At 41.9% G+C, this 57,671-nt stretch carries 56 protein-coding genes and 1 tRNA gene (2 of these 57 cut by a window edge); 34 read left to right on the plus strand and 23 right to left on the minus strand.

The features are described 5' to 3' along the window. Positions 1-742, plus strand: partial view of an adenosylmethionine decarboxylase gene (speD, locus tag AN213_RS14370; RefSeq protein WP_054563482.1) — the 3' portion only. Its footprint begins 71 nt before the window's first position; the window shows 742 of its 813 coding nt (coding positions 72-813); its start codon lies beyond the left edge, outside the window; it ends in the stop codon at positions 740-742. 57 nt (positions 743-799) lie between these two features. On the opposite strand, the gene AN213_RS14375 is transcribed toward speD, so the two are convergent. Further along, positions 800-2,110 carry a M24 family metallopeptidase gene (locus AN213_RS14375; RefSeq protein WP_055198975.1) on the minus strand — a complete coding sequence of 437 codons (1,311 nt, stop codon included), beginning with the start codon at positions 2,108-2,110 and terminating at the stop codon, positions 800-802. Between the two features lie 174 nt (positions 2,111-2,284). Between AN213_RS14375 and AN213_RS14380 the strand changes: the two genes are divergently transcribed. Beyond that, positions 2,285-3,793 carry a bifunctional ADP-dependent NAD(P)H-hydrate dehydratase/NAD(P)H-hydrate epimerase gene (locus tag AN213_RS14380; RefSeq protein WP_055198950.1) on the plus strand — a complete coding sequence of 503 codons (1,509 nt, stop codon included), beginning with the start codon at positions 2,285-2,287 and terminating at the stop codon, positions 3,791-3,793. 16 nt (positions 3,794-3,809) lie between these two features. Here AN213_RS14380 and AN213_RS14385 read toward each other — a convergent pair whose 3' ends face one another. After that, positions 3,810-4,259: a response regulator gene (locus AN213_RS14385; RefSeq protein ID WP_055198951.1), complete on the minus strand. Its 450-nt coding sequence runs from the start codon at positions 4,257-4,259 to the stop codon at positions 3,810-3,812. Positions 4,260-4,429: 170 nt separating this feature from the next. Between AN213_RS14385 and AN213_RS14390 the strand changes: the two genes are divergently transcribed. After that, positions 4,430-5,188: a LexA family transcriptional regulator gene (locus AN213_RS14390; protein WP_095209767.1), complete on the plus strand. Its 759-nt coding sequence runs from the start codon at positions 4,430-4,432 to the stop codon at positions 5,186-5,188. A gap of 9 nt (positions 5,189-5,197) precedes the next feature. On the opposite strand, the gene AN213_RS14395 is transcribed toward AN213_RS14390, so the two are convergent. From AN213_RS14395 to AN213_RS14415, 5 genes are all read right to left on the minus strand, one after another. Further along, positions 5,198-7,540, minus strand: coding sequence for an ATP-binding protein (locus tag AN213_RS14395; RefSeq protein ID WP_095209768.1), 2,343 nt, complete (start codon positions 7,538-7,540; stop codon positions 5,198-5,200). After that, positions 7,537-8,169, minus strand: a complete 633-nt coding sequence (locus AN213_RS14400; RefSeq protein WP_055198953.1) for a biliverdin-producing heme oxygenase — start codon at positions 8,167-8,169, stop codon at positions 7,537-7,539. Before AN213_RS14400 ends, AN213_RS14395 begins: the two co-directional genes overlap by 4 nt. Positions 8,170-8,399: 230 nt before the next feature. Continuing rightward, positions 8,400-10,046 carry a chaperonin GroEL gene (gene groL, locus AN213_RS14405; RefSeq protein ID WP_054552424.1) on the minus strand — a complete coding sequence of 549 codons (1,647 nt, stop codon included), beginning with the start codon at positions 10,044-10,046 and terminating at the stop codon, positions 8,400-8,402. Positions 10,047-10,097: 51 nt separating this feature from the next. Then, a complete protein-coding gene (locus AN213_RS14410) occupies positions 10,098-10,385 on the minus strand; it encodes a co-chaperone GroES (RefSeq protein ID WP_036973362.1) in 288 nt (95 codons plus the stop codon). 143 nt (positions 10,386-10,528) lie between these two features. Further along, positions 10,529-11,005 (minus strand): FxsA family protein, encoded by a 477-nt coding sequence (locus AN213_RS14415; RefSeq protein WP_054552425.1) that lies wholly within the window; start codon positions 11,003-11,005, stop codon positions 10,529-10,531. A gap of 162 nt (positions 11,006-11,167) precedes the next feature. Between AN213_RS14415 and cutA the strand changes: the two genes are divergently transcribed. From cutA to AN213_RS14490, 15 genes are all read left to right on the plus strand, one after another. Further along, positions 11,168-11,488 (plus strand): divalent-cation tolerance protein CutA, encoded by a 321-nt coding sequence (gene cutA, locus AN213_RS14420; protein ID WP_054552426.1) that lies wholly within the window; start codon positions 11,168-11,170, stop codon positions 11,486-11,488. Beyond that, complete coding sequence (locus tag AN213_RS14425) at positions 11,488-13,314, plus strand: protein-disulfide reductase DsbD (protein WP_055198954.1); 1,827 nt, start codon at positions 11,488-11,490, stop codon at positions 13,312-13,314. Before cutA ends, AN213_RS14425 begins: the two co-directional genes overlap by 1 nt. A 348-nt stretch (positions 13,315-13,662) precedes the next feature. Continuing rightward, on the plus strand, positions 13,663-14,115 hold the full coding sequence (aroQ, locus tag AN213_RS14430) for a type II 3-dehydroquinate dehydratase (protein ID WP_054563486.1): 453 nt from the start codon (positions 13,663-13,665) through the stop codon (positions 14,113-14,115). Positions 14,116-14,145: 30 nt separating this feature from the next. After that, complete coding sequence (accB, locus tag AN213_RS14435) at positions 14,146-14,610, plus strand: acetyl-CoA carboxylase biotin carboxyl carrier protein (protein WP_054552429.1); 465 nt, start codon at positions 14,146-14,148, stop codon at positions 14,608-14,610. 23 nt (positions 14,611-14,633) lie between these two features. Continuing rightward, on the plus strand, positions 14,634-15,974 hold the full coding sequence (accC, locus tag AN213_RS14440; RefSeq protein WP_054552430.1) for an acetyl-CoA carboxylase biotin carboxylase subunit: 1,341 nt from the start codon (positions 14,634-14,636) through the stop codon (positions 15,972-15,974). 142 nt (positions 15,975-16,116) lie between these two features. Further along, positions 16,117-16,590 carry a tRNA (adenosine(37)-N6)-threonylcarbamoyltransferase complex ATPase subunit type 1 TsaE gene (gene tsaE, locus AN213_RS14445; RefSeq protein WP_055020890.1) on the plus strand — a complete coding sequence of 158 codons (474 nt, stop codon included), beginning with the start codon at positions 16,117-16,119 and terminating at the stop codon, positions 16,588-16,590. Positions 16,591-16,656: 66 nt separating this feature from the next. Then, positions 16,657-17,964 (plus strand): N-acetylmuramoyl-L-alanine amidase, encoded by a 1,308-nt coding sequence (locus AN213_RS14450; RefSeq protein ID WP_235575512.1) that lies wholly within the window; start codon positions 16,657-16,659, stop codon positions 17,962-17,964. A gap of 23 nt (positions 17,965-17,987) precedes the next feature. Further along, on the plus strand, positions 17,988-19,832 hold the full coding sequence (mutL, locus tag AN213_RS14455; RefSeq protein ID WP_055198955.1) for a DNA mismatch repair endonuclease MutL: 1,845 nt from the start codon (positions 17,988-17,990) through the stop codon (positions 19,830-19,832). Positions 19,833-19,847: 15 nt separating this feature from the next. Continuing rightward, on the plus strand, positions 19,848-20,765 hold the full coding sequence (gene miaA / locus AN213_RS14460) for a tRNA (adenosine(37)-N6)-dimethylallyltransferase MiaA (RefSeq protein WP_082401722.1): 918 nt from the start codon (positions 19,848-19,850) through the stop codon (positions 20,763-20,765). Between the two features lie 80 nt (positions 20,766-20,845). Beyond that, positions 20,846-21,109: an RNA chaperone Hfq gene (gene hfq / locus AN213_RS14465; RefSeq protein ID WP_054552435.1), complete on the plus strand. Its 264-nt coding sequence runs from the start codon at positions 20,846-20,848 to the stop codon at positions 21,107-21,109. A 17-nt stretch (positions 21,110-21,126) separates the two neighbouring features. Next, a complete protein-coding gene (gene hflX / locus AN213_RS14470; protein ID WP_054563491.1) occupies positions 21,127-22,416 on the plus strand; it encodes a ribosome rescue GTPase HflX in 1,290 nt (429 codons plus the stop codon). 91 nt (positions 22,417-22,507) lie between these two features. Beyond that, positions 22,508-23,674 carry an FtsH protease activity modulator HflK gene (hflK, locus tag AN213_RS14475; protein WP_054563492.1) on the plus strand — a complete coding sequence of 389 codons (1,167 nt, stop codon included), beginning with the start codon at positions 22,508-22,510 and terminating at the stop codon, positions 23,672-23,674. Positions 23,675-23,679: 5 nt separating this feature from the next. Then, entirely contained in the window at positions 23,680-24,558 is an 879-nt protein-coding gene (gene hflC / locus AN213_RS14480) for a protease modulator HflC (protein WP_054563493.1), read from the plus strand. A 225-nt stretch (positions 24,559-24,783) separates the two neighbouring features. Further along, positions 24,784-26,097 carry an adenylosuccinate synthase gene (locus AN213_RS14485; RefSeq protein WP_054552439.1) on the plus strand — a complete coding sequence of 438 codons (1,314 nt, stop codon included), beginning with the start codon at positions 24,784-24,786 and terminating at the stop codon, positions 26,095-26,097. Positions 26,098-26,213: 116 nt separating this feature from the next. Further along, positions 26,214-26,822 carry a tetratricopeptide repeat protein gene (locus AN213_RS14490; RefSeq protein WP_055198956.1) on the plus strand — a complete coding sequence of 203 codons (609 nt, stop codon included), beginning with the start codon at positions 26,214-26,216 and terminating at the stop codon, positions 26,820-26,822. Positions 26,823-26,872: 50 nt separating this feature from the next. On the opposite strand, the gene AN213_RS14495 is transcribed toward AN213_RS14490, so the two are convergent. Then, entirely contained in the window at positions 26,873-28,732 is a 1,860-nt protein-coding gene (locus AN213_RS14495) for a sodium:proton antiporter (protein WP_054563495.1), read from the minus strand. 909 nt (positions 28,733-29,641) lie between these two features. Here AN213_RS14495 and proB point away from each other — a divergent pair. Further along, positions 29,642-30,748 (plus strand): glutamate 5-kinase, encoded by a 1,107-nt coding sequence (gene proB, locus AN213_RS14500; protein WP_054563496.1) that lies wholly within the window; start codon positions 29,642-29,644, stop codon positions 30,746-30,748. Further along, positions 30,745-31,992 (plus strand): glutamate-5-semialdehyde dehydrogenase, encoded by a 1,248-nt coding sequence (locus tag AN213_RS14505; protein WP_055198957.1) that lies wholly within the window; start codon positions 30,745-30,747, stop codon positions 31,990-31,992. Before proB ends, AN213_RS14505 begins: the two co-directional genes overlap by 4 nt. A 158-nt stretch (positions 31,993-32,150) precedes the next feature. On the opposite strand, the gene AN213_RS14510 is transcribed toward AN213_RS14505, so the two are convergent. Then, a tRNA-Ala gene (locus AN213_RS14510) sits at positions 32,151-32,226 on the minus strand. A gap of 166 nt (positions 32,227-32,392) precedes the next feature. Between AN213_RS14510 and AN213_RS14515 the strand changes: the two genes are divergently transcribed. Both AN213_RS14515 and AN213_RS14520 read left to right on the plus strand, forming a co-directional pair. Continuing rightward, positions 32,393-32,779, plus strand: a complete 387-nt coding sequence (locus AN213_RS14515) for a hypothetical protein (protein ID WP_054563498.1) — start codon at positions 32,393-32,395, stop codon at positions 32,777-32,779. Next, positions 32,780-33,280, plus strand: a complete 501-nt coding sequence (locus tag AN213_RS14520) for a prolyl-tRNA synthetase associated domain-containing protein (RefSeq protein ID WP_054563499.1) — start codon at positions 32,780-32,782, stop codon at positions 33,278-33,280. Here the strand turns inward: AN213_RS14520 and AN213_RS14525 are convergent. Continuing rightward, on the minus strand, positions 33,247-34,383 hold the full coding sequence (locus AN213_RS14525) for an MFS transporter (RefSeq protein ID WP_054563500.1): 1,137 nt from the start codon (positions 34,381-34,383) through the stop codon (positions 33,247-33,249). The genes AN213_RS14520 and AN213_RS14525 overlap by 34 nt on opposite strands. Before the next feature lie 232 nt (positions 34,384-34,615). Here AN213_RS14525 and AN213_RS14530 point away from each other — a divergent pair, with 232 nt between their 5' ends. From AN213_RS14530 to AN213_RS14545, 4 genes are all read left to right on the plus strand, one after another. Further along, positions 34,616-35,155 (plus strand): DUF2058 domain-containing protein, encoded by a 540-nt coding sequence (locus AN213_RS14530; protein WP_055198958.1) that lies wholly within the window; start codon positions 34,616-34,618, stop codon positions 35,153-35,155. Between the two features lie 103 nt (positions 35,156-35,258). Further along, on the plus strand, positions 35,259-35,582 hold the full coding sequence (locus AN213_RS14535) for a c-type cytochrome (protein WP_054552448.1): 324 nt from the start codon (positions 35,259-35,261) through the stop codon (positions 35,580-35,582). A 129-nt stretch (positions 35,583-35,711) separates the two neighbouring features. Continuing rightward, complete coding sequence (locus tag AN213_RS14540; RefSeq protein WP_054552449.1) at positions 35,712-36,479, plus strand: class II aldolase/adducin family protein; 768 nt, start codon at positions 35,712-35,714, stop codon at positions 36,477-36,479. A gap of 9 nt (positions 36,480-36,488) precedes the next feature. Continuing rightward, positions 36,489-37,664, plus strand: coding sequence for a mandelate racemase/muconate lactonizing enzyme family protein (locus AN213_RS14545; protein ID WP_054552450.1), 1,176 nt, complete (start codon positions 36,489-36,491; stop codon positions 37,662-37,664). A gap of 64 nt (positions 37,665-37,728) precedes the next feature. Here AN213_RS14545 and AN213_RS14550 read toward each other — a convergent pair whose 3' ends face one another. The 9 genes from AN213_RS14550 to AN213_RS14590 all read right to left on the minus strand — a co-directional run bounded on the left by AN213_RS14550 (position 37,729) and on the right by AN213_RS14590 (position 44,927). Further along, a complete protein-coding gene (locus AN213_RS14550) occupies positions 37,729-38,103 on the minus strand; it encodes a hypothetical protein (RefSeq protein WP_055198959.1) in 375 nt (124 codons plus the stop codon). A gap of 8 nt (positions 38,104-38,111) precedes the next feature. After that, positions 38,112-39,659 (minus strand): S41 family peptidase, encoded by a 1,548-nt coding sequence (locus AN213_RS14555; protein ID WP_055020894.1) that lies wholly within the window; start codon positions 39,657-39,659, stop codon positions 38,112-38,114. Positions 39,660-39,703: 44 nt separating this feature from the next. Continuing rightward, a complete protein-coding gene (locus tag AN213_RS14560) occupies positions 39,704-40,546 on the minus strand; it encodes an amidohydrolase (protein WP_055198960.1) in 843 nt (280 codons plus the stop codon). Further along, positions 40,543-41,268: an SDR family NAD(P)-dependent oxidoreductase gene (locus tag AN213_RS14565; RefSeq protein ID WP_055198961.1), complete on the minus strand. Its 726-nt coding sequence runs from the start codon at positions 41,266-41,268 to the stop codon at positions 40,543-40,545. Before AN213_RS14565 ends, AN213_RS14560 begins: the two co-directional genes overlap by 4 nt. Before the next feature lie 9 nt (positions 41,269-41,277). Beyond that, complete coding sequence (locus AN213_RS14570; protein ID WP_054563509.1) at positions 41,278-41,766, minus strand: peptidylprolyl isomerase; 489 nt, start codon at positions 41,764-41,766, stop codon at positions 41,278-41,280. 63 nt (positions 41,767-41,829) lie between these two features. Next, positions 41,830-43,326, minus strand: a complete 1,497-nt coding sequence (locus AN213_RS14575) for a LysM peptidoglycan-binding domain-containing protein (RefSeq protein ID WP_095209769.1) — start codon at positions 43,324-43,326, stop codon at positions 41,830-41,832. 28 nt (positions 43,327-43,354) lie between these two features. Further along, on the minus strand, positions 43,355-44,341 hold the full coding sequence (locus tag AN213_RS14580; RefSeq protein ID WP_054563510.1) for an MBL fold metallo-hydrolase: 987 nt from the start codon (positions 44,339-44,341) through the stop codon (positions 43,355-43,357). Positions 44,342-44,409: 68 nt separating this feature from the next. Beyond that, positions 44,410-44,697, minus strand: coding sequence for a cell division protein ZapA (locus tag AN213_RS14585; RefSeq protein ID WP_054563511.1), 288 nt, complete (start codon positions 44,695-44,697; stop codon positions 44,410-44,412). Further along, complete coding sequence (locus AN213_RS14590; protein ID WP_054563591.1) at positions 44,697-44,927, minus strand: cell division protein ZapB; 231 nt, start codon at positions 44,925-44,927, stop codon at positions 44,697-44,699. The genes AN213_RS14585 and AN213_RS14590 overlap by 1 nt, the downstream gene beginning before the upstream one ends. A gap of 240 nt (positions 44,928-45,167) precedes the next feature. On the opposite strand from AN213_RS14590, the gene AN213_RS14595 reads away from it, so the two are divergent. Further along, on the plus strand, positions 45,168-46,007 hold the full coding sequence (locus AN213_RS14595; RefSeq protein ID WP_055020897.1) for a 23S rRNA (adenine(2030)-N(6))-methyltransferase RlmJ: 840 nt from the start codon (positions 45,168-45,170) through the stop codon (positions 46,005-46,007). 56 nt (positions 46,008-46,063) lie between these two features. Here the strand turns inward: AN213_RS14595 and AN213_RS14600 are convergent, their stop codons facing one another. The 3 genes from AN213_RS14600 to AN213_RS14610 form a co-directional block, all read right to left on the minus strand. Then, positions 46,064-46,873 carry an META domain-containing protein gene (locus AN213_RS14600; protein WP_055198962.1) on the minus strand — a complete coding sequence of 270 codons (810 nt, stop codon included), beginning with the start codon at positions 46,871-46,873 and terminating at the stop codon, positions 46,064-46,066. A 150-nt stretch (positions 46,874-47,023) separates the two neighbouring features. Continuing rightward, positions 47,024-47,590 (minus strand): alkylphosphonate utilization protein, encoded by a 567-nt coding sequence (locus tag AN213_RS14605; RefSeq protein WP_054563514.1) that lies wholly within the window; start codon positions 47,588-47,590, stop codon positions 47,024-47,026. Positions 47,591-47,669: 79 nt separating this feature from the next. Further along, entirely contained in the window at positions 47,670-48,434 is a 765-nt protein-coding gene (locus tag AN213_RS14610; RefSeq protein WP_054563515.1) for an ABC transporter substrate-binding protein, read from the minus strand. 104 nt (positions 48,435-48,538) lie between these two features. Between AN213_RS14610 and AN213_RS14615 the strand changes: the two genes are divergently transcribed. From AN213_RS14615 to AN213_RS14645, 7 genes are all read left to right on the plus strand, one after another. After that, a complete protein-coding gene (locus AN213_RS14615; RefSeq protein WP_055198963.1) occupies positions 48,539-49,816 on the plus strand; it encodes an EAL and HDOD domain-containing protein in 1,278 nt (425 codons plus the stop codon). Positions 49,817-49,870: 54 nt separating this feature from the next. Next, on the plus strand, positions 49,871-50,485 hold the full coding sequence (locus tag AN213_RS14620) for a paraquat-inducible protein A (protein WP_055020900.1): 615 nt from the start codon (positions 49,871-49,873) through the stop codon (positions 50,483-50,485). A 43-nt stretch (positions 50,486-50,528) separates the two neighbouring features. Beyond that, complete coding sequence (locus AN213_RS14625; RefSeq protein WP_055020901.1) at positions 50,529-50,882, plus strand: hypothetical protein; 354 nt, start codon at positions 50,529-50,531, stop codon at positions 50,880-50,882. 104 nt (positions 50,883-50,986) lie between these two features. Continuing rightward, positions 50,987-52,309 carry a TolC family protein gene (locus tag AN213_RS14630; protein ID WP_055020902.1) on the plus strand — a complete coding sequence of 441 codons (1,323 nt, stop codon included), beginning with the start codon at positions 50,987-50,989 and terminating at the stop codon, positions 52,307-52,309. Continuing rightward, the gene (locus AN213_RS14635; RefSeq protein WP_055198964.1) at positions 52,302-53,759 is read left to right on the plus strand and encodes an efflux RND transporter periplasmic adaptor subunit; all 1,458 of its coding nucleotides are present in this window, start codon (positions 52,302-52,304) and stop codon (positions 53,757-53,759) included. The genes AN213_RS14630 and AN213_RS14635 overlap by 8 nt, the downstream gene beginning before the upstream one ends. Beyond that, positions 53,756-56,860 carry an efflux RND transporter permease subunit gene (locus AN213_RS14640; protein ID WP_055198965.1) on the plus strand — a complete coding sequence of 1,035 codons (3,105 nt, stop codon included), beginning with the start codon at positions 53,756-53,758 and terminating at the stop codon, positions 56,858-56,860. Before AN213_RS14635 ends, AN213_RS14640 begins: the two co-directional genes overlap by 4 nt. 141 nt (positions 56,861-57,001) lie before the next feature. After that, positions 57,002-57,457 carry a hypothetical protein gene (locus AN213_RS14645; protein ID WP_054563522.1) on the plus strand — a complete coding sequence of 152 codons (456 nt, stop codon included), beginning with the start codon at positions 57,002-57,004 and terminating at the stop codon, positions 57,455-57,457. A gap of 29 nt (positions 57,458-57,486) precedes the next feature. Here the strand turns inward: AN213_RS14645 and ppx are convergent, their stop codons facing one another. Then, positions 57,487-57,671, minus strand: the 3' portion of a protein-coding gene (gene ppx, locus AN213_RS14650) for an exopolyphosphatase (RefSeq protein WP_055198966.1). It continues 1,303 nt past the right edge of the window; 185 of the gene's 1,488 nt are visible here — the last part of the coding sequence; the start codon falls outside the window, past its right edge; its stop codon occupies positions 57,487-57,489.

Raw genomic sequence — 57,671 nt, forward strand, 5'->3', positions numbered from 1 at the left:
TTACGATATTTGTTACGCAAAGACGGAACAACAGCGTAAAGAATATATTGAATATATCGACGAACAGTACAGTGCTGATCGCCTTACCGATATTTTAGGTGAAGTTGTGGATATTATTGGCGCAAACATTCTAAATGTTTCTCGCCAAGATTATGATCCGCAAGGCGCCAGCGTAACAATCTTGATCTCTGAAGAGCCAATTGAGCAACAAACAACGTATGACGTTGATGAAGCGCCGGGTCCTCTTCCTGAAACAGTGGTAGCGCACTTAGACAAGAGCCACATCTGTGTTCACACATACCCAGAAGCACACCCGGATGATGGTATTTGTACGTTCCGTGCTGATATCGAAGTATCAACGTGTGGCATTATTTCGCCATTAAAAGCGTTAAACTTCTTAATTCACAGCCTTGAGTCTGATGTTGTAACAATTGACTATCGCGTACGTGGTTTTACTCGTGACGTTGATGGTGTTAAACACTATATCGATCATGCAATTAACTCAATTCAGAACTACATGACTGAAGATACCAAAGAAGCGTACCAAATGATGGACGTGAACGTGTATCAAGAGAACTTATTCCACACGAAGATGATGTTAAAAGAAACTGACTTGAATACTTACCTATTCGGTGTTTCTACAGCAGATCTTTCGGAAGAAGAAGAAGAAGCCATCTACTCTAAGCTGACCCGCGAGATGCAAGAAATCTTCTACGGTCGCAACTTACCAGACACTGAGTAAGTCACTATAGCTTTAAAGAAACGGCGCGCAATGTAAGTTACGCGCCGTTTCTTATAGTTACTTAACGAGTAGTAGCTCAGTTTGTCTGTCGTTCAAGTACCAAACCCCTTTGTTATCAAAAAATGCGTCCTCTTCAAGCATTATGCGAATCTCTTTGTTCCAAGGTTCAATGAATACCGCATTATTTAACTCAATTGAGTAGGCTGTATTATGGTGAAGAGGGTAGTCACCATCGCCTTCGACACCTTGCTGAGAGTCCCACATACCCAATGTTGTACCTGCACCATGACCATGATAACCAATTGGGTGTGTGTAGATTGTTGGTTTTAACCCTTTTGCAATTGCCTCGGCGCGTGATTCTTTCAGCACTTCGTTACCAGTTTTCCCTGCTTCAAAGTGCGAGGTAAAAATATCTTGTAATTGATTGCCACGTTTTAATGCGTTTATTAGATGCTCAGGGGCCTGTGACTCATTTTCTTTTAACACATAAGCGTGTTGTTGAGTGTCAGTATTTAAGCGCAAATAGGTAATGCCAAAGTCAACATGCAGCAGATCGCCTTCTTGAATGATTTGTTTATCATCTTTATTAAAACTGGTCTCATGATCAAAAGTTGTTTTATCAGCACGTTGTATACTGACGCTTGGGTGAAACCATGTTTGCAGTTTTAAATCCCTTACTCGTTCTCTAAACCACCAAGTTAAATCTGTGGTTGTTGTTTTGCCAACAGTGATGACTTTACTTGAAAATCCCTCGGCAATAATTTGATGCGCAATGGCGACCGCTTTTTTATACATTGCTATTTCTTCAGGTATGCGTTGTTCTAGCCAAGCTACTGCGAGGGGCTCTGCAGAAATCAGTTTATTAAGGTATTTGCTTGGGAGAGCACTTTTAAGGGCATTAAAATCGCTAACAACGAGTCCATCTGCGTGAGCCCACGTTTTCGATATGTTAAGTGCGATATTTTTGGGTTGATATTGCTCAATCAGTTCAACTAAGGCTAACCATTGATCTGGCTGCTGCTGTTTGTCCCATGCTTTTTTAAATACAGTACCTATGCTGTAGGGCGCAACTGCGAGTGCATCAACTTCGCCTTGTTTATTACGTGCAAAAACAAGTATGGTTGTTCGCCTTGCAGAAAGCCAAGTAGCGGGTAGAAAGGTTTTTAAAATAGGGTCTTCATTATACTCTCGGCTAATCATAAGCCACATATCAATATTATGTTGCTTCATAAGCGTGGGTAAAAGAGTTTTAACTTTAAGCTCTGTTATTTTATCTATAAAAGCAGCACGCTCCTTCATTGGTAGTATCGATAATTCACTTGCCTTAATGGGTAATACCCATAAGGTACATAGCATTAGGGCTAGCATGATGTTTGTTTTGTTTAGCACGTTGTTATTCCCTTTGTTCTTTTTATGCACAGCTTCAAAACATAGCAACACTATATACAATAAACGAGTAATTTAAGGTGAGTTGCAGCTTTCTAAGTGGAAACTCGCTTGCTAGAGTAAGATTTAAATATCTGAAGAAATTTAAGGATAGATATGTCAGTTGTTCTCTCGCAGTCAGTATTTTTAGCAGAGCAAGTTCGTGACCATGAAGGACCCGCAGCTAAGCGCTCTGGCGTAACCTTGTATGAGCTTATGGAGCGAGCAGGGCTGGCGACTTATCAGCAAGCTATCAGCTATTTTCCTAAAGCAAGTACATTCGTAGTGTTAGCGGGCGTTGGTAACAATGCCGGTGATGGTTATGTTGTTGCTCGCTTAGCTAAACAAGCGGGCAAACAGGTTACGGTTATTGCAGCAATATCTGATAAACCGCTCAAAGGCGATGCGCTCAGTGCTCAGCAAGCTTGGCTTGACGCCGGAGGGGCAATAACCGCTGATGCCAGTGTTATTGAGCAAGCAGATATCATTATTGATGGCCTGCTTGGCACGGGAATTCAAAGCGCGGTGCGCGAGCCTTTTTCAACCTTGATTAAAGCAGCTAACGTGAGCCAAGTGCCGATAGTTGCTATTGACCTACCCTCAGGCATACATGCCGACACAGGTGTGGTACAAGGAGTTGCAATAAAAGCCGCGCTTACTGTGACTTTTGTGGGGATTAAACAGGGGTTAGTGACAGGGCAAGGTAGAGCGCATGCAGGGACATTAGAGTTTAATGATTTAGGTATTGAAGATGCCTTTTTAAAACAGACATCACCCACGGCTGAGCTTATCAATTATCAGAGCCAAGCTAGGCTTCCTGAGCGCGATAACAACAGCCATAAAACCAGCCATGGTAAATTGCTGTGTGTTGGTGGTAATGCCGGCACTGCAGGCGCTATTCGTTTAACTGCAGAGGCAGCGCTTCGCACCGGTGCGGGTATGGTCAAAGTGTATACCCATAGTAGCTCTATTCTACCAGTAAGTATTGGCCGGCCAGAATTAATGGTGACAGATACAAATCTGATTAGCGCTCTTGAGTGGGCAACCTGTATTGCTATTGGCCCAGGGCTTGGTCAAGACACTTGGTCGGAAACAACCTTTGAAGCAGTCATGCAGTATTGCTTTACTAATAATAAGCCTTTGGTTATTGATGCTGATGCACTTAATTTAATGGCTCAGCATGCTTCGTCATTCCCATTAGCTAATACCGTTATCACACCACACCCCGGTGAGGCAGCAAGGTTACTTAATTGTCGCGCTAGCGATATTGAAGAAAATCGCTTTCATGCAGTAAAACAGCTCGCACGTAGCTATACCACTACTTGTGTACTCAAAGGTGCTGGCAGTTTAATTGCTGATAATAACCAAACATGGGTGTGTACCGACGGTAACCCTGCACTTGCGGTTGGCGGCAGTGGCGATGTTTTAACAGGCATCATAGCGGCATTGATCGCACAGGGGCTTACTCCTCAGCAAGCAGCTTGCTTAGGCGTAACCTTACATGCAAAAGCTGGTGATATTGCCGCAGAACGTGAGGGCGAAAGAGGTATGTTACCGAGTGATTTGTTTGCCGTTGTAAGGAAGCTGATAAAAGAGTTGGCAAGCAGTGCTGACTTGAGCAGGTAAGGCTAAATATTTCGCCTTAGTCTAAGACTATCCTAGCTTGAACAAGCCAATATTGAGTTAGCATTTTCATTGAATCAACTAAATCATAATAGCTAGAAGGCTTGGTCATAAAGGCGTTAGTACCTAAGCTATAACATTGCTTAATATCAACTTCTGAATCAGAAGTCGTAAAAATTATGATGGGAATATGGCGGTAAAGCTCCGATTTTTTTAGTTCAACTAGCGCTTCTTTTCCACCCTTTCGTGGCATGTTTAGGTCTAATAAAATAAGGCTAGGTAAAATTTTGTTTTTATCGAGCGACTCAAGTAATTGCATGCCGTCATCAACAAATTGAATTTTATTTTCATCGACATTGTTTTCAACAAGGGCATCTCGGATAAGCTCTTGATCATCGAGATCATCATCCGCAACTAAAATATAGCTCACAGAGCGTAATTTTTTGGTAAATAATTTGTCGTTAAACATTGGCAGCTCCTGATTTCATCAAATGTGGCTCATCTATTCCATGTAGATACTTTTTAATAAAAACAACAAATTAAATAATTAGTTACTTGAGTAGTATATACTTTAGTTAAGCAAGTGTTATATTAACTTGCTTATACCCATAATACAAACATAAGTTTATTAATAATCTAATGCCATTAAATCATACTAGTACGAACAGAGTGACAGCTCTACGCGAAAATTTGAACCTTTCTCAACAAGAATTTGCCGATAAAATAGGTATAACACAGGGGGCTTTATCACAGTTGGAGGCTGGAAAGTCGACCTTGTCTCTCAGTACTATCACTAAAATCAGCCAAGTGTTTAATGTTGATTGTAACTGGCTTATTTTAGGTATTGAGGGGTACGATGAATCGAACTTTCAGAGTTATCAAAAAGCCTTAGAGACTTCATTTATCCCGCTAGTTAATGAAGAAGCTCACGCTGGATATATAGAACAGTGCAGTGATGAAGACTATATTAAAACTCTGGATGTTTATAAAATCCCAGGGTTTGAAAATGGTAATTATCGTCTATTCGAAGTTGAAGGCGATAGCATGATGCCAACTATCCGCCCTAGAGAAACGCTGATCACTGAGCAGATCAAGGATATTAAGCAGTTAGAGAATGGTTCAGTGTGTGTTGTTGTCACTAAAGATGGCATTGTAGCTAAACGTCTCTTTAGCCATGACACAGACCCTATCAGTTACTTATTTAAGAGTGATAACCCTGAGTACAAAACATATTCAATTCAGGGAAGTGATATCTTAGAAATCTGGCGTGTAAAAGCAAAAATAAGCTCTATAACAGATCAAGATTCACAGATTCAAAGTCAGCGTTTCCAGTCTATTGAAAATGAAATTAGACAACTTAAAGAGCATATTAGTAGACTGTTACCGCCACAATCGTAGCGGTAATAACTAAAGCTGACTGAGTTTTATATCTCTTAGTGGTAAGTTGACGTAAAACTGAGAGCCTTCATTGATATTTGCTTCTGCTGTAATTGTTCCATGGTGTCGTTCGACTATTTTCTTACAAATAGCCAAGCCTAACCCTGTTCCTTCGTATGCTTGTTTAGAGTGAACCCGTTCAAAAAGGTTAAAGATTCTGTCTTTAAATTCATTATTAAAACCTATTCCATTATCAATGACAGCGATAACAATATGCTCGTCTGTTCGCTCAACTGACTTAATCCCTATAATGGGTGGTTGATGTGGGTGACTAAATTTAAGCGCATTAAGAATTAAGTTTTGAAATAAACGCTGGATTTGTCGTTTATCACCATAGATTTCACCGATATCTTCTATATGAAACACCGCTGACTTATCAGCTATAATTAGCTCAAGGTCATCAAGAATATCATCAAAAACATCTTGTGCTGAAAAGTGACGAAACTCTTCGCCTTTTCGATTGATTCTAGAAAAACTCAATACTCCTTTGATAAGTTTTTGCATTCTTTCGGCAGAATCCATCATACGAGAGATATAAGAAGCGTTTCTTTCTCCAATCTGTTCTTTAGAGTTTTGCAGGCGATCGCCGAACATTTGTATTTTTCGTAAGGGTTCTTGTAAATCATGAGACGCAACAAAAGCAAACCGTTCTAACTCTTGGTTAGACTCTTCAGATTTTCTAAGTGCGATTTCAAGGTCAAGCTCGGCTTGTTGTCGAGTGAGTATTTCCGACTTTAAAGCGGCGGTTCGCTCATTAACTTTAGTTTCTAGTAAGTCGTTTAACTTTTTAAGGCGCTCAGATTTTTCGATAACATGATTAACTAGGTGATTGCGAAACTTTATAGCGCAAGATATTTCGTTTGCCTTCCAAGGTGAGCATTTATTACGTACATTCTCTTGCCATAAACGAAATGAGCTACGAGGCATAAGGCGGTGACTACCGTCGTCAAGAAATTCGATTATCTTTTCAGGTTTCCCACCCCAATTCTTTGTTTCAATCAACTCTTTACGAAACCACATAATAAATAGGTTTTCATTAGTAGAAACAGGCATAGCAAGTACGCCGCTTGCAATATTAGCAAACTTACTAAATTCAGCATTTTCATTAGACAAATGATGGTTATGATAAAGCAGTTTATCTTCTAAGTGGTTGCTTTTTAACCACTCAAATAAATGATAAATATCATCGTTTGCGGGTACATCCCCAAAACTTTCAATATCTTTTTCTAGCCGCCAAGCAACACCATCAGCACTTAGCATGTTAAGTAAAGCAGGAACTTGTTTACGTAAGCCATCAATGAAAAAGACTTCTTCAGACATATGCTCTGCTATTTCTGCACTGATGGCGGTGGCTTTAGCTTCTTGAATCGCTTCGGTAGATTGTGTTTTGAGGGAAATTATATATGAGAGCATCAACCCCATATACTGTGCAACTTGTCGTGCCTCAAAAGGGACAACATGGCTTGAATAGTGGTGACAAGCAATTAACCCCCATAATTTACCAGCAATAATAATACTGATAGACATTGATGCTTTAACACCCATATTGCGTAAATATTGGCAATGAATGGGGGATACACTTCTGGTTATACACGTGCTTAAATCTACAGGCTTGTCTTGTGGGTAGATAGGTGATACTTCAGCATCCACATCTGCAAGTAACCTTATAGGATTACGCAAATATAAAGCGCGTGCTTGCTTTGGAATATCTGACTCGGGAAAGTGTTGATGTAGAAATGAGTTTAACTCATTTTTTTTAGCTTCTGCTACGACTTGACCATTATATTCATGGTCAAACTGATAGAGCATAACGCGATCAAAACCTGTTAAGTTACGGACTTCTTCTACTGCTGTGTCGAATGATGAATTTAGCTCTTTTTTGTCAGCAATTAGGTGAAGAGATTGCTTCATCAAGTAATTCATGGGGTCAATACTTGAGTGCTCTTTCTTTATATCAAACTCAAGTTCAATGAGTAAGTATTCATCGTTACGAGAAATAACACCTTTAATAGAAGTCTCAGGCGATTTACCTTTTAACTCAATCTTGAGTGGGTTAATGGCATGAAAGTCCTTATGGGCTTTATTTTTCTCGATAATGTCGGCTGTATTTGCTGCAAACACATTACTTATATGTGAGCCTAGTATGCGCTCTTTTTGTGTGTTTAAAAGTGCTAAAATGTTTTCGCTGAAATAGCATATTTTGAGTGTTTCAGGGTCAACAACAAGCAAGTAGCCATGCGGTTGAATAGAGCCTGGAATATGAATGGGTTCTTTATGGCAATTATCTAATGAGACTTCAAACTTATTGCTCAATTTATATCTCCAAGCGCTTGAGAGATTAAGCTAAATGCCTTATTTGCTCCCAATAAAATGTCATCTGCTGAGTTTGGGTTGTCGTTATGATACTGCTTTAGTGCGTGGATAAATTGAGCCCACTTCTGATTCCTAAGTTCACCATAACTATAAAAAAAACGGATCCCTTCAAGCTCATTTATCCAATTATGCTTTTTAAGCGCTTTAAATATGTGACCTCCACCCATGGTGGCTCCCTCCATTACATACATCATTCCAAATGCATGTGATACGTTGCAGATATTTTTTAAATCATCGTGTTTATATAATTTAACAGATGGAGCGTGTTGAGATGTTTGCAAATAAGCAATATCTTGATTTAACCAGCTTAGCTTGCTGCGGCCAAAAAGTAGATGTTTTGTGGCACCATAGGTTGATATAGCATCCTCCATAATAGAATAGCTACTATGCATTGCGATTAAAATTTCTAAATACGATTGTTGGGTCATATTTTTATCGAATAATACTGCACCTAGTTGTTTTTCCACACGAGAGTGAAGGAAGTCGGTACTATTTTTTATAAAAGTATGAATATTATTTTGATCGCTATTGCAAGTTATTACAGTGGCGTTTGATAAAGCTGAACCCATTGTTATCCTGAACGTATTTGGAGCATTCTAGTAGTATTCGCACCAGTATATACTTAGGTACAAGTATGTAAAATACAAAATTAAGGGTGATTAGGAAAAGGCAACTATTTATTGCGGGTTCAAATGACTTGTAAAGTTAGAAGGTCTTTGTTTATTTACAGAGCAAGTAAATGAATGCAAAAAACCCAGCCGGAGCTGGGTTTTTTAAGCAAAGTGCTTGGGAGGGATAATTACATCATGCCGCCCATACCACCCATGCCGCCCATGCCGCCCATATCTGGAGCAGCTGGCTCATCTTTCGGGATTTCAGCAACCATAGCTTCAGTTGTGATCATAAGACCTGCGATTGAAGCTGCGTACTGTAGTGCAGAACGCGTTACTTTAGTTGGGTCTAAGATACCCATTTCAATCATGTCGTTGTACTCGCCTGATGCTGCGTTGTAACCGTAGTTACCTTCACCGCCTTTCACTGAGTTAACAACAACAGATGCTTCGTCACCTGCGTTAGTTACGATTTGACGAAGTGGTGCTTCCATCGCACGTAGTGCAACTTTAATACCGTGGCTTTGATCTTCGTTGTCGCCAGCAAGTTCAACAAGTTTGCTTGCTACGCGAACTAGTGCAACACCACCACCTGGTACAACACCTTCTTCAACCGCTGCGCGAGTTGCGTGTAGTGCATCTTCAACGCGGTCTTTTTTCTCTTTCATTTCGATTTCAGTTGCTGCGCCAACTTTGATTACTGCAACACCGCCAGCTAGTTTAGCCATACGCTCTTGTAGTTTCTCTTTATCGTAGTCAGACGTCGCTTCTTCGATTTGTGCTTTGATTTGTGCAACACGACCATTGATGCCGTCTTCTTCGCCTGCACCGTCGATGATTGTTGTATCATCTTTAGTGATCACAACGCGCTTCGCTGTACCTAGGTCTTCGATTGTCGCTTTCTCTAGCTCTAAACCGATTTCTTCAGAAATAACAGTACCACCTGTTAACACTGCGATGTCTTGTAGCATTGCTTTACGACGGTCGCCGAAACCAGGTGCTTTAACCGCAGATACTTTAACGATGCCGCGCATGTTGTTCACAACAAGAGTTGCAAGTGCTTCACCTTCAAGGTCTTCAGCAATGATAAGTAGTGGCTTGCTAGCTTTTGCAACAGCTTCTAATGTAGGTAGTAGCTCACGGATGTTAGATACTTTTTTGTCTACAAGTAGAATGAATGGGTTGTCTAGCTCTACAGCGCCTTTTTCAGCGTTGTTGATGAAATATGGAGAAAGGTAACCGCGGTCAAACTGCATACCTTCAACTACGTCTAGTTCGTTTTCTAACGACTGACCTTCTTCAACAGTGATAACGCCTGAATCACGGCCTACTTTTTCCATTGCTTCAGCAATGATGTCACCGATTTCTTTATCAGAGTTAGCAGAAATAGTACCTACTTGTGCAATTGCTTTAGTGTCTGCACATGGAACAGAAAGTGCTTTAAGCTCTTCAACTGCTGCAGTAACTGCTTTGTCGATACCGCGCTTAAGATCCATTGGGTTCATACCCGCTGCAACTGCTTTTAAGCCTTCGTTTACGATAGCTTGTGCTAATACTGTTGCAGTTGTTGTACCGTCACCTGCAGCGTCATTCGCTTTCGACGCTACTTCTTTAACCATTTGTGCGCCCATGTTTTCGAACTTGTCTTCAAGCTCGATTTCTTTTGCTACAGATACACCATCTTTAGTGATCACTGGAGCGCCGAATGATTTGTCTAATACAACGTTACGGCCTTTAGGACCTAAAGTTACTTTTACTGCGTTTGCTAAAATGTTTACGCCAGTTAGCATTTTGCCACGTGCGTCACCTGCAAAAAGTACTTCTTTTGCTGCCATGATTAAATTCCTCTTAAATTCTGTAAACGGGTTGCTAAACGAAAAGTAGGATTAGCCTACAATGCCTAGAATGTTATCTTCACGCATGATCAGGTACTCTTGACCTTCGATCTTTTCAGCTTTTTCAACATAAGAGCCGAACAGCACAGTGTCACCGGCTTTAACTTCTAATGCTCTTACTTCACCGTTGTCTAAAACACGGCCATTACCAACAGCGATAACTTCTCCGCGAGTTGATTTTTCAGCTGCAGAGCCAGTTAATACAATACCGCCAGCAGACTTAGTTTCTTCTTCTAGACGCTTAACGATGACGCGATCATGTAAAGGACGAATGTTCATTTATTTAGTTCTCCTAACAGTTTCTGAACAGTACAGAAAAAATCTTGTGTTATTGCAGGGGAGTGCTAAGCCACCCGTTGCGTTTCATTGCATTCATTAATGGGGGTGGCTTAAAAAAATCCAAGTACAAAAATTAAAAAATTTTAATCTTTTCGCTCAAATTCACCATCAATAGTTGTCGGTTGATGGTTTGGCTCTTCATGAGTGGTTGTTTTACTATGATATTGGAAGTGTGCAGAGCCTTGATTTGCCTGCGAACTCATACGCACAGTTGCTTGACTAGCAAGACCTGCAGCCAGTTTGTTGCGGATTGCTGGCGTGAGTAGTAAAAAGCCAAAAAAGTCAGTCATGATGCCTGGTGTCATTAATAAAACACCGGCGATAATGACACATAATCCAGTAAATAATTCTTTTGCAGGCATTTGCCCTTGTGCCATTTGTAATTGCACGTTTTGAATCGCGCCCATACCTTGCTGCTTCACTAATTTCGCACCGACAATCGCGGTCACAATTACAAGCGCTATGGTGGCAAAGCCGCCGATCACTTCACTCACTTGGATGAGTAACGCGATCTCCACAATCGGCACTAAAATAAATAACAAAAACAAAAATCTAAACATAACGCTCTCTAAAAAATGTCATTCTCTTTCGAGTCAGTGAAATATAAATTGGGGTGAGCAGGTCATTTTTCAAGACGGAACCTAGGATCACCTTGCTCGCTACACATTATAGTTACTATCGGCTACTATGGTGCGACTCACGTAATCAAATAAAGGTTCCTTATGACTACGCATTTTCGACTTATTTTTACGACTTGTGCAAATGAGGCTGAAGCCCGCCAGTTGGCACAACATCTAGTTAAAGAAAAGCTAGCTGCTTGTGTGAATATTTTGCCTACTATTGAATCTATTTACATGTGGGAAGGCGAGGTTACTCAAGCTATTGAGAGTAAGTTACTGATCAAAACTAAGTCAGAAAAAATGAATGAGGTGATCCAAACTATCAAGAAATTGCATAGTTATGAGGTGCCTGAAATTCAGGTCGTTGATGTGGCTACAGGCAATTTAGCCTATTTTAATTGGATGGATGAGGTACTTAATTAATGCGATCGTTCCTTTTATTACTTTGTGCATTGTGGCTTATGCCAGCAAGCGCGAGTAATAACAATTTACTTGGAAATCTACTACAACCTGCGGAGCAAACATTTCTCCCAGTTGATCAGGCTTTTGTTTTCGATTTTGACCAGCAAGGCAAAACCTTATTTATTGGCTGGGATATTGCGCCTGATTATTACCTTTATAAAAAGAAAGTCGAAATTATTGCCAAAGGCGCAGATATTGAAATTCCTGATCTTGGCAAGGGCGTGATTATTGAAGATGAGTTTTTTGGTAAGACCGAGGTATTCTTTGATTCGTTAAGTGTGGTTTCTAAGCTCAGTAACATCACAGAAGGTGCGGTTGTTAAAGTGCGTTTTCAAGGCTGTGCCGAGGCGGGGTTATGTTATCCGCCAGAAGTTAGAACCATTCCTTTATCTGTGATTGCAGGTGAGCAAGTATCACAGGCTGCAGATGCGGGGAACGCATTAGCGGCATTAACACAAGCAGCCGATACTAATGAAGCTTCATCAGCCCCTTCTCAAGAAGTTTCAAAACCAGCTGGTGAGCAGTCATATACCGATAAGCTGGCATCGCAAGGTTTACTAACTAACCTAGTAATCTTCTTTTTAGTTGGTGTTGGTCTTGCCTTTACGCCATGCGTATTCCCAATGTTTCCGATTCTGTCGAGCCTTATAGCAGGTCAGCAGAATTTATCGACTAAAAAAGCGTTCTCGCTGTCGTTTGTATATGTACAAGGTATGGCCGTTACTTACGCAGCACTGGGCTTAGTGGTTGCATCATTAGGTGGGCAAGTACAAGGGTATTTACAGCATCCGACGGTACTAATTAGCTTTAGTATCTTATTTGTATTATTGGCAATGTCGATGTTTGGCTGGTACGAAATCAAATTACCTAGCGGCATGATGAATAAGCTCACTCAGGTTAGTAACCAGCAAAAAGGCGGCAACTATGTTGGCGTATTTATGATGGGTGTACTGTCTGGTTTGATTGCCTCACCGTGTACAACAGCACCATTGTCTGCTGCTTTACTTTATGTGGCGCAAAGTGGTGACTATCTTGTCGGTGGTTTAACACTTTATGTGCTCAGTTTAGGCATGGGCTTACCGTTATTATTACTGGGGACTTCTGGCGGTAAATTACTACCAAAAGCCGGTGGTTGGATGGAGCAAGTGAAAACCCTATTTGGTTTCATTATGCTAGTTGTACCACTTATTCTGCTTGAGCGTATTGTTGATATTGAAATCATTTGGTTAATGGCGGGTTTATTAGCTCTTGCTACAGCACTTTATTTACACCATTGGCAAAGTGGTCAATCACAAGGCAAGCTAAAAACAGCATTGTGGTTTGCAGCAACCTTATTGGTTGTGACTGGGGCGAGTTTAACGAAAAATTATTTTTGGCCTAGTAAAGCGGTGGTTGCTGAAGCTGCTGTAAAAACACATGGTTTTAGACAAGTTGCTAATCTAAGTGAATTAAAAGAAGAAATTGCACAGGCAAGTAGCGAGGGGCGCTTAGTAATGGTCGACTTATATGCCGACTGGTGCGTTGCCTGTAAAGAGTTTGAGCACTACACGTTTCCTGACGCTAAAGTGCAAGAGCAATTTGCTCACTTTGAATTAATTCAAATCGATTTAACTGAAAGCGATGCAAAAACCATAGAGCTAATGGAAGAATACACGGTATTTGGGTTGCCGAGCATTTTGTTCTTCGATAGCCAAGGTAATGAGCTTTTAGAGCAACGCGTAACAGGCTTTTTAAATGCCAAAGACTTTGCAGAACATTTAGCAAAAGTTCGAAATAGCGCTAAATAAACGCAAACGTGCAAGAAAATAGCAAAACGCCACTCATCTGAGTGGCGTTTTCGTATCTGCATCATAAAAAATACTTATTTTAAGTGAAAAATAGCAAATTCACTCAGTGAAGCTCAATTAATCAACAGGAAAACGCTTAGAATGACCCTGTTGTGTGCCTTGCTATGCTTGACTTTGCCAAGAATAGGGAGTGATTAGACCAGTATTTTGCTGCTATTTACGTCGAAATATCTATAATAGGTGGTTAACGTGAGAAATAGTTGCTATTTTACATCAGCACGCTTAGGTTAAGCGTGGGTTTATGATGAATATGGTTAAACTGCTTACTTATAGGATATATCGCGTATTATGGCTGCAAAATTCAAACTTTTAGTTCTAAATGGGCCAAATTTAAACATGCTTGGCAAGCGTGAACCAGAAAAGTACGGCACTCAATCTCTTGATGAGATTATAGCTGAACTTAGTCAGGTTGCTGCCGGTCTCAATGTTGATTTAACGCATTTCCAAAGTAACAGTGAAGCTGCATTAATAGAACGCATTCACGATGCATGGCAAGCGGTTGATGCAATTATTATCAACCCTGCTGCATTTACGCATACAAGCGTAGCCTTACGGGATGCATTACTCAGTGTAAACATTCCCTTTTACGAGGTGCATTTAAGTAATGTGCATGCTCGAGAAGCATTCCGTCATCATTCGTATTTTTCGGATGTGGCACAAGGCGTCATTATTGGATTAGGAGCAATGGGTTATAAGGTGGCACTTGAAGCTGCTGTTAGCCGGTTGCAAAACACACATTAATTTTTAAATAACTAACAGGCGGGTCGTTCAATGGATATTCGCAAGATCAAAAAACTTATCGAATTAGTAGAAGAATCTGGTATTGCTGAATTAGAAATCACTGAAGGTGAAGAGTCAGTACGCATCAATCGTAACAATATGTCTGCAGCACCTGCAATGCAGTATGCACCACAACAGTTTGCAGCACCTGCGCCAGCAGCGGCACCAGCTCCTGTAGCAGAAGCTCCAGCAGCAGAAGCGGCTGCTCCAGCTGCACCGACTGGTCACCAAGTTAAATCTCCTATGGTAGGTTCATTCTACTCAGCGGCTTCTCCAGAAGCAGCACCATACGTAGAAGTAGGTTCTAAAGTAAATGTTGGCGATACGTTATGTATCGTTGAAGCAATGAAGATGATGAACCAAATCGAATCTGATAAAGCAGGCACAGTAAAAGCTATCTTAGTTGAAAATGGCGAGCCAGTAGAATTCGATCAACCTTTATTCATCATTGAATAATAGCGCAACAAAAGGCCAACTCTATGTTAGATAAAGTAGTCATTGCAAACCGAGGTGAAATTGCACTTCGCGTACTGCGCGCCTGCAAAGAGCTTGGGATCAAAACTGTTGCTGTGCATTCAACGGCAGACCGTGATCTTAAGCACGTGTTACTGGCAGACGAAACAATTTGTATTGGTAAACCAGCAGCCACTGAAAGTTACTTAGATATTCCGCGCATTATTGCAGCGGCAGAAGTAACAGACGCAGTTGCTATCCACCCAGGTTATGGTTTCCTTTCTGAAAATGCAGACTTTGCTGATCAAGTTGAGCAAAGCGGCTTTGTATTTATCGGTCCTAAAGGCGACACAATTCGTTTAATGGGTGACAAAGTTTCTGCAATCGAAGCGATGCGTAAAGCCGGTGTACCTTGTGTACCAGGTTCTGATGGCCCATTAACGGCAGACAGTGAGCGCAACATTCAAATCGCTAAGCGTATTGGTTACCCTGTAATCATTAAAGCAGCAGGCGGCGGCGGTGGTCGTGGTATGCGTGTTGTTCGCAGCGAAAAAGAACTGATTGATTCAATCGCTCTTACTCAGCAAGAAGCAAAGCAGTTCTTCGGTAATGGTATGGTTTACATGGAAAAATTCCTTGAAAACCCACGTCACATCGAAGTTCAAGTACTTGCTGATGGCCAAGGCAATGCAGTTCACTTAGGTGAGCGTGATTGTTCAATGCAACGTCGTCACCAAAAAGTTGTTGAAGAAGCGCCAGCGCCAGGTATCACAGCTGAAATGCGTAAGTTCATCGGTGACCGTTGTACTCGTGCATGTATCGAAATCGGTTATCGCGGTGCAGGTACGTTCGAATTCTTATACGAAAACGGCGAGTTCTATTTCATCGAAATGAATACCCGTATTCAGGTTGAGCACCCTGTAACAGAAATGGTTACTGGCGTTGACTTAATCAAAGAACAGCTAAAAATTGCAGCGGGTCAACCATTATCATTCACACAAGAAGATGTGGTTATTCGTGGTCATGCAATTGAGTGCCGTATTAATGCGGAAGACCCAGACACCTTTATTCCATCACCAGGTAAAATCACGCGATTCCACCCTGCTGGCGGTTTAGGTATTCGTTGGGACAGCCACATCTACGCAGATTACACAGTACCACCTCATTACGATTCAATGATTGGTAAGCTGATCTGTTACGGTGAAAACCGTGATGTAGCTATTGCTCGTTCACGCAATGCGTTAAACGAATTAGTGATCGATGGCATCAAGACCAACACACCACTGCACAAGAAAATCTTGGCAGATGAAAACTTCCAAAACGGTGGCACAAACATCCACTACCTTGAGAAGAAACTAGGTCTGTAAACAAAATTCTGTTTAAGCTAAAAAGCCGGCAACTTTGCCGGCTTTTTTTTGTCAAACTAGGCATAAGAGCGGCTCTCGCCTTACAAAATTATTCTGGTATGATTAACAAAGTAATGTGTTTTTAGTTTTTCATGAGGTAATAATGACCGACAGTGTTGGTTTTCCACTCGCTGATGAAGCAGCAACGGTTAATATGGGTAAGCAACTTGCAACCTTGATGGAGCAAGGGGCAGTCATCTATTTACATGGTGATTTAGGTGCCGGTAAAACGACATTAACCCGTGGTATCGTGCAAGGCTTCGGTCATCAAGGTAAGGTTAAGAGTCCGACTTATACACTGGTTGAGCCTTACCAATTAGCTAAAGCTGATGTCTATCACTTTGATTTATATCGCTTAGGTGACCCTGAAGAACTTGAATATATGGGAATTCGTGACTATTTTTCACCACAGGCTATTTGTGTTGTGGAATGGCCAGAAAAAGGCGGCGAATTTATTCCAACACCGGATCTTGATATCACCCTACGCTATGAAGGCGAGGCGCGTGCCATTGCAATTAACAGCTTAACCGAACGTGGTCAGGCAATTGTTCAGCAACTTAAGAGCGCGCAAGAATAAACATATAAAAATAAAGGTGTATTAGTAAAAATGGGTCGTTGTACGTTTAAACTATTAACTACTTTGATGTTATTGGTTGTGAGCCAGATTGCGCTTGCACAAAATACTATTAATAGCGTACGTGTGTGGCCTTCACCTGACAGCACTCGTGTGGTCTTTGATTTAAACGATAAACCTGATTTCAGCTATTTCATGCTGAAAAATCCAGCTCGTTTAGTCATTGATTTAAAAAATACCGACAAACTAGATAGCTTGCCAGCTATTCCTAAAAAGCATCAGATTGTTTCAAAACTACGTTACTCAAAACCTAAAGACAGCAAAAGTGTGCGCTTTGTTTTTGAGTTAGCCCGTGCCAGCAAACCAGTGGTATTTGCTTTACTACCAACTGATCCATATGAACACCGCTTAGTGGTTGACCTTGTTGATAAAACACCGAAGGCAGAGCCTGTTGCTTCGACCAACACCAGTGTGAAAAAGCGTGAGCTTCATCAAGAGCGCGATATTGTTATTGCGATTGACGCAGGTCATGGAGGTGAAGACCCAGGTTCAATTGGTCCGTCAGGGACTTATGAAAAAGACATTACGCTACAAATAGCGAAGCGTTTAGAGCGAATGATAGATGCTGAAAAAGGCATGATTTCGCGCATGGTGCGCCGCAGTGACTACTTTGTAAATTTAAACACCCGTACTAGCATCGCCCGTAAGAAAAAAGCTGACTTCTTTGTGTCGATTCATGCGGATGCCTTTACTAGTCCACAGCCAAACGGTGCTTCTGTGTGGGTGCTATCACTGCGCCGTGCAAATTCAGAAATTGGTAAATGGATTGAGGATAAAGAGAAACACTCAGAGCTTTTAGGTGGTGCAGCTGGGGTATTAAAAGATACCGCAAGCGAAAAATATTTAGCGCAAGCACTGCTAGATATGTCGATGGATCACTCGATGAAAACAGGCTTTAGTGTCGCAGAAGAAGTGGTTAGCGAATTACGAAAAGTGGCTAAAATGCATAAGAAACGCCCACAAGCGGCGAGCCTTGCAGTATTAAAGTCACCTGATATTCCGTCTATTTTGGTTGAAACAGGGTTTATCTCGAATCCACGCGAAGAGCGAATGCTAAAAACGGCGCAGCATCAGGAGCGCTTAGCAAAAGCAATTTTCACCTCGATTAAAAATTACTATATGCAAAACCCGCCAGATGACTCGCTATTCGCTAAGTTAAAGTCGCAGTTTCCGACTAAACACAAAGTTCGCCCTGGTGAGTCGTTAAGTATTTTAGCAAGCAGATATAACACCTCTGTGAGTAAGCTAAAAACGGCCAACAACTTAAAATCAAATACCTTATTTATTGGTCAAGAGCTTGATATTCCTCAAAGCTAGTCAATTTTCGTGTTAGGAACACTATGAGTATAGAAATACTACCCGCGCGATTGGCTAACCAAATTGCTGCGGGTGAAGTGGTTGAACGCCCTGCATCCGTTGTTAAAGAGTTGGTAGAAAACAGTTTAGATGCTGGCGCAACGCGCATTCAAATAGATATTGAGCGTGGTGGTCATAAGCTTATTCGCATTCGCGATAATGGCTCTGGCATTAATAAAGATGAGCTAACATTAGCCTTGTCGCGCCATGCCACGAGTAAGCTTAAGTCACTCGATGACCTTGAGAACATCTGTTCATTGGGTTTTCGTGGTGAAGCGTTAGCATCAATTAGTTCCGTGTCGCGGTTAACCTTAAGCTCAAAACCAAAGCAGCAAGAGGCTGCATGGCAAGCGTTTGCTGAAGGTCGCGATATGGCGGTGCAGATTAAGCCAACCGCACACCCTGATGGCACCACCATTGAGGTGAAAGACTTATTCTTTAATACCCCTGCGCGCCGTAAATTTCTTCGCACCGAGAAAACCGAGTTTTCACATATTGATGAGCTCATAAAGCGTATTGCGCTGAGTCGTTTTGATGTCTCTATCACCCTGACTCATAATGGCAAAGTTGTGCGCCAATACCGTGCTAAACCAAACCCTGAGCAAGCAATAGCGCGTGTCGCTCAAGTTGCTGGCAAAGCATTTAGTGAGCAGGGGCTGCATATTCAATCAGGTGAAGCTGGTTTGATGCTGCGCGGTTGGGTATTACCCGTGGGCTCAACTAATAGCACGCAATATACCTATGTGAATAATCGCATGATGCGCGATAAACTTATTTTGCATGCAATCCGTCAAGCCTTTGAAGAAGTCGCAGGTTCAGAAGAGCTGCCCGGTTTTGTCATTTATATTGATATTGACCCACGTCAGGTCGATGTAAACGTGCACCCAGCAAAACATGAAGTGCGTTTTCATCAAGGCCGTTTAGTGCATGACTTTATCCTGCAGGCAATAAAACAAGTGGTGGTGCCGCTTCAGCACGAAGCTGGTTTTACAGAGCATAATGACACTGCTTTTCAGCATGCTCCGTTTGATGAGGCGCACTCAAGCAGCACACAGCCAAGTTTTACTCAATCAGCGCCAACAGAGCAGTATGATTACCCTAAATCTGAATTACAGCCGACACGTTCAGCGAGTTATTCTGGGGCAACTGGAGCAGGTCGCTCTGGCGGTGGTTTTAGTAGTGACAGCCAAGGTCGCAGTAAAACATCGCACCAAGATGTCAATGCATTTTATCAAGGGATCAGCGAGCAACATGCTGCGCATTTTGACCAAGTACGCCCTGAACCAAGTGTTACAGCACCGGTTGTAGAGCAAGCAAAACTTGCCAAGCTTATTCATGTACGAGATGGCGAGTGCGTATTTAGTGAAGACAACCAACTCTTTGCTGCGCACTTTAAGCATGCATTAGCACTCGACTGGCAAGCGCACGTAGAGCAAGCAGGTAGCCTTGATGGCAAAGCCTTGTTGTTACCTGTGCGAGTAAATGCAAGTGCTGATGATATTAGTGCTTTAAATGCTCAGCAGTCGTGGTTTACCTTACTTGGTTTTGATTTAGTCATTGAAAAACAGTTTGTGATGGTGAAAAAGCTTCCGCCTTGTGTCTATTTACTTGATGTAAGTGATGCTATTGAGCGACTTATTGCTGGCTGTAAAGCCTCACCAAGTTCACTCGATGAATGGTTAGCTTGGTTAGCTCAGCAAATCCCAGCACGCTATTACGCAAGCCAAGCCTTTTTGGAGCAAGTGGCTCGGTTAGAAAATAATCCACAAACTATGCAACTTTTACGTCAAAAAGCAGTTAAAATAGAACTATCTCAGTTTTTAAACTAAGCAAGGTATTTAGGCTTGAATAACTTACCCGTCATTTTTTTAATGGGACCAACCGCTGCAGGGAAAACAGATTTAGCAATTTCGCTGTGTGAGCATTTAAACACAGAAATAATCAGTGTTGATTCAGCATTAGTCTATAAAGATATGGACATCGGCACCGCAAAACCAAATGCCGAAGAGCTTGCTCGTGCGCCGCACCACTTGATCGATATTATCGACCCAGCAGATAGTTATTCAGTGGCAGATTTTCGCCGTGATGCAATTGAAAAGATTGATCTATTTCATCAGCAAGGTAAAGTACCTGTATTGGTTGGCGGTACAATGATGTATTTTAAGTCGCTTATTGATGGCTTATCACCGCTACCAGAGGCATCACCTGAAGTACGTGCTGAACTCGAAAAGGAAGCAAAGCAGTTTGGCTGGCCACATTTGCATAAAGAGCTTGTGAAAATCGATCCTGATGCAGCAAAAAAAATGAGCGAAAATGATTCGCAAAGAATTAATCGTGCATTAGAAGTGTATCGTATTACAGGCAAAACAATGACTGAGCTGCAAAAACAAAAGCAGCCTGAGCTTCCTTATACTTTCCATCAATTTGCCATTGCACCTGATGATCGCAGTGAATTACATCAGCGAATTGAGAAAAGGTTTAAAATAATGCTCGATCAGGGGTTTGAAAATGAAGTTTCATCCCTATATAAACGTAATGATTTACACCCAGACCTGCCTTCGATTCGTTGTGTGGGTTATAGACAAATGTGGGATTACATTGCTGGCGAAATTGACTATGATGAAATGGTCTTTCGTGGTATTGCAGCCACACGGCAGTTAGCCAAGCGACAACTCACTTGGTTAAGAGGTTGGCCTGAAGTAACTTGGTTGACCACGGGTGATGAAGAAAACTTGCAACGTGTAGTAAGTTCGCTAAGCTAGTAGTAGCTGGAAGTTTTTTAGCTTTGTTAAATTAGTTCAGCTACTTAATTATAATAACACCTAGAACGAAGGAAAATAACATGGCAAAAGGCCAGTCGTTACAAGACCCATTTTTAAATGCGTTACGTCGTGAGCGCATTCCAGTATCAATCTTTTTGGTTAATGGCATTAAATTGCAGGGTAAAATCCAGTCATTTGACCAATTTGTTATTTTACTTGAAAACACCGTAAATCAAATGGTGTATAAACACGCTATTTCAACTGTTGTTCCAGCGCGTTCTGTTAACTTCCAAGGCGTTCAAGGAAGTGATGATTCAGAAGAGCAAGAATCTGGAAATTTTTAAACTTAGGAGCGTAATGCTTGTTTGACCGTTATGAAGCCGGCGAACAGGCAGTTTTAGTTCATATCGACTTACCTAAAGAGGGAGATCGCGAAGATCTTCACGAATTAGAGTTGTTGGTATCTTCTGCTGGTGTTAGTAGTTTGGCGATTGTGCAAGGCAGTCGTCAAGCACCACATCCGAAACTTTTCGTCGGGACCGGAAAAGCAGAAGAAATCGCTGAAACTGTCAAAATCCACAATGCAGATGTCATCATTTTCAACCATCAACTTAGTCCGTCACAGGAACGCAATTTAGAAAGCGTTTGCCAGTGCCGCGTTCTTGATCGTACGAGTTTGATCTTAGATATTTTTGCGCAGCGAGCGCGTACTCACGAAGGTAAACTTCAGGTTGAGTTAGCTCAGTTACGCCACATTTCTACTCGCTTGATCCGTGGTTGGACCCACCTTGAAAGACAAAAAGGCGGGATAGGTTTACGTGGCCCAGGTGAAACCCAGCTCGAAACCGATAGACGATTACTGCGCGCAAGAATTAAAAACATTCGTGCCCGTTTAGATAAAGTTGCTGTTCAACGTGAGCAGGGACGACGTGCGCGTACGCGCAATGAAATTCCAACTGTGTCACTGGTAGGTTATACCAATGCGGGTAAATCAACGTTATTTAACCGTATTACAGACTCAGATGTGTATGCTGCTGACCAGCTATTCGCAACCCTAGATCCAACCTTACGTAAGTTGGATATCGGCGATATAGGTCCAATTATTTTAGCTGATACGGTAGGTTTTATTCGTCACTTACCACATGACCTTGTTGCAGCATTTAAAGCAACCTTAACAGAAACTCGTGAAGCTGATTTACAGCTACATGTTATCGATGTGGCAGACCCTCGTCGAAAAGAAAATATTGAGCAAGTACAATCTGTTTTAAAAGAAATAGAAGCAGATGAAGTGCCGCAATTATTGGTTTATAACAAAATTGATGCGCTAGATGACGTTGCGCCACGTATAGATAGAAACGACGAAGGTCAACCGGTACGAGTCTGGTTGTCGGCGCGCACTGGCGTTGGTTGTGAACTGCTAAGTGAGGCAATTAATGAGTTACTTGCCAAAAAGATGTTTGCTGATGAGCTAAAATTACCACCACAACATGGTCGTATTCGGGCAGCATTATTCAACTTAAATGCAGTTCATCAAGAGTGTTTTGATGAGCAAGGAAACTGGTTATTATCGGTACGCTTGCCAATGGCAGAATGGAATCGCTTGAAAAAAGAGATGGGACAAGACCTCGACTCTTTCGTAGTGACTGATTAAAAATCACCAGCATTTGTCTTTTTTAGTATGAGAAATGCTGTAGATTTGATAGATTTAACCTAATTCATTTAGATAACAATGGAGTATAGCTATGGCCTGGAATGAACCGGGTAATAATGGCAATGATAAAGATCCGTGGAATAATAAAGGCGGAAAAGATCAAGGCCCACCTGATTTAGACGAGGTAATGCGTAAGTTCGGCAACAAGTTTGGCGGTTTATTTGGTGGTAATAAGCCAGGTAAAAACGGCGGTGGACTTGGTGGCGCAGGCATTTCTTTCATCCTTATTATTGCCATCATTGTATGGGCATTAAGTGGTATTTACACGGTAAAAGAAGCTGAGCGCGGTATTGTTTTACAATTTGGGCAATACGATCGCATTGCAGAACCTGGCTTACGTTGGAAAATGACCTTCATTGAACGCGTGATCCCTGTTGATATCGAAGCGGTACGCTCGTTATCTGCTAAAGGTTTTATGCTTACCGAAGACGAAAACGTGGTAAATGTAGAGTTTGAAGTACAGTACCGTGTTATCGACCCACATCTTTACAAGTTCAGCGTTACTGATGCTGACCACAGCTTACAACAAGCACTTGATAGTGCATTACGTTATGTAATTGGCCACGTAAAAATGGACCAAGTACTAACAACAGGTCGTGAGTTAGTGCGTCAACAAACGTGGGATGAGCTTAACAAAATCATCGAGCCATACAATCTAGGTATTATTGTAAGCGATGTGAACTTTAAAGATTCACGTCCACCAGGCGAAGTAAAAGACGCGTTTGATGACGCTATTGCTGCACAAGAAGATGAAGAGCGTTTCATCCGTGAAGCAGAAGCCTATGCTCGTGAAATTGAACCTCGTGCCCGTGGTCAAGTTACTCGTATGACGCAAGAAGCAGAAGCGTACCGTGAACGTATTACATTAGAAGCACAAGGTGAGGTAGCACGTTTTGAAAAGCTATTACCTGAGTACCAAGCTGCTAAAGAGGTAACTCGTAAGCGTCTTTACATCGATGCGATGGAAGAAGTGCTAGGTAACAGCTCTAAAGTGTTAGTTGATGTTGAAGGTGGTAATAACATGATGTATTTACCGCTTGATAAAATCATGGAAAAGCAAGGTACAGCAACACGTGTTGCATTACCAAGCTCAAGTGATATCAAAGACCTTCGCAATAAAATAAACACGTCGCGTAACAGCACGGTAAATTCAAGCAATGACCGTTTCGCAACTGACCGTTTTAATGAGGGGAGATAAGCAAGATGAAAAATTTTAGTTTAGTAATACTTGCCATTGCTATTGTGCTGTCTTTCTCTTCAATTTTTGTTGTGCAAGAAGGCGAGAAGGCAATCGTACTGTTATTCAGCAAAGTTGAAAAAGACAGTGACGACAAGGCTGTAGTATACGGCCCAGGTTTACACCTAAAAGTGCCTTTCTTTAGCCAAGTACGTCGTTTAGATGCACGTATTCAAACGCTAGATGGTGCACCTGACCGTTTCGTAACAAGTGAGAAAAAAGACTTAATCGTTGATTCTTACGTTAAGTGGCGCATTAATGACTTTAGTGCATTCTACCTGCGTGCCCGTGGTGATAAGCAATACGCTGAAACACTACTTAAGCAAAAGGTGAACAACGGTCTGCGTACTAATTTCGGTTCTCGTACTATCAGAGAGATCGTTTCTGGTGAGCGTAGTGAGTTGATGGAAGAAGCATTAGTTCAAGCGTCTGAAAGTGCACAAGAGCTAGGTATTGAAGTACTTGATGTACGCGTTAAGCAAATTAACTTACCACAAGAAGTGAGTAGTTCAATCTTCCAACGTATGCGTGCTGAGCGTACTGCGGTTGCAAAAGAGCACCGTTCTGAAGGTCAAGAAAAAGCTGAAACAATTCGTGCAGAAGTCGACCGCCGTGTAACAGTAATGCTTGCAGACGCTGAGCGTAATGCGCGTACTGTTCGTGGTCAAGGTGATGCCGATGCAGCCGCTATCTATGCTAACGCTTATAACAAAGACGCTGAGTTCTTCGGTTTTGTGCGTAGCCTAGAAGCTTACAAAAACACCTTTAAAAATAAGCAAGACGTGATGGTGATTTCACCTGATAGCGACTTCTTTAATTATATGAAAGGTACAAAAGCACAGTAATTAATATTTGTGTGATAAAAAGCCCTGCTTTATGTAGGGCTTTTTTGTTTTTGCGTGTGATTAATTTTTATCCTTAACTATTTTATAAACCCCTGTTCTGCATGTAGTTGTTTAAGTAATTAAGAAGTTAAAAATTCATGCGCAGAAAAAATAAGCTAAACGGGGTGATCTTTCACCTCGTTTTCTGATAAAATCTCGTCCTAATTTTTTCTAAGTGAATTTGCAATGGGTAAAAACGTTGTTGTACTAGGCACCCAATGGGGTGACGAAGGTAAGGGTAAGGTAGTTGACCTCCTTACAGACAAAGCATCTTTAGTAGTTCGTTATCAAGGTGGTCATAACGCAGGCCATACTCTGGTAATCAACGGTGAAAAGACGGTTTTACACCTTATTCCATCGGGTGTATTACGTGACAATGTTAAGTGTGTGATCGGTAACGGTGTTGTTTTATCACCAGAAGCATTAATGAAAGAAATCGGCATGCTAGAAGAGCGTGGCGTACCAGTACGTGAGCGCTTATTAATCAGCGAAGCATGTCCATTAATTTTACCTTTCCACATTGCATTAGATTTAGCCCGTGAAAAAGCACGTGGCGATAAGCCAATTGGTACTACAGGTCGTGGTATCGGTCCAGCTTATGAAGATAAAGTAGCACGTCGTGGTTTACGTGTAGGTGACTTATTCAACCCTGAACAGTTTGCTAGCAAGCTTAAAGAAGTATTGGAATACCATAACTTCACATTAGAGCATTACTACAAAGCTGAACCAGTTGATTTCCAGAAGACATTTGACGATGCAATGGCTATCGCAGATATCTTAAAAGCAATGGTTGTTGATGTTACTGAGCTTCTTGATCAAACGCGTTTAGCGGGCGACAACATCTTATTTGAAGGTGCGCAAGGTACATTACTTGATATCGACCACGGTACTTACCCGTACGTAACATCATCAAATACTACAGCTGGTGGTGTAGCAACAGGTGCTGGTTTTGGTCCATTACACCTTGATTACGTGCTAGGTATTATTAAAGCTTACACTACACGTGTAGGTTCTGGTCCATTCCCTACAGAGCTTTACGACGGTCTTGATAAACAAGATCCAGTTGGTAAGCACTTAGGTGACAAAGGTCATGAGTTCGGTGCAACGACAGGTCGTTTACGCCGTACAGGTTGGTTAGATGCAGTGGCAATGCGCCGCGCAGTGCAAATCAACAGCATCTCAGGTTTCTGTTTAACTAAACTAGACGTTTTAGATGGTTTAGAAACATTAAAAATCTGTACTGGTTACCAGTTAGAAGATGGCACAGTAACGAACGTTACACCATTAGCAGCTGAAGGTTACGAGAAAGTAACACCAGTATACGAAGAGATGCCAGGCTGGTCAGAAAACACAGTAGGTGCTACGTCAGTTGATCAATTACCGCAAGCGGCACTTGATTACATCAAACGTATTGAAGAAATCACTGGCGTTCCAGTTGATATCATCTCTACTGGCCCAGACCGTGTAGAAACTATGGTATTACGCAGCCCGTTTGCATAATCGTCATAGTGACTGAAAAAAGAAGCTGCCTCGGCAGCTTTTTTTGTGCCCGAAATTCACTCTGGAATGATAATTGTATATTATTTGCTAAGACTGACTTTATTTAAGTGATTTTGATGCGTGTTTTATTGCCTTTAACATTACTCTTCTCAAGCCTAAGCATGGCTGAAGAGCCTATAACAGCTGTGCCTCTGTACACAGAGAGCGAGTTAATTGGCTTGATCAATAAAAATGCACACCTAGCACGTGTAAAGGCAGATGATTGCCAGTTAGTGCAAGATATCGAAGCGCGAGCCAATAAAATGGCACTGCCATCGTATCAGTTCTTGTATGGCGATATGCTAGCTTATGCTGTGTGTGTAGACCGTAATGTAGAGTTAGGGGTCTATTACATGCGTCAGGCTGCTCAACAAGGGCTAGGCGCGGCATTAGAGCAACTTGGTCGCTACTACGATGTAGGCCAGTTAGTGCAGCAAGATAAAGCGATGGCGGTAACCTATTTACGAGAAGCATCAGCCCAAGGCAACTTAAAGGCACAAATGCGACTGGTTAACCTATTTAATCAAGGTTATGGCAGCCCGCGCGATTATGAAGATGCCTACCGTTGGTTATTTCATTCAATGGTTGCCGATAAAGCCGCTCATAAAAAAATTGAGCACTTACTCGCTAAGCTTGCCGAAAAAATGCCAGACAGCGTCGTTGCACGCGCCCGTTTACCTATGTAGGCAAATAAAAATACATGCAAATAAAAAGGCCAGCTAATGCTGGCCTTTTTTTATTTCTCTTCTTTATTTTCTTTTAGTTTGCCGTTATTCGGGTCTTTTAGCACCGATAGTTTAGGCGGTTGAAGTGCCACAATACGTTCACCTACTTGTGGAGGTTTTTCCATATTTGTAGTGAACGGGCGAATTTTAATAGGTGAATCGTCATCATCACTTTTCTCACCATTTAAAATAAACAGCGGGATAGCTTCGCTATTAACGTCCTTGTATTGCTCCCAACTAAACTCTTCAGAAATACGTGTTGCACTGACCTTGCCGCCTTTGGCAATTAAGCTACTTAAGCGCGCATAAGCGCCATTGTCGCCAAACAGAATTTGTCGCGATAAGAAGGTCGCACTGTCTTTATTTGCTTTAGCGTGGTTGGTTGAAGAACGCAGTGAAAATACATCTTTTTCGTCAAGTAAATGCGAGAAATACTGCACGCCTAATGCGTTGTGGTGACGGTTAGGCGAAAGCGCGAGTACGCTACGAATCGTCGTTAACGGTAAATAACGCTCAGCATGCTCTGACTGTGGATTACCATAGTAACAAGGTAAGCCATCCATGCGTGCCATTTTGCAGTTCTCCCATGCAGGATCAGATAAGTGCACGGGAATGTTTTGATCTTTTAAGCCGCAAGCAATGGCACGGGCCACATGGTTTGCACCAATAATCAAAATGGTATTTGGCGCTGGCTGACGTACTTTTAATAACTTTGCTAATGGCGTTGCTGTCAGGCTTTGCAGTACCACTGTCACGATGATCACCGTGAAGATAAGTGGCACAATTTTCTCTGCATCGGCAATGCCAGCTTCCACCATACTTAACGCAAATACTGAACCAACCGCCGCTGCAACAATACCCCTTGGCGCAATCCAAGCCAGAACTAAGCGAGACTTAAGTGGTAAATCGGTTTTAAAAGTCGATATTGCGATACACGCAGGACGGGCTACGAATAACACGATGGCTAAGAAAATAAACACATCGCTATGTAACATCATTAAGTCTGATAACTGTAGGCGGGCAGCAAGTAAGATGAATAACGATGAAATCAAGATCATCGAAAGGTCTTCTTTAAACTCAAGTACAGAGTCAATTTCAAGTTCGTCTTGGTTGGCAAGCCAAATACCAAACACGGTAACAGCGAGTAGGCCAGATTCATGGCTTAGGTGGTTTGAAACCGTAAAACTAATGAGTACTAAGGCAAGAATACCAAACTTGTGTAACTCAAACGGCAGCCATTCTCTACGAATAAGCAGCGTTGTAAGCCAGCCTGCAACCACACCAATGGTTAAACCTACACCGAGAGTTTTAAATAACGCGATAATAGTATGGCTTAGTACTTCGCCTTGGCCTACCAGCATAACAGCTTCAAATACCAATACAGCAAACAAGGCACCAATAGGGTCTATTACGATGCCTTCCCAACGTAAAATACGGTCTATGTCTTGGTTTGGTCTCATAGAGTTTAATAGCGGTGCAATAACCGTAGGGCCAGTAACAACAAGTACCGCACCAAGTACAGCGGCAACACGCCAATTAAGTTCTAAAATCCAATAGGCACTAAGGCTTATTACTAAGCAAGTTGTGATCATGCCTATTGAACAAAGGTTACGAACTACCTTGCCAATCCCTTTGAGTTCTCGAAAGTGCAGAGTGAGTGAACCTTCGAATAAAATCACGGCCACACTTAAAGAAACCACTGGGAATAATAAATCTCCCAACAGTGCATCTGGTTCTAACACGCCACTAAAAGGCCCGAGAATTAAACCTGTTAGTAGTAAAAATAAAATAGCCGGTACACGAAACGCCCAAGCTATCCATTGTGCCAATACTGAGCATAAGGCGATCCCTGCTATAAAAATTGCTGACATAGAATGAATTATCCTTTAGTTACTACAATTTAAAATGCCAACGCCTTAGATAATCGCGTCATTAGTTGCTGACATTATTAAAATAATGCTTGCCTATTAAAGCCTACTCACCGTCATGGATACAAGCAAACTCGTTGCTTCAAATACGATTTTAGTCGTTATTAATACTTTTTGGGTGTGTTTATGAAATTAAACCCTGCTAGGCTCGTTAAAAATTATTACACAATAAAATTGCACGCCTAAGGTACTGTTAATAAATGTATATTTTCTATGTTTATGGTAAGTATAAAAGTTATGACTACTTTTTGCACTTGATCTTTGCCCCTGATTTCCCGTATTATAGTTCGTGTTCAAACAATTTGATATCTAAATAGTTATTGGCTTTAAAGACACTCTTTGTAGCTTAGCTTTTTGAAAAGATACTTGTTTGCGACATTATTAGTGTTTTATACGCTTTGTTTTCTAATTAAATAGAAATGAGCTCTAAGTTGTTCAGTACATATTTATTACGTGTTGAATAGAATATAAGTTCATTATCTGGTCAATGTTTAGCTCCCATCGTGGCAGCTAAATCTCGGTCATACAATCTACACCCTATCTGCTGGTGTACCAGATTGTATAGGCTCTATGTATGTTGTTATTAATAAAAGCCGCACACAGCTTTTTACAGCGATACATAAACAACACTTATCTTTTTTTATCAACTTATGGTTTATAACCGTTTGGTCTACTGACTGAATAAAAGTTGTGCTATATCTAATCGCAGTACTTGCGTGGCGTAGTCGTGTGCATAGATAAGTGGTTTGGCAAAGTGATAATAGTCAGTGCGTTTAGTAAAGCTAAGCGCGAGTCTTTTAATCAGTGGCAAATTGGCACTGAACAGATAGTAAAATGGAAAGTTGAACAGTTATGCAAAAGTTAAATTGGCGACGTATAGTACTAAAAGTAGGTAGCGCATTAATCGCACCCGAACAAGACGGGTGTCGCTCACGTTATTTACTGACCATTGCACAGTTCATCGTTCGCTGTCGAGCGCAAGGTATCGAAGTTATTTTAGTATCATCGGGTTCGGTAGCTGCTGGTTCGCATTTATTCCCTGAACAAGAAAAGCGTTCAGTGACGATGAAAAAAGCAATGGCTGCTGCCGGTCAGACAGAAATGATGGCGATGTGGGATCGCTTCTTCGATTTCCCATCAGCACAGATTTTATTAACTCATGGTGACTTACGTGACCGTGAGCGTTACACAAGTATTCGTGAAACTGTTTTCACCTTACTTGAGCATGGTGTGTTACCTATCATCAATGAGAATGACACGGTAACAACCGACGATTTAAAAGTTGGTGACAATGATAACTTGTCGGCAATGGTTGCTGCAGCTGCGGATGCAGATGCATTGATGATTTTTTCGGATGTTGATGGTCTTTATGACAAAAACCCGAATTTACATGAAGATGCAGTGTTGTTACCTGAAATTGAAAGCATTGATGAGTCAATTTATGCCATGGCCGGTTGTGCAACCAGTGCCGTTGGTACAGGTGGTATGAAAACAAAAATTGAAGCGGCTGAAAAAGCCACTTCACATGGTATTACAACCTTTATTTTAAATGGTTTTAAAGAAGAGACATTTAACCGACTGCTAGCGGGTGACAACCCAGGTACTATCTTCACACCATACGAAAAACCAATGCAAGAAGCAGTGCATTGGATGACTCACACAGCAAATGAGCAAGGTGAGGTTGTCGTTGAAGGTTCATTTGATGAATCATTAGAAGATGAAGACGGTTGTATTCGTAGCGATGAAATCGTTGCAGTACACGGAGAATTTGGCGTAGGCGATACCATTTTAGTCCGTAGTGATGATGGTACGCGTCTAGCAAAAGCCACAGCGAATTACAGTAGCTGTTTATTGAATTTTATTGCTGACAACGAGCAAAGTGAATTTAGCGAAAAAATGCAAGATTCAATCGGCCCAGTTGTTTCAGAAAAAGATATCGCATTATTGGAGAAGTCATGAGTTTAATTACGGATATTTCGAGTCAAGCTGCAAAAGCTGCAACCCAGTTAGCTTTACTTGATACTGCTACTAAGAATCAAGTTTTAACTGAGATGGCAGAGGCGCTACGTGAAAGCAAAGCTTTTATCATCAAAGAGAACGAAAGCGATTTAGCGGCAGCACGTGATAACAACCTTGCTGCATCGATGATTGACCGTTTAACGCTTAACGATGAGCGTATTGAAGCAATGGCAGAAGGCATCGAAGTAATTGTTAGCCTTGATGATCCTGTTGGTCAATTACGTGAAATTTCAGAACGTCCAAATGGTATTAAGATCAGCAAGATGCGCGTACCATTGGGTGTTGTATGTATGATTTATGAAGCACGTCCAAATGTGACGGCTGATGCAGGCGCTCTATGCTTTAAATCGGGTAATGGTGTTATTTTGCGTGGTGGTAAAGAAGCACTACGTAGCTCGCAAGCAATCGCGAGCGTAATGCATAAAGTACTTGAAAAGCATGGTTTACCAGCTGCGTTGATTTCAGTAATCCCAGATCCAGACCGTGGTCTACTCATGGAGTTGATGCAACAGCGTGACACAATTGATTTAATCATTCCGCGTGGTGGTGAAGGTTTAATTAATTTTGTAACAGAAAACAGTACCATTCCAGTGATTCAGCATTTTAAAGGCGTATGTCACCTTTATGTTGATAAAGACGCTGATTTGAATGTAGCAATCAATTTACTATTAAATGGTAAAACTCAGCGTACTGGTGTGTGTAATGCCCTAGAAGGCTTAGTGGTTCACCAAGATATCGCTGATGAGTTTTTAAACCTGTGTGCAGTTGTTCTTCGTCAAGAAGGCGTAAAAGTAAATGCAGATGCGAAAGCTGCCGAGTACTTTGATAATGCAACAGTACTTGCTGACGACGAGTTTGGTGAAGAATACTTAGATTTAGAAATCGCAATCAAGGTTGTACCTGACTTTGCTGGTGCCATTGATCATATTGCTAAATTTGGTTCAAACCACACTGAAGTGATTTGTACTAAAGACCAAGCTGCAGCTGAGTTATTCCAACGCAGTGTGGATGCATCTGTGGTAATGGTTAATGCGTCATCGCGTTTTTCTGATGGTTCACAGTTAGGTTTAGGTGCTGAGATTGGTATTGCGACAACTAAGCTACATGCTTATGGTCCAATGGGTCTAGAGTCACTTACAACTGAAAAATACTTAGTGAATGGCGAAGGGCAAATTCGTGAATAATCACTAAAAAGTAATTGCTTAAAAAGCCGGGCTTTGCTCGGTTTTTTTGTGTTTAAAATAAAACGAAGACAGCAGAAAGACTAATAAAGTCGCTTTAATTTAGAATTTATTGGTTTTTATTAAGGATTCGGCAGATTGCCTAAAGAGAGGTAGGAAAGTGGTGGAGCTAAGCAGGATCGAACTGCTGACCTCCTGCGTGCAAGGCAGGCGCTCTCCCAGCTGAGCTATAGCCCCACATTCCTAAAATACAGGATGCTTAAGTCTTGCGTCTCAAGCGGGGTGAACTTTAAATATTTTTGCATTTGTGGTCAAGTATTTTTTTTAAAATGATCGAATTTTTACTCTGTTGTTTTATTTTTGGTAGACTAAAGCGCATTCACTGTTCAAGGCTCATCCAATAATGAAAAAAATAGCATGGCTTTTGGTTGTTTTACTTGCCGGTTGCGCAAGCCAACAAGAAGCGCCTCCTTTTGAAATCAATAATAAGCAGTTTTACGAAAAAAATGATGAGCAAGGCAATAAAATCTTTGCCTATGTGGTGTCAGTTAAAGCACAGGGCAGACGCCCGATTAATCTTGATAAGCCAATGACTCGCAGGCAGTTTAAAGATTTTGCCGAGCAAGAAGTATTTGAAGAGTCGAGCAATTTAAAACTTATGCTCGAAGACCAAGCGGTTGAATTATTAAATGAAGAGCTTAAAGAACGACAATACTGCGACGATAAACACGTTATTGACGAAGTATTATGGCGTGATTTAAGTGTGCAATTACGAGGACGTTGTTTGTAAATGTATGCAGATAAAAGCAAGTTAGCTGCTACGCTAGCTCAATTAGATATTAATTATGATGTGATTGAGCATCCACCATTACACGGCAGCTTAGATGCCGATAAGTTTATGCTCGATAGACCGGGCACACGTTTAAAAAACCTGTTTTTACGAGATAACGAAGGTAAGCGCCACTTTTTAGTGATCACCGCTCACGACAAACAACTCGACTTAAAAGCCATTGCTCAGCAGCAGGGGTTATCGCGTTTAGGGTTTGCATCTGATGAGCGATTAGCGCGTTATCTTAAAGTGCCACCGGGCTGTGTTTCTATGTTGGCACTGTTAAACGATAAGCAAAATAATGTCACTCTTTGGCTAGACCAAGAAATTTGGTTTAACGAGCTTTTTCATTGTCACCCTTTTGAAAATACCGCCACTTGGCTGATGAAAAAAGATGACTTAGAGCTGTTTTTTGAAAGTACCGGGCATCAACCGCGTATCGTATTTCTACCTGCCAAATAAACTAAGCTTAAACCCACTAAGCAGACTAAAAGTAGCACGGTCATAAAGGCAACTTGGCCGTGTTGCTGATATACCAGCCCTGGCAATAATGAACCTAATGCGCCACCGCTATAATAAAACGATACATAACCGCCATTGGTGACACTTGCAGGTGCGCTGCTGATTTTATTTACTAGTGGAGCGGCACTTGAGTGGATAACAAACATTGCGCCACAAAAGCCAGTAAAAGCAATAACAAAAAGTAATAACTGTTGGCTCATCAATAGCACCATCGTCAGGCTATAAAATACAAAAACCCAGGTTAGTAAACGCCAAGGTGTTGATGACTTTCGTAACAACCAAGGTGTGGCTATAGAAGCTAGTGCACCAAGCAAATAACCGCTGTAAACCAGTCCGATGTCTCGGGTGTTAGTGATAGCAAAACTGTCTTGCAGAATGAAAGGTAAATAATTTAACAGTGCCGCAAAACAAAAGAACATACAAAACACCGCTCCGTAGAGCTTTAATACCAGCGGATCTTTTAATTGCTTTAGATACAACAGCGGAGACTTTGCAGCATGAATACTCGCACCTTTGTTTGATTTAGGAATGGCGAGTGCAAATAGTACTAACCCAAGCGCAATCACATAATAAAAACTTTGCCAGCTCAAAAAGTCAGTAAACAAGGCGGCGAGCATACGTCCGAAATAGCCACCAACAATGGTGCTGCCAATGTAAAGTGTCATATTACGTTGTAATTGGTCAGCCTGAAAAGTCACACCAATATAACTGGTCATGGCAGTGAGCGCTGCGGGTAGGGTGATCCCTTGTATAAAACGAACCAGTAATAGCAACTCAAAGCTTGGTGCTAAAGTAAAAGCGATACAGCTGATTGCTAACACAAACATGGCAATCTTTAGAATTGTTAGTGGGTTTCGCTTAGCTAAAAACAAGCCATACACTAAAGGAGCAATGGCTAGTGGCAACATAGTTGCGGTCATTAAGCTACCAGCAGTGGCTGGCGATACAGAAAAATGACTGGCAAATAATCCAAGTAAGGGTTGTGGGGCGTATAAAACAAAGAAAATAAACACAGAGCAAAGTAACAAATGTCGCAGCTGCATTTTTAGCTCCCAAGAGGAAAAGCCCTAGCTTATCGGGTACAGGTTTTTTTACAAGTTCAAAGGCGACTAAAATGATAAATCTTGCGTTAAATCAATATGTCATGATTTCATCGCGTGTTAATCTCACATCAATATACTCGATTGCTGTGAATCAAGTGGGCTCAGTACTGTTATTTGTTGGCAGAGCTGATTAAAATAACCCTAATACGCATTAATAAATTGGAATTTCGTCATGGGGTCATTACAAGATCAATTACTTAAGGCTGGTCTTACTACGGCACATAAAGCTAAAGTAGCCAAATCTGAAAAGCGCAAACAGCAAAAGAAAAAAAAGAAAGGCGCCACGAGTAATCCTAGCGATCTGCAAAAGCATATTGAGCAGACTAAGCTTGAGCAGCAGAAAAAAGCCGACGAGCTTAATAAAGCGCGTTTAGAAGAGCAAAAACAACGTGAGCAAGTAGCGCGCGTTAAACAGATTTTAGAGCATCACAATCAAGATGAAATTCGTGGTGACCGTACGTTTAACTTCACTTATCAAAATAAAGTGAAGGAACTTGAAGTAAACGAAAAAACACAGAAAGCCCTTTCTGGTGGCCGCTTAGCAATTTGTGTTTTAGAAGGCCAATTTTTTGTACTGGAAGACGAACCAGCACGAAAAGTCGCTGAAGTCAGCGAAGATTACATAGTGTTCCATGTTGAGCCTGAAGATAAGCAAAAGGATGAAGATGATCCGTATGCTGATTTTGAAGTACCTGATGATTTAATTTGGTAGTGACTGTTTCTATTGCCGTTACAATTTTCGGGTGCAATATTGTTAAATCATGGTCTACACTAAAGAAAATGTTTAATAACCCGTCAAAAAAGAGAAGATACAAATGAGCAAGATCACGAAAATTTTATGTGGGGCTGGCATTGCAATGGCTGCAAGCCTATCTTTCAACACTATGGCTGCGGATGGTGCAACACTTTACACAGCTAAGCTTTGCCAAACTTGTCACGGTGCAGAAGGTAAAGCGCCTATCATGCCTCAGTACCCTAAATTAAATGGTCAAAATAAAGAGTACTTACTAGCACAAATGAAAGACATTAAATCAGGTGCGCGTAGCAACGGTATGGCTGCTGCGATGAAAGCAATGGTTGCAAACGTATCTGAAGAAGAAATGGCTGCAATTGCTGATTACTTATCACAAGTAAAATAAACACCATTTTAGCGTGAAAAGGCCACATCAATTGATGTGGCCTTTTTGTATCACCTATTGATCATCCATTAATAGTAATTTAGACTTCTATACATCTATTTGTGCAGTGTCACATATACAAGGTTTTCCATGTTTGACTTACCAAAACTCGATTTAAAAAATAAAGTATCTGAACAAGAATGGCAGCTTCGTGTTGATTTAGCTGCATGTTACCGTTTAGTTGAGCACTTTCGATGGGGGGATTTAATTTATACCCACCTATCGGCACGTTTACCGGGCACAGATCACTATTTAGTTAATGCATTTGGTCTTAGTTTTGATGAAGTGACGGCATCAAACCTTGTGAAGGTCGATTTAGCAGGCAATATTCTTGATGACACGCCATTTAAAATTAATCCGGCTGGTTTCACTATTCACAGCGCTATTCATGAAGTTCGTGATGACGCTCACTGTGTTATTCATTTACACACAAAAGAAACCATCGCCGTTGCAACGCAAGAAAAAGGCCTGTTACCACTTAGCCAATACTCAATGTTCTCATTGCCATCATTGTCTTATCATGGCTACGAAGGGTTAGCGGTAAACAGTGATGAGAAAAAGCGCTTACAAGATGATTTAGGCACCACTAATCACATGCTATTGGTTAACCACGGTGGCTTAACTGTTGGCCCAACAGTGGGAGATGCCTTTATGCGATTTTATGATTTGCAGCGTGCCTGTGAAATTCAATTGGCTATTCAAGCCAGTGGTCAAACGGCAATCCCGGTACCACAACCTATTATCGATAATATTTATAATCAAGCGAATGTCGTGCATAGCGGCAGCACAGGTGGCCAGTTAGCTTGGCCAGCCATGTTACGTAAAGCTTATCGTCTTGATCCTAGTTTTGCTCAGTAAGGAGTAACCATGAAAGTTAATCGCGTCGAAGTGTTCGATATTCATTGTCCAGACAGACCTGCTTGGACACCTGTTTTTGTGCGTATTCACACCGATGAAGGTATTAGCGGTGTGGGTGAAGCGGGTCTGGCTTATGATTTAGGTCATAGCGCAGCTGCGGCAATGATCAAAGAAATGGCTGATGCCTTTTTAATTGGTCATGACCCATTTCAAACAGAAAAACTGTGGTCACGAATGCTACGCGAAAGCTTTTGGGGTTTAGGTGGTGGTCCTGTTGTATATGCAGCAATGAGCGCCATTGATACTGCACTTTGGGATATTAAAGGTAAAGCATTAGGCTTGCCTGTTTACCAGCTATTAGGTGGTAAAGTTAACGATAAGCTGCGTACTTATGCATCACAATTACAGTTTGACTGGGACAGCGAATTTAAAGCGCTTGTTCACCCAGAAGAATACGCAGAAGCAGCGCTTAAGGCGATGGCTGAAGGGTATGATGCGGTAAAAGTTGACCCAATCCAGTACGATAAAAACGGCAATACTTATTATGACCGCACTAATATTATTTCTCGTGCAGAAATGAAATTATATCGCGCGCGTATGCAAGCTATTCGTGAAGCAGTCGGTGACGAAGTTGACATTATTTTTGAATGTCACAGTTTACCTGGCGCAACATCAGCAATTCAAATTGGTGAAATTGCTGAAGAGTTCGATTGTATGTATTACGAAGAGCCTGTGAATTACTTAAATCATTCATTACATGCAAAAGTTGCTGACAAAGTAGCGGTGCCAATTGCAGGTGGTGAACGTTTGTATAACCGCTGGGGTGTGCGTCCTTACTTAGAAGATCAAAGTATTGATGTATTACAGCCAGACTTAGGCCTGTGTGGTGGTTTCACTGAAACTAAAAAAGTGTGTGATTATGCTGATATCTTTGATGTGCGTATTCAAGCTCACGTGTGTGGCGGCCCAGTAGCAACTGCAGCTTCGTTACACCTAGAAACCGCAATTCCTAACTTCTTAATTCACGAACATCACACCTATGCGATTAAAAAATGGAACCGTGAATTGTGTATTCAAGATCCACAACCTAAAAATGGTTTCTTCCAAGTATCAGAAGAGCCAGGTATCGGTATTGAATTAAATGATGAAGTCGTTATGCGCTCACAACGTGTTGAGATTAAGTAATACTCACTAATATATTTTAAAAAAGCCCGTAAGGGCTTTTTTTATATCTGTTTTTTAGTTTAGATTAGTTTATCGGTTTACATTTTACCAAAGGCAGTGGCTCGGTCGCTTTACTATCTAAATGGCGCACAAAACACATTTTATTTTTGATTAATAATTCAAAACGCTCTGGCATCGCTAGCTGTTTACCCATTATCGGGTTACCTTGCGCATCCAGTACATTCATACTATCAGTCACTAATATACTGCTATTTATAAACGCATCATCGGCTACAGCGATAGGCGTGCTATGCATTAGTCTTGCTATCCCTTTTGCTATTAGCTCACTTTGTGACTCAGTTAACCGCGCATGCTGCAGTTTCGGTGTTGGCTCTTGGCTTTGAGCACTACAGCCTAGCAGTGTCGATAACAGTAATAGACTAGTTAGTTGGGCTCTCATTAAGGTTCCTACTGCTCTAAAATTTTACTTTGCTGAAGCAAGGTAGAAGTACGGGTATCAAGCACTTTCGGTGTGTCTGTAAAAATAGCCGGTGCAAACCCTTGTTCACTAATCGTTGAAGTGGCGGCAGGGCAGCGGCCAGTCTCACGATAGCTAAGCGCTGTACTTAGCATAGCTTCACTTTCATCGCCTAATTGATGAGTGAAGTCGTCAGCAACAGCGCAGCCTGGGATCATTACAGGTTGAAACTCGCTATCGTTGCTGTTTTGTGGTGCAAAGCCATCTGCATATTCACCAAATTCCTTATTATTGACGCCCGTAAACTGAATGCTGAAATACGTAGTATCACAGTTATCAGTTGGGTAGTAACCATAGGGTTTGCCACAGGTTGTTTCGCCTATTTGAATTACCTCGATGTCGGCACCGCGTAGGCCATTAATCACTGCCTCACTTGCTGAGCAGGTGCTGCCTGTTGTCAGCACAAAAACACGTTCTAGGTTCAACGAAGGCAATGGGGTTCCTGGGCTGACAGCTGGGTTTTCGGCAAAGCCTAAAAACTCATCAGTAAAATAAACAGGCTCTAAGCGATCGCCAGTGATTGGATTAAACGTTGGATGCTGATCATTAAAAATAGTGCGCTCGAAGATTTTACCTGTGGTGTTGCTTTCGCCAGCTACCATGTAAGCAACTTGGCTGGCCATTTGCAGGAATCCACCGGGGTTATAGCGCATATCAATAATTAAATCTTTAACGTTACTTGCAGCTAAATTATTAAAGGCATCGTATAAGGGTTTTTCTGCTACAGCATTATGGCGATTAAACTGAAAGTAGCCTACTTCACCATTGGCGAAGGTCTTTATGTTGCTAACTGCTTGGCCTGTAATAGTTTGTGCAGTCATAGTGACTTCGCGAATTTCGCTAGTATTAATGTCTTTGAATACAAAAGAGGTCACCTTGCCAGACTCTGATGGAAAGAGGCCTGCATTTAATACATCAACCTCAGCTTGGGTGCTGGCATTAACAAAGTCAACGCCATCCACTTCAATGACTTCTAAGCCTCGGCTCAGATTGAGGTTTGCAGCCGGTGAGTTAGGTTCTGTGTAGCTGATAATCCCTTGGCGAGGGGCGCTGGCACTGATTAACTTAAGTTTAAACCCATAACCAAAAGACTGCCCCGATTGGCTCTGAGCTTGCCACTCATCAGTTGGCAAGCTGGCATGAAAGTTATCTTTATTTGCACCTGAATCAGTGGTGTTTTGGGTTTTTAATAAGGCAAAGTAATTTAAAACACCGTCAGTCAATGCAGGGTTGCGATCAACAATTTCGTTATACCAAAGGTAGGTTTCGTGACTCCAAGCGCGTAGCCAGTGCTTTTCATTAAGTGCTTGGCATTGTTGGTCAAACTTACTTGATGGCTCAAATACACCTTCAGTCCATGTGATATCAGCAGCATCGATAGTCCCTGACTCTGAGCTACCAGAACCACCACAGCCTGCAATGATAAGCGAACACGTAACTGCTACAGCAGCTAAAGGCTTTTTAAAATGAACAAACATAACACCAACCTAAACAGCTTTACTGACCTGAATATAGCTAGTTTTTAAGCAATTAGATAGATTTCGCGGGCGTTTTTATAGCTTAGTTTATGCCATAAACTCGACTGCGAGCACAATGAGTGATAGTGCTCCCAGCAGTTTTTGTAGCTGGTATTTATCTGGCAAACAGGGAAATTACTGGCAAACATCACTCGATGTTCACCAAAGTACTTAACTAAATTATTAACCAGCCAAAGGTGTTTGTTTACGGCAATTTGTGTGAATTCTAAGCCTGAGAACTTTATCGCGATATTATCGCAGCGGCTGAGTTTAATGATTGCTTCGAGCCATCTTTGCTCATTACTAATAAAGCCTAAATGATTAATTACCACACGTAATGAGGGCAGTGCGATGCAATATTTAATAAGCTGCTCGGTTACCTGCATGTTTTCAATTTCAAACTGTGCTTCAAAGTGTAAGTTTTCGCTTGCGAGCATGGCTAGGTTATCTTGGCAGTGAGGAGTTAATAAGCGCTTTGCTTCATCACCTTCGGTTATATCGCGAATACCAACCAAAGATGAGTGCTTTAACTCATTGAGTGACGCTTCAAAGTGTTTGCTAGATGCGTCAATCGCGCTGTAGCTGATTGCGCGATAGGGAATGTCATTTAAATGCTTTGCAAGCCAATTAAGCTCATTCACTGGCGCTTGGTTATCAAAGCCAGCTTCAATATGCACCAGCGCTTCTAGTTGAAATGGGCAAGCGGCTTTAAGCTCTGAAGCAGTAATTTGCTTTTTTATTTTATCTAGATTTGGCCAAGCGGGGGGATTGTTACCTTGTAGCCAAGTGTATTGACCCTCAGTGAGGTTAAAAAAGTGCACATGTGGGTCAATAATTTTGTCGCTCATTGCGTGGTGTATCCACCATCAATGCTTTGTAAGCTACCAGTTATAAAGCTTGCTTCTGGGCTTATTAAAAAATTCACCAAAGCTGCAATTTCTTCTGGTTGCCCTAAACGGCCTAGCGGCTGCAGTGCGGCTTCTTCAGCAACAATTTCTGCTTTGTTGGCACCACTGCGCTGACAATATGCATCGATCGCATTATGAAACAGTGGTGTTTCTATCGTACCCGGACAAACCGCATTAGCACGAATATTAAACGCGGCATAATCGAGTGCTGTCGTTTTTGCCATTGAAGCTAGCGCATGTTTGGTAAGGTTATAAGCAAACGAGTTTGGTTTGCCAATGATTGCCTGATCAGAGGCAACCAATACAACACTGCCGCCTTGCTGGCTTTTCATGCTAGGTAATACAGCTTGAATTGCTGCATAGGCACCTTTCACATTGAGCGCAAACAGGGCATCAAACGTTGCTTCATCAGTATTTTCGATGCTGGCACTTAAATGACGACCCGCATTAGAGATTAAGGCATCGACGCGACCCGTCTTGGCAATAATATCAGCGATAACTGACTTCACCTGCTGAACATCACTGACATCACAGTAGTGATAATTGCCCTCAGACGGGGTGATATCTAAGTTATATACTGTGTAGGCCTCACGCTCTAAACGCTCAACAATAGCTTTGCCAATACCTTTACTGCCACCAGTGACAATTGCAACGTTTGTCATCATTTACCCTTAGTGGCTGTGGCCACAACCGCCTTCACCGTGCACGTGGCCGTGTGATAATTCTTCGGCAGTTGCTTGGCGAACATTAATCACTTCAACATCAAACGTTAGTGTTTTACCAGCAAATGGGTGGTTTAAGTCACAATCAGCATTGAAACGGCCCACTTTAACGATAGTCACTTGGTGGCGACCTTGGTTTGAATGAACGATTGCAGTCATACCTGGCTTCCACACTTTTGTGTTACCTTGTAAGTGCTTAAGTGGAATACGTTGAATAAGGTTATCAACTCGCTCGCCGTAAGACTCGCTAGGCTCAAGTGTTACGCTAAAGTTATCGCCAGCCGATTTACCTTCAAGGGCTTTTTCAAGACCAGGAAGCATGCCTTCAGTGCCATGGATATATGAAAGTGGCTCGCCATCTTTACTTGATTCGATTTGCTCGCCTGCTTCACTAAGTGTGTAGTGAAACTCAACCGCTGCGTCTTTACTGATCTGCATGTTATTTCTCTTTAGAATTTAAATATAGGCGCTGATTTTACGCTAACCACAAAGAGTGAGCAATCAAGGCTTTTTCAACGAGCTTTCAATGCCTGACAACATGGCTTCGCTGGCTGGTACTTGCGGCTCAGCGGGTTTTGCTTGCGGTAGGTGCAATGTCAAAATGGTGCCTGGTTTTAAAATGCTAGTGGCACTGAGTTTATTCCACGTTGCGACGTCTTTATGAGGCACGTCGTATAGCTGACTGATACTCCAAATTGAATCACCTGGTTTGACTAGGTAATCAACCGCAATGGTTGCGATGACTTCCTCATGCTGTTCAAGGTAAGGGCTGATATTGTAATCAACCATAAGTGATTCCGGCATGGTTTGGGGCTGTGATAAGCGCAATTGTTCACCGACCTTAATCAGGTTACTTGTTTTGCTATTAAGCGCTTTCAGATCCTTTACAGACATATTAAAGCGTCTGGCAATGCCATAAAGGGTATCGTCTTTTTGCACTATATACTCACCGGCAAAGTTGTTGCGAAACAGCTTACTTTGCAACAAGGTGCGGCGCTCCATAGGTAAAAGCAGAGTATGTGGGCCATTTGGCGAGCTTTGGTTTTTTAAATATCCTGGGTTTAATTTGTGGAGCTGGTTATGCCCCACGCCAGATAAGTTAGCGATCACCGAAAAATCAAATTGCTGGCCAACATCAAATTCTGTGGTGAGTGCTTTATTCGCTAATTTAGGGCGCTTTAAGCCTTGTTCAGGATGCTTTAGTAAATAGCTAAGTGCCAAAAGTTTAGGTATATATTCAGCGGTTTCTTTTGGTAGTGATAATGACCAATAGTCAGTTTTTTTGCCAAGCTTTTTATTTTTTGCGATAGCTTTTTTAACGCGTCCTTCACCACTGTTATAGGCTGCAAGGGCATGCAGCCAGTCACCATCAAAGCGTTTATGTAAGTAACTTAAATAAGCTAAAGCGGCATCGGTTGAAGCGAGTATGTCTTGGCGGCCGTCATACCATTGGTCGCTTTGCACACCAAAATGATAAGCCGTTGCGCCGACTAACTGCCAAACACCAACGGCTTGCTCTGATGATCGTATTGTTGGTCTAAAATCACTTTCAACAAAGGGTAATAGGGCCAGCTCCATCGGTAGCTTCTGTTGCTCGATACGTGTGACGATATGATACAAATAAGGTGCCGCACGTTTATTTACTTTAATCAGGTAATTGGGCTGTTTTAAATACCATTTTACTCGTGCAGATGTATGTTTATTGGTTTGAAATACCAGCGTTAAATTGTTGGCGATATGCTGCCATAGATCTTTCGAGCGAGGCTTTGCTAGCGGGGTATTATTGACTGCTATGGGCGCAGCAACAGGACGTGGTTCAACAGCTGTTGAATCGACAAACTCACTAGGTGCTTGTTGGGTTGTTAAATCGGGCTCATAATGGCTAAAAATCTCCGGCCTTGCCCGTTGTTGTTCTGTTTCTTGCTGAGTTACTTGGCATCCTTGTAAGCCAATAAACAAGCTCAGCAAAAGTAAATATTTCAAACTTACTTGAGCCATATAATAAAATCCTTTTACTATTTTAGCCCTATTTTGACAATTTGCTTTGTTTAAGTCCAGCTTCTAGAAACATAGAAAACGCTCTTTCGCCCACTTCATCAAGCTGGTATTGCTGTTTAACCTCTGCAGGAAAAAGCGGAATTAATTCACTCACTGGTTTATCTGGCGAGGAATTTGTCATCTCTTGAATGGTTTTTAAAAACCTTAAAGGGAGTGCAAGTTCAGCAGGTGTCAGTGGCTTACCGTGACCCGGTAAAATTGTTGTCAGTGTGGTATTTTTTTGGATACCTTGCAGCGTGGTTATCCAGCTAGAAAACGTACCATGCCCAGGATAGGGTAAGCTGTCGACTATATCGCCACCTAACAGCACGCGACCTTGATCTGCACTTAAAGTGAGATCGCCCTTAGTGTGCGCTTGATACGGTGTAATAACGATAGGGTAATTACCAAGGTCTAGCTGTGTTGGTTCAGTAATGCTAATCGCTGGTGGCTTTAAGGTGAGCTCTCGCCAGCGAAATAAGCGTTTTTTAGCAAGTTCTAGTTTGTCGCGCCAAATAGCTTGTTGATCTTCAGGTTGATTGGCAAGGCGTTGATAGCTCAATTCAATACTTTTTTCATAACCATCTAATTTATCTGTCAATGCTTGCTGCATCGCTACAAACTCAGTTGCTACTTGCTGATGCACAATAAGCTTAGCTTCAGGGAACTCAGCCTGTAAAACGGCCAAGCCTAGCAGGTGATCATCATGATAATGGCTCGCTACTAAATAACATAATGGTGTTTTTAAGCGTTTTTTTAACTGCACTGCGAGCTTTTCTACTTCGGCAAAGTTACCACTGGCATCAAACATTAATGCGCATTCTTTACCTTCAATCAGCACTTGATTCGAATCGTAAAAACGCAGTTTATTTTGTTGTTGTAGAAATTGGATTTCGGGACTGATGCTATGCCAGCTAACGCTTGCTTGGGCGCTATAGCTTACGAAAAGACAGATCAAAAAAGCACAAAATCGCATAGTGTTTCGCTCTGATAGTGGTTAGTAGAATTGATTGTAAACAAAAAAAGCGCAGGATGCGCTTTTTTCTAAATACTAAGGTGCTGGCTGAGCTTATCTATTAAGCTGTCATGTTGTTGCTCTTGTTCTGCTTGTTGAGATTTAACTTCAAGCAATTCATGACTTAAATGTAATGCTGCCATCAGCAACGCTTTTTGGTCATTGCGAACCGATGAGCGTTGTTTCATTTGCTCCACTAAGTCATTCAAATTTTGTGCAGCAGCAACTAGGGCGTGCTCTTGCCCAGGTGGGCAAGAGAACTCATGTTCTTTACCTAGTAGCTCTACGGTGACCCGCTGACTTTGTGGACCGCTCATTAGCTAGCCTGTTGAACGCTTTGTAATTTCTCAAGCAGACCAGTCAATGTGCTGCTTGTATCTTTTTGTTTCTCTTCGTTTTCTAGTACTTCTAATTGCAGAGTTTCGTTCTCATCTAAAAGCTTAGAGTTTTGCTCTTGTAAGCTTTTAACTTCGCTTTCAAGTTCACTGTTGCGAAGAATTAACTTGTCGATCAGTTGTTCGAGTTGGGAAAGAGTTTCGTTATTCATAAATGCGCTCATAAAACTGTGATTATTGTCATGCAAATGTAAAGGAAAGTGTCTTGATATGCCAGCATTTACGGCCGTTTTAGAGGATTTTTATTTATTATTAAGGTGTAATTCAGCGTAGCGGCTTTTTTATTCATTTATGATTCACCAAAACGCCAGATGCTAGGATCATTTTCTGTTTATCATGTACAATATGGCTATTCATTTTTAATGCAGTTTTGCATTTGGCGACTTATAAATATGCTTAGTTATCGACACTCTTTTCATGCAGGTAACCCTGCTGATGTTCTAAAACATCTTGTTCTAGCTGAAGTTCTTAAATACCAAACAATTAAAGACAAACCGCTTGATTATGTGGACACCCACTCAGGTGCTGGCTTTTTTGAACTTGCAGGCAGTGATGCACAAAAAACACAAGAGTATTTAGATGGGATTGCTAAGCTTTGGCAGCATAACAGTGAACACAATGCACTTAATGAGTATATTGAGCTGATTAAATCATTTAACTCAAATGGTAATTTAGATTTTTACCCTGGTTCGCCAAAAATTGCAGAGCACTTTTTACGTCGCCAAGATAACGGTTGGTTCTTTGAGTTGCATCCACGTGACTTAGAGTTACTGCAAGACAACATGAAAGGTAAGCGTTCTATTCGCGTACGTGGTGAAAACGGCTTTCAAGGCTTAATTGGTTTATTACCACCAGCATCACGTCGAGCTTGTGTGCTTATTGACCCTCCATACGAAATTAAAAACGACTACGATACGGTTGTTAACACTCTTGTTAAGGCGCATAAACGCTTTGCAACTGGAACGTACATGATTTGGTATCCGGTTGTAGATCGTGAGCGAATTGACAGAATGGAAGCGGGTTTAATCGCATCGGGTATGCGTAACATTCAGCTTTTCGAGCTTGCAACAGAGGCAGACACCGACGTTCACGGTATGACAGCATCGGGTATGATAGTGATCAACCCGCCATGGAAACTAAAGCAAACAATGGATGCGGTATTACCAGAGCTTGTTTCATTACTAAGCGATAGCAGTGGTTTTTATCGCAGTGAACAGTTAGTTGAAGAATAATTTCTCCAATACAAAAACGCCCAGCAATTGCTGGGCGTTTTTTTATTTAACTGTTGTTAATTCATATAAGTCGCTGCGAAGGTCGCAAGTGGCTCATCACTATCATCTAACAAGGTTAACTGTTCACCATTGATAGAGTACTTAGCTGTTGCCGCAAGTGCTGCAGACATGGCCGCTTCAATATCCATTTGTGATACACACATTTTTTTGGTGCTTGCTAATGGGTTGAATGTAAGCGTCTGCTCGTTAACCTCGTAACTACCTGAGAAGTTATTACATCCTAAGTGACCATTGGTTGAACCATCGTCTTTAAACTGTACGAAAGGTTCTTTATTTTCAACGGTGATAGCCTCACCGCTGATTGTAACTGCTTTCCAATACGTATTGGTCAATGTCACGTCTGGCTTTTTCGCTGATACTTTTGTCACTGTCACCTTGTACACATCATCCGTCGCATCTTCGGCAAATGGATTATTGTGAGTGGTGCTGATGTAAAGTAATTTACCTTGATTCTCAATGCGTGCACTCACACTATAGCGGTGACGGTCAGCAATTTTGCTTTCGTCATACTCAAGTGCCACGTTATATGGTGGCGCACCATTTAATTCAATTTCTTGCTCGCTGATAACCTCTGCTTTGGCATCCATTTTTGATACATCAGCAAGTTGTACTTTTAATACTGAACCCGGTGGCAGCATGCTGCGGTCTAAATAAATAACCTGAGTATTGAGGGTTTTCATTGTTGATTGCTCAGCTTGTGGTGCGGCAGAGTCTTCACCACAACCTGTTAATACTAAGCTGCTCCCTAAGATCATTAAACTGCATAGAGAAGCGCGTTTGAAAGATGAGATGGTATCCGAAGCCATGATTGTTTCCTTGCGTTTTAGGGTTATGCGTCTTTGTAATTGAATAAGCATAAAGTTCGCTGACTTAATCATAGCTTAATTAACAAAAAATGGGCACTAGGCCCATTTTCTTAATTACGGATTCGCTTTAAAAAGCAAATTGAGTGCTCGTTATTTTTTCACGTATTTGGTCAGAATAACAATGCGTTGACCATCAACACGGCCTTCAATATGTTCTGGGTTGCTCGTTAAGCCAATGTTTCTTACTGCTGTGCCACGCTTAGCAACAAGGCTGCTGCCTTTCACATCAAGATCTTTAATAAGTGTCACAGTGTCACCCGCTTGAAGTACAACACCATTACTGTCGATGTGTTTAATATCGTCATCTTCAGCTAGGGCTGTTTGCGCCCATTTTAACGTGTCTTCTTCAAGATAAATCATATCGAGTGCGTCTTGTGCCCAACCGTTATCAGCAGCTAAACGCTTCAACATGCGATAAGCCACAACTTGTACAGCCGGTGTTTGACTCCACATGCTGTCGTTCAAGCAATGCCAGTGGTTTGCAGTTAAATCAGCATTATTTTCAATTTGATCTTTACAGGTTTGGCAAACGTAAATGCATTTATCAGAATGAGCCTCTGTAACAGGTGGCACTTCGTAAACAGATAGATTGTCTGTATTAGTGCAAAGTTCACATTGGTTATTACTGCGTTCGATTAGGGCTTGTTCAATGCTCATAGGAGGCTCTTTTAGTTAACAAGGTAAGAAAAACAGCGCGCATTATAGCAAAAGCAGGTCCAAAGCGGAATATCCCTAATTATTGTAGGGGTATGCTTTTTGTGTATTTATTGATTATGGCATCTAAGCGGCCAGAATTTTTAAGTTCTTTGATTGCTGTATTTATTTTTGGTAACAATGATTGATGCTCACTGCGCAGGCGAATTTTTAGATTACCTAGCGAATGTAATGCACCAAAGCTGATATCTGCATCAAATTGCTCAGCCCAATATAATGCTGGCAGTTTATCAATTATGACGACCTCAATTCGTTGCATTTTTAACGCCTGAATGAGTTGTTGTTCAGAGTGAAAATCAACCCGTTTAAAGCGGTTATCGTCATAATAGTAATAGCCTAAAACAGTCCCTACGGGTTGATTACGAATACTGTTGAGTTGCTGCCATTGAGCCACAGAGCTTTTTAAGCTCACTAGATACTCTTCAACGGCAAACAGGGTGTTTGAGTAACTAAACTGTGGATTTTGTTTTTCTGTCTGGCTCAGCCATTCGGGGCTTATGACATCAAAATCGATATGTCCTTGGTGAAGGTATTTAACGGTTCGTTTTGCAGGAAGCTCGACATGCTGCACTTGAATATCAGCAAGCAGCATAACTTGTTTGATAATTTCAGGAAGGATCCCTGGATTGCTTTTATCATCAATATAGTAAGGATAGTAGTTCCCAGAGCCGGTTACATTGTATTTCAGTACAGGTTGCTGCTCAGCCAAAACTGCTTGAGTAAGAAAAAGTAAAATTAAGAAAATCGAGTTAGAGAAGCGCAATGGTCTGATTGAATTCGTTTTCATGTACCTAGTTTGGTTGGGTTTTTGTTTTTTAGCAAGGCAAACATCTTTCACTATACTTATAACAATAGTAATGTGGAGATAGCCACATCTAAGTGAGAAGTAGAATGTCAGAATTAAGTATGGAAGGTAACAAAAGTCAGAGCATGACTCAGTATATAGCCCGGCAGCCAATATTTAATGCTGATAGAAGTTTGTATGCTTACGAATTATTGTATAGAGAATCGAGTGATAATGTCTTTCCGGTAGGCACCAGTGATGGTCAAGCAACGGGACGGCTGTTTTTTAACGCATTAATGTTGATGGGACTCGAAAAACTAACGGGCTTTCAACCTGCGTTTATCAACCTATCGACCGACGCTATTTTGGATGATTTCCCTAAGTTGCTGCAACCACGCAGTGCGGTTATCGAAATAGTGGAGCGGGCTACTAGCATTCCAAAAGTAGTGAGCCGCGTTAAGCAGTTAAAACAAGAAGGCTATTTGTTTGCGCTTGATGATTACGACGGCACAGATAAATGGCAAGATATTTTACCTTTAATGGATTTTATTAAGCTTGAAGTCACGCAGCCGATTATCAAAACCAACATGATGATCAAAAAGCTCAAACGCAGCTTCCCAGAAACCACTATCATAGTGGAGCGCATTGAAACTTATGAAGACTTTAAGCAACTAAAAGCAGCAGGTTGCGACCTGTTTCAGGGCTACTTTTTTGCCAAGCCAGAGCTTTTAAGTTTTGGTAATGTTGAACCATCAAAAGTTGCCGTGCTTGAATTACTTAACTGTACTGCGCAAACAGATTTAAATTTTGACGCAATTCAACAACGAGTTGCTAAAGATATAGGCCTTACAGCACGCATTTTAAAATTAGTTAATGCTCGTATAAGCAATAGTCAGCAAACAATTCGTTCGATTTCACAAGCGGTTATTTACCTTGGTGAAGACGCGATTAGACAATTTGTACGGGTATTAGCGCTGAGCGAGTTAGGCAATGATAAACCGCAAGAGCTAACTAAACTGGGCTTAACAAGAGCTAAGTTTATTGCGCTGATGCTTGAACCCGGTGGTAAAGACCTAGCTGAGCAGGGTTATTTAGTCGGTTTACTATCCGTACTTGATGCTATTTTAGATATGGAGCTTGATATCATTGCCAAAGAGTTTTCACTGGGTAGTGAGCTTTCGAGCGCACTGTTAAACTTTAATGGCATGCAAGGTGCGAGCTTACAACTTGTTAAGGCGATGGAAGAAGAGCAATGGCAAACTGCTCATGAGCTGCTAATGATGATCCGCCCTGCGTCAAAGATGGATGTGGTTTTTCAAGCTATGTACGATGCCCGTGCTTATGCCGATGAAGTGTTCGCAAGCTTATCATCGGTTACAGACTAAAAGTGCAGAGTTCGTTATGATGCGGGCTCTGAGTATTAAAAAGGTTTGTAACTAATGCGTGTTGTTTTTCCAGTACTGGCTATTTTAATTGCCTTGGCGTTACTAATTCCTGGTGTAACCCAGCCTGTGCTCACCCTAGAAGGAAAAATCGATAAATCTAAGCTTGCCAAAACAGGTATTGAAATGATTGCCGATGAAGGCGATCGCAATACCCGTAGCGTGTTAATGATGGCTTCAAGCATGTTGGGGCTTGATAAGCTCGAAGGTGAAATAGATGCCTACAAAAAAACACGCAGCATTTGGGGCACCGTGAATGAGCTCGCCAATAACAAAAATTACCTTGTTGCCGCGCTTGTTGCAGTGTTCTCGATTGTTATTCCCACTTTAAAACTCCTGATGCAATTGCTTTATTGTTTTTTACCTGCGAATAGATTTAAGCATTTGCTCGGTCAACTCATACAGGGCCTAAGTAAATGGAGCATGGTCGATGTGTTTGTGATTGCATTAATCGTGTCTTATTTGGCTGGTAATGCCGATGGGCAAATGGGCGAGCTAATCAAAATGCATGCCGAACTGGGGGATGGATTTTGGTATTTTACTGGCTATTGCCTGTTTGCTATTGCTGCCAGCAGTAACATAAAAATAGATAAGCCCTTGTCGAGCGCGTAAATTTTGGGCTACAATTTGGGCAATTAATTTTTAAGGTATGATGATGACGCGACTTTCAAGCTACTTATTGATAGCTATGATGCTGCTCACTTTTGTGGGTCAGTCAATTGCGTCTGTTGCTATGGTGTGTGATATGCCACATGCCAGTATGCAGATGGATCATCATGCTAATATGAGTGCTGACAGCGACATGAGTGATATGGATTGTTGCCATGAAGACGTAATGGATAACAGCGATTGTGCGTGTCCGTTCAATGCCTGTACAGCTCATTCGCTCCTGCCGTTAAATGATTTAGTTGTTAAATCAATTAAGCAATCAGAAAAAGTCACCGTGTTAGGCGCCAGCCAGCTTAGTTTCCACGCAAGTTCTTTATATCGTCCACCTATTACTGCTTAAGCAGGATAGGTCTGTCTAAAATTCAGTAAAACGCTGAAATACTCCTTATTCTGCACCCAAAATCTATTGTTTTTTAACCATTTTTAAGATTTTTGGAGCATGTGATGATTCACAGCAAATTGATTAAGGCGCTTTCTCTAGGCGCAGTATTGATAACCTCAAGTTTAGTGAAAGCAGAGCCATTGGCGCTCAATCAGGTGATTGATTATGCATTGACTCACGAGCCTTGGTTACAGGCAAATAAATACCAGCAACAGGCGATAGAAGCGCAAAGCATTGCGGCAGGTACCTTGCCAGATCCAGTGTTAACCGTTGGACTCATGAACTTACCAACCGATGGCTTTGCCTTTGACCAAGAGGGTATGACGCAATTCAAAGTGGGCTTGTCACAACAATTTAGCCGAGGTGATAGTCTTGCCTTACAGCAACAAGCTTTAAAACAATCGGCTGAACAATACCCTTGGCTAAGAGCTGACCGCCAAGCACAGATTAAAGCCATTGTTAGCGAAGCATGGCTAAATGCCTATCGCGCACAAAAAAGCATTCAACTGATCAGCCAAGATAAAGCCTTATTTAATCAGCTTATTGATATTACAGAAGCAAGCTATGCCAATACACTTGGTGCGACTCGCCAGCAGGATATTATTCGCGCCCAGCTAGAGCTGACTCGGCTTGAAGATAAGCTGGTGATGTTAGAGCAACAGTTTGATAGTGCAAAAAAACGACTAGCACAATGGCTACCTATTGAAATGCTAAACGGTGCAGTGAGCGATGAAAATACCAAGGTGACCGCAGTAATGGCTTATCAAGAGCTTGCGCCATCGGGGGTGACTGAAGTGCTGATGAATCACCCGGCAATTATTGCTATTGATCATGCTATGCGTGCCAAAAACACCCAAGTGAAAGTGGCTAAAGAAGCGTATAAGCCGCAATTTGGTATGAACCTAGGCTATGGCTATCGTGATGATACCCCGATGGGTGACTCTCGCGCTGACTTATTCTCTATTGGGGTAAGTGTTGATTTACCGCTGTTTACTGATAACCGTCAAGATCAACAAGTTAATGCCGCAATAGCTAATGCCGAGGCGGTAAAAACCAACAAACTTATTACCCTACAAAAACTGCAAGGTCAGTATTTTAAAGAGCTTAGCCAACTAAGCCGACTTGCTCAGCGCAAAGCACTATATCAACAGCAGCTTTTACCGCAAATGGCGGAGCAAGCCGAAGCGACTTTAAATGCTTACACCAACGATGATGGTGACTTTTCAGAAGTGATGCGTGCACGCATCAGCGAACTTAACGCAAAAATTGATGCATTGAATATCGAAATAGACAAACAAATAACCCTCGCTCGCCTTAACTATTACGCAGCAGCAAAAGATAACCAAATAAATGCAGCACAAAGCCAAGGAGCTACCAATGAATAATACAGTGAAATTAGTTATCGCCTTGGCGGTAGGTGCGGCATTGGCAACGGCTTTAAATAAACTAGCTGAGCCAGATCATGAAGCTATGCCAAGCGCTGAGAAAAAGCCCTTATATTGGGTGGCGCCTATGGACAGTAATTACCGCCGTGATGAACCGGGTTTATCGCCAATGGGTATGGAATTAGTCCCCGTTTATGAGGAGCAAAGTAGCGCTGAAGACAGCCCTGGTACTGTGAGAATCTCACCAGCAGTCGTTAATAACTTAGGGGTAAGAACAGCGCCCGTAAGGTTTAAATCATTACAAACGACGGTTGATACGGTTGGTTATGTGCAATACGACCAAGACCAACTCGTGCATATTCACCCTCGTGTCGAAGGTTGGATAGAAACCTTATATGTAAAAGCTGCAGGTGACCAAGTTAAGCAAGGCGAGCCACTTTATACCTTGTATTCTCCACAGCTAGTGAATGCACAAGAAGAGCTATTGCTTGCCCTTAAACGTAACAATGCAGTGCTTATACGTGCCGCAAAAGCACGCTTAGCCTCACTGAATGTTTCTGACGATTTTATTACCCAATTAGAGCAAAGCCAAAAGGTCAGACAAAACATTACCTTTTATGCCAAGCAAAGTGGCGTATTGGATGAGTTAAATATCCGCGAAGGTTTCTTTGTGAAACCGGGCACAACCATGATGAGTATTGCTCACCTAGAAGAAGTGTGGGTTGAGGCTGAAGTTTTTGAGCGTCAAGCAGGGCTAATTCATAAAGGCTTGCCAGTTACTATGAGCTTAGATTACTTACCGGGTAAGCGCTGGCAAGGCAAGGTCGATTATATTTACCCAACCCTTGATGAGAAAAACCGTACCCTTCGCGTGCGATTACGTTTTGCTAACCAAGATGGCTTACTAAAACCAAATATGTTTGCTGAAGTGAGTATTACTACCAAGCCGACTGAGCCGCAATTAGTGATAGCAAAAGAAGCGGTGATCCGCACCGGTACCCAAGACCGTGTGGTGATTGATTTAGGTGAAGGGCGTTTTAAATCAGTGGCTGTGACGCTAGGTCGTAGTGATAATCATGATGTCGAAATTTTATCAGGCTTATTGAAAGACGATAACGTAGTGGTTTCAGCGCAGTTCTTAATAGATTCCGAATCAAGTAAGAGTTCTGACTTTATGCGTATGCAAGAGCCAGATAGTGACAGCGCAATGGTCAATGGCGTGATCAACAGTATTGACCGTGAAGCCCGCACAGCCGTGATCAGTCGTGAGGCTATCCCTAAGTGGGGACGCGAGGCTGCAACTATGGAATTTCATTTTTCGCCGCGTATCGATATGTCTAGTTTACAAAGTGATGATGAAGTGCATTTTACCTTTAAGTTGGTAGACGGTGAGTTTGTGATTTTTGACATCATGACCATGAGCCACCCTATGCAAGGAGAAATGCAATGATAGCTGCCGTGATCCGTTGGTCAGTCGGTAATCGCTTCTTTGTATTACTGCTGTCTTTAATGTTGGCGGGCTTTGGGATTTTTTCTTTAAAGAATACCCCAGTTGATGCCTTGCCTGACTTATCTGATGTACAGGTTATTGTAAAAACGTCTTACCCAGGACAAGCGCCTCAAGTGGTGCAAGATCAAGTAACGTTTCCTATCACTACAGCCATGTTGTCGGTGCCGGGTGCTGAAACGGTAAGGGGCTTTTCGTTTTTTGGTGACTCTTATGTATACGTTATTTTTAACGAAGACACCGACCTTTATTGGGCCCGTAGTCGGGTGCAAGAGTATTTGAGTCAAGTAAGTGCTCGCTTACCAGATTCAGCAAGGCCTGAACTTGGCCCTGATGCAACAGGTGTGGGTTGGATTTACTTGTATGCGCTGGTGGATAAAACCGGTAAGCACGATATTAGTCAGCTACGCAGCCTGCAAGATTGGTTTTTAAAGTTTGAGCTGCAAACGGTGCCGGGTGTATCAGAAGTAGCGTCTGTTGGTGGTATGGTTAAGCAGTATCAGGTGAATGTCGACCCCGATAAATTGCGTGCTTATGGTATTCCGCTGAGTTTAATTCAAACAGCAATTAAGCAAGGTAACCAAGAGCGTGGTGCCTCAGTGGTCGAAATGGCTGAAGCTGAATACATGGTATCAAGCACAGGTTATATTAAAAGTGTCGCAGATTTAGAAGCCATTCCGCTGGGTACTAATGCCAATGGCACGCCACTGCAATTACGTGATGTGGCTGATATAAAACTTGGGCCGCAAATGCGCCGTGGTATTGCCGAACTAAACGGCGAGGGTGAAGTAACTGGTGGTGTGGTTGTGATGCGCTTTGGAGAAAACGCCGAAGCAACCATTAAACTCGTAAAAGAAAAGCTAGAGTCGCTCAAAAAAGGCCTGCCAGAGGGGGTTGAAATCATCCCTGTGTACGACCGCTCAAACCTTATTACCCAAGCGCTTGATAACTTAAGCTCAAAGTTAATTGAAGAATTAATTGTCGTGGCCTTAGTGTGTGTCGTGTTTTTATTCCATATACGCTCATCGATCGTAGCCATTATCACGTTGCCAATGGGTATTTTAACGGCTTTTGTGGTGATGTATTGGCAAGGTATAAACGCCAATATCATGTCGCTTGGCGGGATAGCGATTGCCATTGGTGCAATGACCGATGGCGCTATCGTGATGATAGAAAATATGCATAAGCATATGGAGAAAACCCCACTGACCGATGAAAATCGTTGGCAAGTGGTGATGGACTCAGCCGCAGAAGTCGGGCCCGCGTTATTCTTTAGTTTATTGATCATCACTGTCAGCTTTATGCCGGTGTTTATTCTTGAAGCACAAGAAGGGCGAATGTTCTCGCCACTGGCTTATACAAAAACCTATGCGATGGCAGCTTCGGCTGGTTTAGCGATTACACTGGTGCCGGTATTAATGGGCTACTTTATTCGCGGTAAGGTTATTTCGGAGCAGAAAAACCCTGTAAACCGCATATTAGTGGCAGCCTATAAACCCTTGTTAAATGCGGTATTAAAAGTACCGAAAACAACATTGGTACTGGCATTAGTGTTGGCTGCTATTGGCTTTTACCCGGTTAATAAAATTGGTAGTGAGTTTATTCCTCCCCTTGATGAGGGCGACTTAATGTATATGCCAACTACTTACCCAGGTATTTCAATAGGTAAGGCCCGTGAAATCTTACAGCAGACCGATAAGCTAATTGCCAGTGTGCCAGAGGTTGAGTCGGTATTTGGTAAAGTAGGTCGAGCGGATACTGCAACAGATCCTGCGCCGCTGACCATGATCGAAACCTTTATTCAGTTAAAGCCAAAGTCACAGTGGCGCGAGGGTATGACAACCGAGAAACTGAAAAAAGAGCTCGATAATCTGGTTAAGTTCCCAGGGCTTACCAATGCGTGGGTTATGCCAATCAAAACCCGAATCGACATGCTTGCCACTGGTATTAAAACGCCTGTGGGGATCAAAGTAGCAGGGCCAAAGCTGAGTGAAATTCAAAAAATCGGTGAGCAAATTGAAGTCATCTTAAAAGATTTACCGGGCACGGCTTCGGTTTACTCTGAGCGTGTTGCCGGTGGTCGCTACATCAAAGTCGATATCAACCGTGAAAAAGCAGCACGGTACGGTTTAAACATTGCTGATGTACAACAGGTTGTTGCCACCGCTATCGGTGGTATGAATGTGACCGAAACGGTTGAAGGGCAAGAGCGTTACCCGGTTAACTTGCGCTACCCGCAAGATTATCGTGACTCGCCAGAAGAACTTAAGTTGTTACCAATAGTGACACCAAACGGACTGCGTATTGCATTGGCTGATGTTGCCCAAGTCTTTATCGAAGATGGCCCGCCGGGTATTAAAAGTGAAAATGCACGTATTAATGGCTGGAGCTTAATCGACATTGAAGGCAGTGATATCGGCAGTTATGTTGAGCGTGCGCAACAAGCGCTGCATGAGCAACTTGAGCTACCTGCTGGTTACTCAATTACGTGGGCGGGGCAATATGAATATATGGAGCGCGCAAAAGCCAAACTCAGTTATGTATTGCCACTCACTTTGGCAATCATTGTGGTGCTGTTATATCTCAATTTTAGAAGCTTTATTGAGGTGGCAATGATCATGCTGACCTTACCGCTTGCCATGATAGGCGGTATTTGGCTGATGTACCTTGAAGGTTTTAACTTCTCGGTTGCTGTTGGGGTTGGTTTTATTGCCTTAGCTGGAGTTGCCGTAGAAATAGGCGTAATTATGCTGGTTTATCTCAACCAAGCTTATCAAGATGCGAAAGCGCAATCAGCACAGTTTACGGTTACAGAACTGCGCCAAGCAATCATCAATGGTGCGGGCCTTCGGGTTAGACCAGTGATGATGACAGTCGCCACTATTATCATAGGGTTATTGCCAGTGCTTTATGGCACTGGAACGGGCAGTGAGGTGATGAGCAGAATAGCCGCGCCTATGGTCGGCGGGATGCTCAGTGCCATAGTTTTAACACTACTAGTGTTACCTGCGCTTTATTTTATATGGCGTAAACGCCATCTATAAATTTTACAGTCAGTGTGTAACTTGTACGCTTTTACTTACTGCAAGTTACACGTTTTATTTTAAGTGCTTGAAAATTAATGGGTTTATTGCTGGTGTGATTTATGCAGAGTCATATTAAATTGATTTTGATAAGGAATGCACATGCAAGTTAAAACAATACAACAAGTTTATGATTGGACCGTGTTATTTCATACTCAAATGGCAGCCAATTTCCACAGTGTTAAAGACTTACTGGACGAGCATAATCAAATGCTGGTGGACTATTATCTGCAATATGAGAAGAAACTAGCAGAAGATCTCGTTGGCTTTAAAGCCATTACAGAAATAAACACGCTAGATACCTATTGCTATGAGTATTTTGCTGAAAACCCAGAGCTAATTACTTTTAACGATATCAGCACAGATCAGCAAATTGATGAAAAGGCGATTCAGGTTTACTTAACCACGCAACACCAAAAAGTAATCGACTTATACGAGTACTTGGTATCGCGAGCTGATACAGAGCAAAGCAAAGAAAAGCTCGAACGTTTACTTGAGCTTGAACATCAAGGCCTTAAGCAAATGATGCAAAGCTCAAATCGCCATATGGATATGTAATCGATTAATTTATTAATCTATTAATCCGCTTAATGAAAATCGAGTAAGAATCCGACTTTTTTAAGGTATTTTTGCTCTTGCTGTAAGTCAGCTAAAAGCAAGGTATGTTCTTTAAGCCACTTATTGTGAAACTTTAAGAACATACTATTTTGCTTGGCTGTTACCTCAAGTTTAAAACCTTGATCGGTAATACGCTTTTGATTCAGTAGTACCG

It is taken from the genome of Pseudoalteromonas sp. P1-8 (assembly GCF_001399985.1).
Taxonomy (GTDB): domain Bacteria; phylum Pseudomonadota; class Gammaproteobacteria; order Enterobacterales; family Alteromonadaceae; genus Pseudoalteromonas.

What these genes read in the sequence shown, in the direction of transcription:
- AN213_RS14375 (WP_055198975.1), bottom strand. Translation starts at nt 2,110, where the DNA reads ATGCTAGCCCTAATGCTATGTACCTTATGGGTATTACCCATTAAGGCA.
- AN213_RS14380 (WP_055198950.1), top strand. Translation starts at nt 2,285, where the DNA reads ATGTCAGTTGTTCTCTCGCAGTCAGTATTTTTAGCAGAGCAAGTTCGT.
- AN213_RS14385 (WP_055198951.1), bottom strand. Translation starts at nt 4,259, where the DNA reads ATGTTTAACGACAAATTATTTACCAAAAAATTACGCTCTGTGAGCTAT.
- AN213_RS14390 (WP_095209767.1), top strand. Translation starts at nt 4,430, where the DNA reads ATGCCATTAAATCATACTAGTACGAACAGAGTGACAGCTCTACGCGAA.
- AN213_RS14400 (WP_055198953.1), bottom strand. Translation starts at nt 8,169, where the DNA reads ATGGGTTCAGCTTTATCAAACGCCACTGTAATAACTTGCAATAGCGAT.
- groL (WP_054552424.1), bottom strand. Translation starts at nt 10,046, where the DNA reads ATGGCAGCAAAAGAAGTACTTTTTGCAGGTGACGCACGTGGCAAAATG.
- AN213_RS14410 (WP_036973362.1), bottom strand. Translation starts at nt 10,385, where the DNA reads ATGAACATTCGTCCTTTACATGATCGCGTCATCGTTAAGCGTCTAGAA.
- AN213_RS14415 (WP_054552425.1), bottom strand. Translation starts at nt 11,005, where the DNA reads ATGTTTAGATTTTTGTTTTTGTTATTTATTTTAGTGCCGATTGTGGAG.
- cutA (WP_054552426.1), top strand. Translation starts at nt 11,168, where the DNA reads ATGACTACGCATTTTCGACTTATTTTTACGACTTGTGCAAATGAGGCT.
- AN213_RS14425 (WP_055198954.1), top strand. Translation starts at nt 11,488, where the DNA reads ATGCGATCGTTCCTTTTATTACTTTGTGCATTGTGGCTTATGCCAGCA.
- aroQ (WP_054563486.1), top strand. Translation starts at nt 13,663, where the DNA reads ATGGCTGCAAAATTCAAACTTTTAGTTCTAAATGGGCCAAATTTAAAC.
- accB (WP_054552429.1), top strand. Translation starts at nt 14,146, where the DNA reads ATGGATATTCGCAAGATCAAAAAACTTATCGAATTAGTAGAAGAATCT.
- accC (WP_054552430.1), top strand. Translation starts at nt 14,634, where the DNA reads ATGTTAGATAAAGTAGTCATTGCAAACCGAGGTGAAATTGCACTTCGC.
- tsaE (WP_055020890.1), top strand. Translation starts at nt 16,117, where the DNA reads ATGACCGACAGTGTTGGTTTTCCACTCGCTGATGAAGCAGCAACGGTT.
- AN213_RS14450 (WP_235575512.1), top strand. Translation starts at nt 16,657, where the DNA reads ATGTTATTGGTTGTGAGCCAGATTGCGCTTGCACAAAATACTATTAAT.
- mutL (WP_055198955.1), top strand. Translation starts at nt 17,988, where the DNA reads ATGAGTATAGAAATACTACCCGCGCGATTGGCTAACCAAATTGCTGCG.
- hfq (WP_054552435.1), top strand. Translation starts at nt 20,846, where the DNA reads ATGGCAAAAGGCCAGTCGTTACAAGACCCATTTTTAAATGCGTTACGT.
- hflK (WP_054563492.1), top strand. Translation starts at nt 22,508, where the DNA reads ATGGCCTGGAATGAACCGGGTAATAATGGCAATGATAAAGATCCGTGG.
- hflC (WP_054563493.1), top strand. Translation starts at nt 23,680, where the DNA reads ATGAAAAATTTTAGTTTAGTAATACTTGCCATTGCTATTGTGCTGTCT.
- AN213_RS14485 (WP_054552439.1), top strand. Translation starts at nt 24,784, where the DNA reads ATGGGTAAAAACGTTGTTGTACTAGGCACCCAATGGGGTGACGAAGGT.
- AN213_RS14490 (WP_055198956.1), top strand. Translation starts at nt 26,214, where the DNA reads ATGCGTGTTTTATTGCCTTTAACATTACTCTTCTCAAGCCTAAGCATG.
- AN213_RS14495 (WP_054563495.1), bottom strand. Translation starts at nt 28,732, where the DNA reads ATGTCAGCAATTTTTATAGCAGGGATCGCCTTATGCTCAGTATTGGCA.
- proB (WP_054563496.1), top strand. Translation starts at nt 29,642, where the DNA reads ATGCAAAAGTTAAATTGGCGACGTATAGTACTAAAAGTAGGTAGCGCA.
- AN213_RS14505 (WP_055198957.1), top strand. Translation starts at nt 30,745, where the DNA reads ATGAGTTTAATTACGGATATTTCGAGTCAAGCTGCAAAAGCTGCAACC.
- AN213_RS14515 (WP_054563498.1), top strand. Translation starts at nt 32,393, where the DNA reads ATGAAAAAAATAGCATGGCTTTTGGTTGTTTTACTTGCCGGTTGCGCA.
- AN213_RS14520 (WP_054563499.1), top strand. Translation starts at nt 32,780, where the DNA reads ATGTATGCAGATAAAAGCAAGTTAGCTGCTACGCTAGCTCAATTAGAT.
- AN213_RS14525 (WP_054563500.1), bottom strand. Translation starts at nt 34,383, where the DNA reads ATGCAGCTGCGACATTTGTTACTTTGCTCTGTGTTTATTTTCTTTGTT.
- AN213_RS14530 (WP_055198958.1), top strand. Translation starts at nt 34,616, where the DNA reads ATGGGGTCATTACAAGATCAATTACTTAAGGCTGGTCTTACTACGGCA.
- AN213_RS14535 (WP_054552448.1), top strand. Translation starts at nt 35,259, where the DNA reads ATGAGCAAGATCACGAAAATTTTATGTGGGGCTGGCATTGCAATGGCT.
- AN213_RS14540 (WP_054552449.1), top strand. Translation starts at nt 35,712, where the DNA reads ATGTTTGACTTACCAAAACTCGATTTAAAAAATAAAGTATCTGAACAA.
- AN213_RS14545 (WP_054552450.1), top strand. Translation starts at nt 36,489, where the DNA reads ATGAAAGTTAATCGCGTCGAAGTGTTCGATATTCATTGTCCAGACAGA.
- AN213_RS14550 (WP_055198959.1), bottom strand. Translation starts at nt 38,103, where the DNA reads ATGAGAGCCCAACTAACTAGTCTATTACTGTTATCGACACTGCTAGGC.
- AN213_RS14555 (WP_055020894.1), bottom strand. Translation starts at nt 39,659, where the DNA reads ATGTTTGTTCATTTTAAAAAGCCTTTAGCTGCTGTAGCAGTTACGTGT.
- AN213_RS14560 (WP_055198960.1), bottom strand. Translation starts at nt 40,546, where the DNA reads ATGAGCGACAAAATTATTGACCCACATGTGCACTTTTTTAACCTCACT.
- AN213_RS14565 (WP_055198961.1), bottom strand. Translation starts at nt 41,268, where the DNA reads ATGACAAACGTTGCAATTGTCACTGGTGGCAGTAAAGGTATTGGCAAA.
- AN213_RS14570 (WP_054563509.1), bottom strand. Translation starts at nt 41,766, where the DNA reads ATGCAGATCAGTAAAGACGCAGCGGTTGAGTTTCACTACACACTTAGT.
- AN213_RS14575 (WP_095209769.1), bottom strand. Translation starts at nt 43,326, where the DNA reads ATGGCTCAAGTAAGTTTGAAATATTTACTTTTGCTGAGCTTGTTTATT.
- AN213_RS14580 (WP_054563510.1), bottom strand. Translation starts at nt 44,341, where the DNA reads ATGCGATTTTGTGCTTTTTTGATCTGTCTTTTCGTAAGCTATAGCGCC.
- AN213_RS14585 (WP_054563511.1), bottom strand. Translation starts at nt 44,697, where the DNA reads ATGAGCGGTCCACAAAGTCAGCGGGTCACCGTAGAGCTACTAGGTAAA.
- AN213_RS14590 (WP_054563591.1), bottom strand. Translation starts at nt 44,927, where the DNA reads ATGAATAACGAAACTCTTTCCCAACTCGAACAACTGATCGACAAGTTA.
- AN213_RS14595 (WP_055020897.1), top strand. Translation starts at nt 45,168, where the DNA reads ATGCTTAGTTATCGACACTCTTTTCATGCAGGTAACCCTGCTGATGTT.
- AN213_RS14600 (WP_055198962.1), bottom strand. Translation starts at nt 46,873, where the DNA reads ATGGCTTCGGATACCATCTCATCTTTCAAACGCGCTTCTCTATGCAGT.
- AN213_RS14605 (WP_054563514.1), bottom strand. Translation starts at nt 47,590, where the DNA reads ATGAGCATTGAACAAGCCCTAATCGAACGCAGTAATAACCAATGTGAA.
- AN213_RS14610 (WP_054563515.1), bottom strand. Translation starts at nt 48,434, where the DNA reads ATGAAAACGAATTCAATCAGACCATTGCGCTTCTCTAACTCGATTTTC.
- AN213_RS14615 (WP_055198963.1), top strand. Translation starts at nt 48,539, where the DNA reads ATGTCAGAATTAAGTATGGAAGGTAACAAAAGTCAGAGCATGACTCAG.
- AN213_RS14620 (WP_055020900.1), top strand. Translation starts at nt 49,871, where the DNA reads ATGCGTGTTGTTTTTCCAGTACTGGCTATTTTAATTGCCTTGGCGTTA.
- AN213_RS14625 (WP_055020901.1), top strand. Translation starts at nt 50,529, where the DNA reads ATGACGCGACTTTCAAGCTACTTATTGATAGCTATGATGCTGCTCACT.
- AN213_RS14630 (WP_055020902.1), top strand. Translation starts at nt 50,987, where the DNA reads ATGATTCACAGCAAATTGATTAAGGCGCTTTCTCTAGGCGCAGTATTG.
- AN213_RS14635 (WP_055198964.1), top strand. Translation starts at nt 52,302, where the DNA reads ATGAATAATACAGTGAAATTAGTTATCGCCTTGGCGGTAGGTGCGGCA.
- AN213_RS14640 (WP_055198965.1), top strand. Translation starts at nt 53,756, where the DNA reads ATGATAGCTGCCGTGATCCGTTGGTCAGTCGGTAATCGCTTCTTTGTA.
- AN213_RS14645 (WP_054563522.1), top strand. Translation starts at nt 57,002, where the DNA reads ATGCAAGTTAAAACAATACAACAAGTTTATGATTGGACCGTGTTATTT.